Consider the following 53961-nt stretch of genomic DNA (forward strand, 5'->3'; position numbering starts at 1 on the left):
AGATGTGTATAAGAGACAGGTCTGGGTCGTTTGCGGAAATCCGCAACTCCATCCCTCGCCCCTGCGCCCTCGGCAAAAACCCTTCCAATGTAGGATCTTCTCTGATCTATCCTGGCGGATGGAACAGCCTGCCGCTCCCCTGCCGCCCTTGCTGGCGCCGTGCCGCATCGCCCGGTGCCGCGCCGCTGCCGCGCGGGCGGCGCGCAGGCGCGTCGGGGACGCGTCGCGGGCGCTTTGCGGAGGCTTTTCCGGCAAAATTGCGACGTCGGTGTGAACTTCGCGGGACGAGCGCCGGCGTCCGTCGAACGGCGAAAATCTCAGCCGCGCGCCAGCGCCCGTTCCACCACCAGCGCATAGATGCGCGTCAGGTCGCGCAGATCCTGCACCGCAACCGCCTCGTCCAGCTTGTGCATGGTCGCATTGTTCAGGCCGAACTCCACCACCGGGCAGAGACGCGACAGGAAGCGCGCGTCGGACGTGCCGCCGGTGGTGGACAATTCCGCCTCCACCCGGGTCACGTCGCGGATCGCGCCGCGCACCAGGTCGGACAGGGCGCCCGGCTGGGTCAGGAAGGATTCGCCGCTGATCCGCGCCTCCACCGTGCCGCCCTCGGTCGCCGCGATGGCCTTGATCCGTTCGATCAGCGATGCGCCGCTATGCTGGTCGTTGAAACGGATCGAGATGCGCGCCGTCGCCTTGCCGGGGATGACATTATGCGCGGCATTGCCGACCTCCAGGTCGGTGATCTCGATATTGCTGGGCTGGAACCAGTCGGTCCCCTCGTCCAACACCTCCGCCTCGATCGCCGTCAGGATGCGTACCAGCCGGGGGATCGGATTGTCGGCCAGATGCGGATAGGCGACATGGCCCTGGCTGCCCGCGACGCTGATCCACATGTTGACCGACCCGCGCCGGCCGATCTTGACCACGTCGCCCAGCCGCGCCGACGATGTCGGCTCGCCCACCAGGCAGAGGTCGGGGCGCAGGTCGCGCGCCGCCATCCGGTCCATCAGCGCCAGCGTGCCATGGACCGCCGGACCTTCCTCGTCGCCGGTGATGATCAGGCTGATCGTGCCGGGCAGGTCGTCGGGCAGGTCGGACAGCGCCGCCACGAAGGCGGCGATCGATCCCTTCATGTCCACCGCGCCCCGGCCGTAGAGCAGGTCGCCGCGCATTTCCGGCGCGAAGGGGTCGCTGGTCCAGCCCGGCCCCGGCGGCACCACGTCCAGATGCCCGGCAAACGCGAAATGCGGTCCCGCGCCCGTGGTGCGCCAGGCGAGCAGATTTTCGACCGGCCCGTCGGGCGCGGCCCCCGTGACGAAGCGGTCGACGGTGAAGCCGAGCGGCGCGAGCATTGCCTCAAGGGCCGTAAAGACTTCGCCGGTGGCGGGTGTTACCGAGGGGCAGGCCATCAGGCGCTGGGCCAGGGCCACGACGGTGTCATGGGGCATATCGGGGTCTTTGGGGCTGGTCATGCTCATGCCGCCGCGTTAGCGAAAGCCGTGCCCGTTGGCCAGCGGCAGAAGGAGGATGAGGCCATGCCTCGCATCGATCTGGACAGCATCGCCCCGGTAAACAGCACCGGCTACCCGAACGCCCATGCCGGCATGGTCAGGGAAAGATGGGTCCGGCGGCTGGGTCCGGTGAGCGGACTGTCCGATTTCGGGGTCAGTCATGTCGTGCTGAAGCCCGGCGCGGCCTCTTCCCACCGGCACTGGCATGAGGATGAGGATGAATTCATCGTGGTGCTGGCGGGCGAGGCGGTACTGGTCGAGGACGACGCGCGGACCCTGCTGCATCCGGGCGACATGGCGGCCTTCCCCAAGGGCGAACCCAACGGCCATCATCTGGTCAATGAAAGCGGCGCGGATTGCGTGCTCCTCGCCTTCGGCCGTCCGCCATCGGGCGATTGCCATTATTCGGACGTGGACATGCTATGGTCGGGCGGAGCCTACCGCCACAGGGATGGGAGCAGCTATTGACGGGAATGATGGAGCGCCGCGCGTGGATGAAGAGCGCGGCCATGGCCGCCATGCTGGCGGCGGCGCGGACGCCCGCTGCGGCGGCCACCACAGGACTGATCCTGCCGCCCCGCCTGCGGCAGGGCGATATGGTCGGCCTGATCGAGCCGGCGGGCTTCACCGACGATGCGTTCGACCTCGACCTGGTCAAGGAAACGATCAGCGCCATGGGGCTGCGGCCCAAGCCCGCGCGCCATCTGGCGGACCGCCACGGCTATCTGGCGGGCACCGATGCCGATCGGGCGGCAGACGTGAATGCGATGTTCGCCGACCCGGAGGTGCGCGCGGTGTTCGCGGTGCGCGGCGGCTGGGGATGCGCGCGCATCCTACCGCTGCTCGATTTCGCCACCATCCGCAAAAATCCCAAGCTGCTGGTCGGCTTTTCCGACATTACCGCGCTGCACCTGGCCTTTGCGGCGAAGGCGGGTTTCACCACCATCCACGGCCCCAATGCGTCGAGCAGCTGGGGCAGCTATAGCTGGGAGGCCTTCCGCTCGGTCGCGTTCGACGCCGGGACGCCGACCTTCGCCAACCCGCAGGGGCATGAGGATCGACTGGTGCAGCGCGCGGGCCGCATCCGCACCTTTCGCCCCGGCACGGCGCGGGGCAGACTGCTGGGCGGCAACCTCACCGTGCTGGCGGCGCTGATGGGGACGCCATGGCTGCCCGATTTTTCCGGCGCGATCCTCTTCATCGAGGATATCAGCGAGCAGCCCTACCGGATCGACCGGATGCTGACCCAGTTGAAGCTGGCCGGTATGCTCGACAGGCTCAAGGGCGTGGTGTTCGGCCAGTGCAGCGATTGCGGCCCGGCCGGCGCCAGCTATGGCGGCTTCACCCTGTCGCAGGTGCTGCAACAGCATCTGGAACCGCTCGGCATTCCCGCCTTTCAGGGCGGCCAGTTCGGCCATGTCGCCAACCAGTATAGCCTGCCGCTGGGCGTGCAGGCGGAAATGGATGCAACGGCGGGCACGATCCGGCTGCTAGAGCCGGCGGTGGCCTGAGCGGTCAGGGACGTTCGTCCCAGCGGACCAGCCGGACGGCGCCATCCGCTTCGACGATGAACTCGCCGAACGCCCCGGTCCGCAGCTTGCGCGGCGGCAGGCCCAGCGCCAGGAGGGCGAAACGGGCCGCGCCATTGCTGGTGACGAGCAGGTCAACCCCCTCGCGCTGCTCGGCGAAGACGGCGCTCCAGGCGGCAAGGCGTGCTTCTGCGTCGACGATCCAGCCGTCGGGCGCGACGCCCTGCTCTTCCCACAGCGCCAGCGCCGGCGCGCCGATCCGCGCCGTCACCTCGGCTTCGGACCGCCCCTCGTCCGGACCATGATCGATCTCGCCCAGCCAGTCGCGCGCACCGTCAGGCGCGTGACCCGTCGCCGTCGCGATCGCCTGCGCCGTTTCGCGGGCGCGCAGCAGCGGGCTGGACAGCAGGCGGCCGATCCGAATGCCCTCCCCGGCGAACCAGCCACCCAGCCGCTCCGCCTGGGCGCGGCCGCTCTCCACCAGCGGAATGTCGGTGCGCGATCCGATCCGGCGCGGCTCCTCGCCGCTGGTGAAGGTATTGCCGTGGCGAATGACGAAGATACGGCGCATGGCGGTCAGAGCGGCGGCGTGGGATCGCCATGCTCGGCGATCAGCCGTTCGACGCGGTCGATATCGGCCTCGGTATCGATGCCCGAACTGTCGAACCGCGGCGGATCGACCGCGACGGTCATGACGGGGATGCCCAGTTCCAGCAGCCGCAACTGCTCCAGCCCTTCGAGCGTTTCAAGCGCGGTCGGCGGGCACGCCTCGAAGCGGCGCAGCGCGTCCAGCGCATAGCCGTACAGGCCGACATGGCGCCACACCGGCGAGAGCGGCTGGCTGGCGCGCAACCTGTCCTCGTCGCGGATCGCCGGAATGATGGTCTTGGAAAACCAAAGCGCCCGGCCGTCAGGCGCGCGCGCGCAACTGGTGCCGCTGAAGGGCGAGCGCGTCTTGTGATCGCGCAGCGCGTCGAGCGCCGCCCAGTCGAGCGCGATCACCGGCGTGGCAACCTCAGCCCCCCGCTCCAGCGTCGCGATGACCGCGCCGAGCGCGCCTTCCGGCTGGAAGGGCGAGTCCCCCTGGAGATTGATGACGAACTGCGGCGCCTGCGCCCTGGCCAGCGCCGCGGCCAGGGCCCGGCCCGATCCGGTCGCGATCGCGCGGTCGGTCATGATCGCCGGGCAGCCGACAGCCTGCGCATGATCGGCGATTTCCGCGTCATCGGTCGCGACCACCAGCGCGACATCGCTGCGGCCCGCGATGGCCGCGCGGGCCATCGCGATAGTGCGATGCAGCAGGCTGCGGCCGGCGATCAGCCGTAGCGGCTTGCGCGGCAGGCGGGTCGATCCGGCACGCGCGGGAATGACGACAAGATGGTTCAGACGACCCCGGCGTGCAGCAGGTCGTGCATGTGGAGCGCGCCCTTCAGCCGGCCATTTTCACAGACGAAGAGCAGCATGATATTACGCTCATGCATCATGTGCAGCGCTTCGGACGCCAGTTCGTCGGGCGCCACCGACTGGGGCGTCGTGGTCATGAAACGGCCGACGGATTCGGTCAGATTCTGCTTGCCCGTGACGGTGCGACGCAGGTCGCCATCGGTGAAGGCGCCGATCAGGCGACCGCTTCGGTCGATGATCGCCGTACCGCCCAACCGGCCGCGCGTCATTTCGATCGTGGCGTCCAGCAGCGATGCGTCCTCGCTGACCTTGGGCACATTGTCGCCGGTCGCCATGAGTTCGCGCACCTTGAGCAGTTGCGCGCCGAGGCGGCCATTGGGATGGAATTTGTAGAAATCGTCGGCGGAGAAACCGCGCATCTCCATCAGCGAAATGGCAAGCGCGTCGCCAAAGGCCATTTGTACCGTGGTCGACGTGGTCGGCGCCAGCGCATTGGGGCAGGCTTCCGGCACGTCCGGCATCAGGACGCAGATATCGGCCGCCTGCGCGACCGTGCTCTGCGACCGGGCGGTCATGCCCAGCAGCGGAATGGCGAAGCGCTTGCAATATTGGATGATGGGGCCGAGTTCGGTGGATTCACCCGAATGGGACAGCATCAGAACGACGTCGTCCGGAGTGACCATGCCGAGGTCGCCATGGCCCGCGTCAGCGGGATGCAGGAAGATGGCGGGCGTGCCGGTCGAGGTGAGGGTCGCCGTCATCTTGCGCGCGACGATGCCGCTCTTGCCGATGCCGGTGACGATCACACGGCCCCGGACATTCATCAACACGCCGACGAGGCGGAGAAAATTCGCGGCGAAATCCCGTTCGCTGAAGCGGGCTTCCAAAGCATGAAGGCCGCTGGCGGCGATCGAAAGGCTTCGACATGCGGATTCGACGATACGTCCGCCGGAGCCGAAAGGCACGATCTTAGATGGTGATGTCGACACTCGCTTGCCCTTTTTTCCGCCTGTTCCCCGAGCCTCCACTCAAAAGAACCGGCGGCGACGAACCGCCGAATTCGGCGTGTCGTCTTTCCACGTTTCGCGACCTCCTGCCGGCCTATAGCCAGATCAGTGCGCCTGTCTACGCCGTTTCAGCAAGTTATGGCAATCCATTTTGCAGATGCGAAGGGTCGCGCCGGCAAAAAATACCGACGCCAACATTTTGGAAACACGGCAGAGCGACCGAGCATGACGACGAACCGCGCATCTTTTTTGCCGCTCATGCGTGGTGCAGCATCACCCCGCCCGGTGATAGGCCCGATACCATTCGACAAAGCGCGGCACGCCCGACTCGATCGCGGTGGTGGGGGCAAAGCCGATATCCTGCGCGATGGCGCTGATGTCGGCGAAGGTGGCATGGACGTCTCCGGGCTGCATCGGCTGGAAGTCGATTTCGGCCTTGCGGCCGATCGCATCCTCCAGCACGGCGATGAGGTGCATCAGTTCCTCGGGCCGGTTGTTGCCGATATTGTAAAGCCGGTGCGGCGCGCGACTGCCGCCCGCCTTGGCCGCGCCGTCATCGGCGGGCGGATGATCCAGGCAGCCGATGATGCCGGTGACGATATCGTCGATATAGGTGAAGTCGCGCTGCATCCGGCCATGGTTGAACACCGGGATCGGCTCCCCGGCCAGGATTTTCGACGTGAAGATCCACATCGCCATGTCGGGACGCCCCCAGGGGCCATAGACGGTGAAGAAGCGCAGGCCCGTCATCGGAATGCGGAAAAGATGGGCATAGGTTTCGCTCATCAGTTCGTCGGCCCGCTTGGTCGCCGCGTAGAGCGAGACGGGGTGATCGGCCCGATCCTCGACCCGGAAGGGCAGGCTGTCATTGCCGCCATAGACCGATGAGGAGGAGGCATAGACAAGATGCCGCACCCGCCTCTCCCGCGCCAGTTCGAGCATATTGACATGCCCCGCCAGGTTGGAACGGACATAGGCGTGCGGATTGATGAGGGAGTAGCGCACTCCCGCCTGGGCGCCCAGGTGGACGATCGCCTCGATCACCTGGTCGTGCAGCGCAGCCTGAACCGCGTCCATGTCCGCAAAGTCCAGTTCATGGAAGGTGAAGAGCCGGCCATGAGCCTGATGCAGCGCATCGAGCCGGGCGCGCTTGAGCGATACGGGATAATAATCATTGAGATTGTCGATGCCGACGACGGCATGACCCTGCGCCATCAGCCGGTCGGCGACGTGCATACCGATGAAGCCGGCTGCGCCGGTGACAAGAATCGTCATGCCATTTCTCTCCGTTCAGGCGTCACCCTCGTCTCGTCCGAACAGACGGTGGATGTAAAGCCCCCGTCGGTCGTATCGCCCGAATGCGCCATGCACCGCTCATTCAGGCTTAGGCTTTCCCTAATCTTTCCCATCTAAGGCCGGGCCATGGACATGGCTGCCCATCCTTCCCCGTCTGCCTTCCCCGCCCCCGTGACGGCGTATAGGACGCGCTGGGCGGCGCTGGCGCAGGAAGCGGCGGAAGCCAATGCCTTCTATGCGCCCGACATGCTGGGCGCTGCGCTGGATCATCTGGCCGGGGATGCTGCGGTCCATCTGCTTGAGGCGCGCGGGGATGATGGACTGATCGGCCTGCTGCCCGTCGTCACGCGAACGCGCCATGGCCGGCTGCCGATCGGATGCGTGTCCAACTGGATACACGATCATTGTTTTTTCGGCGCGCCCATGATCCGGCGGGGCCGGGAACTGGCAGCCTGGCGCGATTTCATGACGCAGCTGGACGCGGCACCCTGGGCACGCGGCTTCCTGCATCTGGAGGCGCTGGACGCGGCAGGGGCCAATGCCGCTGCGATCGAGGCGCTCTGCGTCGAGCAGCGACGCGGGCGCCGTGAAATTCATCGCTACGACCGCGCCATGTTGCGATCGGACCTGGATGCGGACAGCTATTGGGAAAGCCAGGTCCGTTCCAAGAAGCGCAAGGAGTTGCGGCGGCTCCAGAAGCGGCTGGCCGAACTGGGCGTGGTAGAGCAGAGACTGCTGACCGATCCGGCGGACCTCCCGCTATGGTGCGACGCGTTCCTGGCGCTCGAAGCGTCGGGCTGGAAAGGCGCGGCAGGGTCCGCGCTCGCCTGCAAGGCCGGAGACAGCGCCTTCTTCCGCGCCGCCTGCGCCGCCGCCATCGCAGCACGCCGCCTGCATTTCCTGCGGCTCGACCTGGACGGACGACCCATCGCCATGCTGGTCAATTTCCGTCATGGCGAAGGCGGCTTTTCCTTCAAGATCGCGATCGACGAAGCACTGGGCCGTTTTTCCCCCGGCGTGCTGATCGAGATCGCGAACCTGCACGCGGTTCAGGGCGATCCCGAGATCGGCTGGATGGATAGCTGCGCCGCCGCCGATCATCCGATGATCGACAGCCTGTGGGCCGAGCGCCGGACCATAGTCCAATATCGTATCGCCCTTCATGGCAGGGGGAGGGCACGGTTGCAGAGAAGCGCCGCCTTCGCCCTCGCCAACGCCGCCGAACGGCTTGCCCAGATTGTGAAAGGACAGGGATGACCGCCCAAAGCCTCATCGCGGCCGGCGACGCCGCCACCTTCCCCGACAGCGCGCGCGCGACCTTCGCCGCCGCCTATCCCGACCAGCCCGTCAAGCTGACCCACGGGCTCGTTGGCCACGGTCTCCTGACCCTTGACGCGCTGGCCGCGCTGGCGGAGCGGATGCCGGCATCCTCGGTCGAATATAATCTGGGCAAGCTGCCGCTGGGGGTGCGCCCGGAAGACACACCCTCGAACGGGCTCACGCTGGGCGAAACGATCCGCACGATCGAGAGCAACGGCAGCTGGGCCGTGCTCAAGAATGTCGAGCGCGACCCGGCCTATGCCGCGCTGCTCGACGATGCGCTGGCCGAACTGGCGCCGATCGTCGCGGGGCAGACCGGGCCGATGCTGCACCGGGAAGCCTTCATCTTCCTGACCTCGCCCGGCAGCGTCACGCCGTTCCACATGGACCCGGAGCATAATATCCTGCTCCAGATCATGGGGACCAAGACCATGACCGTCTTTCCCGCGCGTGACGAAGCGTTGGTGCCCGCGCAGAAAAGCGAGGATTTCCACAATGGCGGGCATCGCAATCTCGTCTGGCAGGACGGGTTCAAGGCACGCGGCGCGGCCTTCGCGCTTGCGCCGGGCGACGCCATCCATGTGCCCGTGAAGGCGCCGCATTTCGTGGAGAACGGCCCGGCCGTCTCGGTCAGCCTGTCGGTCACATGGAGGTCCGAACGGTCCGTCGCGGAAGGCGAGTTGCACAGCTTCAACGCGCTGCTGCGACGGCGCGGCCTGCCGACCGGCAGGGTCAGCGCGCGGCCGGAGACGCAGGGATTGCGCCGCTTCGTCTATCGCGTCATGCGGAAGCTGGGCGCCTGAGCAGCCGGCGCAGCAGCGCCTCCGCCTCCAGCCGGGGCGTGAACCGTTCCAGCACCCACCATTCCAGCCGTTCTTCGCAGGTGGAGAGGCTCTGCTTGTAGCGATCCTTGCCGGCCAGGAAGGAATAGCGCCCCAACCCCTGTCCCGCATAACGCCCCACGGCGGCGGCGTGGCAGAGCAGCCCCGGCTTGTCCTTCGTCCCGCGCGGCTCGGCAAAGGCCGACTGATAGTTCATCGCCACGCCGCGATGCACGAAATTGACGAGCAGACCGACCGCATCCCCGCCGTCGGTGAAGCGCAGCAGTTCCACCTGCCCGTCCGGCAGGCCGCGCGCTGCCAGTGTGGCGACGAAAGCGCGAAAAGCCGCATCGTCCCATGCATTGTCGGCGTGGCGCCCCTGATTGAGCGCCGCCATCTCGGCGATCCAGGGATCGATGTCCGCCGACGTGCCGACCGCGACCTGGGGCAGCACCCCGCCCCGATCCTTCATCGCACGGCGTATCTGGCTGCGCGTATTGGCGCTGAGCAACGAGAGATAGTCGCCCCCGGCGGCGCGGACAGCGTCGAGGTCGACCTGATAGACGGGCGAGGTATCGGCACGGATGCGACGACGGGCGCGCAGGTCGAGCAACGGCGTGCCCGGAAGGACGCCGCTCAGCAGCAGGGCGCGCCAGTCGCGGCGGCGAGCCAGCGCATCGGCCGCCACGGCGGACGCGTCGACCTCGCGGCCCGCCTCCGTGAGAAGGCCGTTATATTCCACATAGGGCCGATCGGCCGCCGGATCGCCCGACTGGTTCAGGGCGAGCGTCGCGACCGGTCCCAGCAGGCGCGGCCGCATGGCATGGCCGACCAGCGCCAGCGCCACGTCGCGCGCCTCCCCGTCCGTCACGGCCAGCAATTCGGGATCGACGGCGTAGCTGTCGAGCCAGGTGCCGACCCAGGTCCAGCCGAGGAAGAAGGAACCGGTCGACCGCGCCTCCAGCGCCTGCCAGCGCCGGGCAAGAGCCGCCCGATCGGGCCGGGAAAAAGTCGCGACGAGAGCCATGGCGCCCCTTGTCGCAGAGCGCCCGCCCGGGTCAAGCGGCTGAATCAGACGCAGATTCGCCGGGCAGGATCTATCGTGCCGTCGGGACGCACCCCGGCGCGAGCCAGGTCGCGCTGCATATGGCCGGTCAGGAAACGCTGCCACATAACGAAATCGGCGCGCAGCGACCAGAAGGGATAGCGAAAGGTCGCGGGCCGGTTTCGCTCGATCAGGCCATGGCCGAGCCAGGCGAAGCCATAGCCCGCCAGCGGCAACGCAGCCGCGATCCACCAGCGCCCCGTCAAGGGGGCGGCCGCCGCGAGTCCGATCACCAGGCTGGTGCCGGCATAATGCAGTACCCGCGTGCCGGGCCGCGCATGTTCCTGCAGATAATAGGGCCAGAAATCGCGGAAGCGGTTGATGCTGGTCACGGTCATCCTCTCTGACCGCAATCGTAACGACTTTCCTGATGTCTGTTAAGACTTATGCGCCAGACCGTGCGCTCTTTCAGGAGCATAGAGGAAATAATCATAAGCCGCGCGCGCCGCCTCGGCGATGATCCGGTCGCGCGACCGGTGGCCCTTGCTGTCCTTCATGACGAAGACGGCGACCGCAAAGCGCCGGCCGTCAGGCAGCCGCACCACGCCGACATCGTTGCCGGTGCCGTTCAGCGACCCGGTCTTGTGCGCGACCGCCGTGCCGGGCGGCAACATGCCGACGATCCGCGCCTTGCCGGTCTCGCAATGGGCCATGATGGTGAACAGCCGCTGGGTACTCGCCGCCGACAGGGCGCGCCCGGATGCATAGGCGGTGATGAGGTCGAGCATCGCCGATGGCGTGGACGTATCCTTGGGGTCCATGGCGAAATTGAGGTTGGGCAGGTCGCGAATGTCGCGCGTGACGAGCAGCGGATCGGCCCGGCGCGCCGCTTCGGCATTCTGGCGGAAGCTGCCCGACAGGGGATTGATGCCCATGGCGCGGTAGAGAAGGTGGGCCGTGTCGCTGTCGACGCGCAGCCCGTTGACGCCCAGTTTGGCGACAAAGCCGGTGATCGCCTGCGGACCGCCCGCGCGCGCGACCAGAACATCGGTTGCATTATTGTCGCTCTTTTGGAGCATCAGTTCGAGCAGCCGGTCGACCGACAGCGACGCGCCGGGACGCGAGAACATCCAGGCGATGCCGCCCTCGCTCGCCAGCGCCGGGTCGAGCGCCAGCTGATCGTCCAGCCGCAATTCGCCCGCGTCGACCAGCGCGAAAATCCGCCCCGCCACGGCGACCTTGTAGGCGCTTGCCATCGGGAACAGCGTGTCGCCGTTCAGCGCCTGCGTCTCGCCGGTCTGGAGGTCGCGCACCGCAATGCCGACACTGCCGTCTGACAGCGTCGCGAAGCGCGCGAATTCGGCAAGCAGCTTTGCCTCAGCCGTCTGCTGGAGCACCGGCTTGGGTGGCGGGCCGAAGGCATCGGCGCTGGGCAGCGGCGTGAAGAACAGGCCGAGAGCGGCCAGGGAGGCAGTCAGACGAAGCAATTGCGGCATGGCCATCTCCTCGCGCAATGCGGCGACCAAGGCAAGCCCTGGATGGTTGACGCCGGCCGCCGCGCGCATCATCACCGCGACCATGAGCGACATGATCAAGCTGCACGAAAGCTGGCGTTTGCCGCTGGCCGAGCAATTTTCCGCCCCACACATGCTGGCCCTCAAGACCTTCCTTCAGGGCGAAAAGGCGGCGGGCAAGCGCATCTTCCCCAAGGGCGGCGAATATTTCCGCGCGCTCGACCTCACGCCGCTCGACCAGGTGAAGGCCGTGATCCTGGGGCAGGATCCCTATCATGGCGAAGGCCAGGCCCATGGCCTTTGCTTTTCGGTGCAGCCCGGCGTGCGTACCCCGCCCTCGCTGGTCAACATCTATAAGGAAATGCAGGCCGACCTGGGCATCGCGCCCGCCCGCCATGGCTTTCTGGAGCATTGGGCGAAGCAGGGCGTGCTGCTGCTCAACAGCGTGCTGACGGTGGAAATGGGGCGCGCCGCGTCGCATCAGGGCAAGGGCTGGGAGTTGTTCACCGACGCGGTCGTGCGGCTGGTCGCACAGAAGGAGGATCCGGTCGTGTTCCTGCTCTGGGGCGCCTATGCCCAGCGCAAGGCGGGCTTTGTCGATCAGGACCGCCATCTGGTGATCAAGTCGGCCCACCCGTCGCCCCTGTCGGCGCACAATGGCTTTCACGGCTCACGCCCCTTTTCCAGGGCCAACGCCTTTCTGGAGGCGAAGGGGCGCGGAGCGATCGACTGGGCCTTGCCGGAGAGCGGTGCGGAGCAAAGGGCACTGTCCCTCTAAGCCGTCGCTTCTCAAGCTGAACGGGGGATAACAGTCCGGTTCAGGATGGGAACAAGGACGTACTGCCATATCTCCGCCTGTAATCAAGGATTTCGGGTCTGGAGGAGAAACTGATGACCATAAGCAAAGCCATTTTGGCCACCGCCCTCGCCGCCGCCACGCTGACGGCCGTCATGCCGTCGGTGTCCTACGCAGATGACGGCCATCGTCGCTGGAGCCGCGAGCGCCACTATCGCGATCATGACCGGCATGACCGCCGCTATGCCCAGCGCAGCGACTATCGCGACGACAACCGTTATCGCTGCCGCAAGTCGGGCGGCACGACCGGCCTTCTGCTGGGCGGCGTCGCAGGCGCCCTTCTGGGCCGCGCGGTCGACACTCGGGGCGATCGCGCGCCCGGCACCATCATCGGCGCTGGCGCGGGTGCACTGGCCGGCCGGGCGATCGACCGCAATTCGAGCTGCTGACGGAACAAGGCACCGGACGGCTCCCGACAGGGCCGTCCCGCCTCCCCCTGGCAATCATCGTTCCGGCGCCCCTTGGCCGGACATATCAAGGCCCGGTCCTGCTTGCGCAGGCCGGGCCTCATTCCCTCTCCGAACTTGTCAGAAATCAGCCGTCGTAGTCGCCGCCGATATTCTGGTTGCGCGGCGGCGCAGCAGCGGTCAGGCGCAGCGCCTCCGCCGACTGGGCAATCGAGCCGATCTCGTCAGGGGTATCGTCATCATCGATCTGCACCTTCTGCAGCGACGCGACGAGCGAATCATGCAGATCGTCAGGCAGGACCGTCTCTTCCGCAATTTCGCGCAGGGCGACGACGGGATTCTTGTCGCGGTCGCGATCGAGCGTCAGCTCGGCGCCGCCGGAAATCTCTCGCGCGCGCTGGGCGGCGAGCAGGACGAGGTCAAAACGGTTGGTAACCTTGTCGACGCAATCTTCGACGGTGACGCGGGCCAAACGGGCCTCCTGAAACAGCGAATGGAAATTGAACCCCGGCGCCTAGCAGTGCCGTCGGCGAGAGTCAATGAAAAGGCCATAAAGCCATGGCGTGGCGCGCCCAAAAGGGGCATGAAGAGACTATGGCGACCGTCAAGCCTGCCTGCCCATCCCGCGACGCGGAGGAGATTCGCGTCACGTTGGCCGGCAATCAGTTGCGCCTGATCGTCGAGGGGGCGGCGTTGCGCGCGACGCTCATCGACCTGATTGGCAGCGCCCGCCACAGCCTCAAACTCTATTATTATATCTTCGCGCAGGACGGCAGCGGCACGATGGTGCGCGACGCGCTGATCGCGGCGCGCGCGCGCGGCGTGGCGGTGACGCTGATGGTCGACGGCTTCGGCTCCGGCCATGCGCCCGACAGCTTCTTTGCCCCGCTGGTGGAGGCCGGCGCCCGGTTCGGGCGGTTCGGTACGCGCCGGTCGACCCGATATCTGATCCGCAACCATCAGAAAATGGCGATCGCCGACAATCAACGCCTGCTAATCGGCGGATTCAATGTCGAAGACGGCTATTTCGGCATCCCGGCCGAGGATTGCTGGCGCGACCTGGGGCTGTGGGTCGAGGGCGAGCAGGTCGAGGCAATGACCCGCTGGTACGGACAGCTCTGGCGCTGGGTATCGACCCGCAAGCAGCGATTCCGCACCTTGAGGTACATGGTGCGCAGTTGGCCCGCCATGCAGCATCATGATCGGGCCACCCCTTTCCGCTGGTTGATCGGCGGCCCCACGCGGCGGCTCAGCCCCTGGGCGCAAGTGGTGAAACATGATCTGGAGCAGGCCCGCCGCGTGGACATGATCGCGGCCTATTTCTCGCCGGGCCGCGGAATGCTTAAGCGCATCGCCCGTGCAGCCCGGCGCGAGGGCGCCAGGATCATCCTGCCGGCCAAGTCCGACAATGGCGCCACCGTAGCGGCCGCGCGGCTCCTATATGGGCCGCTGCTCAAGCGTGGCGTGGAAATCCGCGAATATCAGCCGTGCAAGCTGCACATGAAGCTGCTGGTCATCGACGATGCGGTTTTCATCGGCTCCGCCAATTTCGACATGCGCAGCCTGTTCCTGAACCTGGAGGTGATGCTCCGGATCGAGGACAAGGGATTTGCCGCAGTGGTGCGGGATTTCATCGCGCGGGAGGCCGGCGAGAGCCGCCTCATCACGATGGAACAGCATCGGGCCAGCCGCACATTTCTGACCCTTGCCAAGCAGTGGATCAGTTATCTTCTGGTCGGCGTGCTCGACTATACGGTCACGCGCCGGCTCAACTTCCGCGATCCCGACGCGGATTGACAGGGAGGGGACGACGCCCCTCCCCAAGCATTTAGCGACCGGCGGCGGGCAGGACGCGAACTTCACCGACAGGATAGCCCTTCTCGGCCATTTCCTTGGCATAGTCACCGCGAGCATCGGCCAGTTCGGCGCGATATTCCTCCCAGGCGTCGCGATTATCTTCGGCATCCGACGAACCGCGCAGGTCCTTGGTCAATTCCTTGCGCGCCTCGGCCAGATCGGTCTGGTAGTTGAACCAGTAGTCATTCTCGACACCCGCGATCGGCGCCTGGTAGACGAGTTGATCCTCGACCTGCGCCAGTTGCTCCTCGTAGCTTACCGGGCCTTCAGGGCTTTGCGCCAGCGCGGCGACGGGGGTCAGGCCCAGCAGGGCCGCGGCAAAAAGCTTCGAACGGTTCATGGGTTCTTCTCCTCTTTGCTGATCTGAACCATGTGCTGCACAACGCCCCAGCCCCCGCGCTTTGCGCCTGAACGGATGTGCAGAATGGACGAAGCGACCGCGCGCGACGACGGGCCGAGCGCCCCCAGACGGCCCGGATAGACATTTTCAATATTTATATCAGAGGCTTGATCTATCTGACGACCAGATAGAAGCTGGCGGGCGCCGAGCCGCCATTTTCGATCACGATATTGAAGCGATCGGTGAAGAGAGGCATCCAGGCGCAATCGACCTGCGGCCCGCCGACCGGCTTGGCGCAGAGCGTCGCGCCGTCCGCGCCCTGGACGCGGATGGACAGGTTTGCGGGGCGCGCTGCAGGTGCGACGAAAATCTGTGCGCGCTGCCCGCCCAGAAACAGTTGCCGCATGACGAGGCTTGCGCCCGGCACGAGCGAACCGCGCCGATAGGCCGGCCCCAGGGCTCGCCCGCGAAAGTCCGGCGTCGTCCCGGTGACGCCATGATCCCTCGCCTCCCGCGTCCAGCGCGCGGCCAGATCCTCCTGCCCCTCCGCCGGCTTGGCGCCCAGCGCGACGAGGCTCTGCACCCGGTCCAGCAAGGCGGCATGATCGCCGCTCGACTGCGCCGCCTCGCCCTCCAGCAGCGTGCGCAAGATCGGATCGTCCGGCAGCATGTCGGTCGCGGTGGCGTGCGGCGACGCCGCCAGCAACAGTCCCGGCAACAGCAGCCCGATCATGATTCATCCTCCGGCTGCACGACGAAGCGCGCGCCGGGCGCGGCGTCTTCCACATAGAGCGACAGGCCATGCCGCTCCGCGATCGCCAGCGCAAGGGACAGGCCCAGGCCATGGCCGCCGTCCGGCGCTCCGTCGAGCCGGACGTACCGTTCGAAAATGCGATGCCGATCGGCACGAGGGATGCCGGGGCCATCATCCTGCACGACGATATAGGGCCCCGGCGACAGTTCGAGCGACACAGTCCCGCCGCTCGGCACATATTTGAAGCCATTGTCGAGCAGGTTGGACATCAGCCGCATCATCTGCATGGGGTCGGCGCGGAACAACACTCCCGGCGCGATTCGCGCATGGAAGCCAATGCCCAGTTCCTCTGCGCTCGCGCCATAGAGGTCGGCCAGACTCTCGGCGATGTCGCTCAGATTGACCTCCGCCAGACCGCGCATGTCGCCGCGCATCGCCTGCGTCCCGGCAATGTCCAGCAGCGAATCGAGCAGGCGGACGACGCCCCGGATCTCGGCCCGCGACTGATCCAGCGTCCGCAGCAGCATCTCGTCCTGCGTCGCCTCCATCGCCTTGAGGATGCGGGTATCGAGATGCATCAGCGGCGTTCGTATCTCATGCGCAGTCTGGTCGGACACGGTCCGTTGCGCCTCGACCAGCCGTTCGACCTGGTCCAGCATCGCGTTGGTGTTGGCAGCCAGTTCGGCCAGTTCGTCATTGTTCCCGGCGCCAGGCGCCCGCGCCGCGATGTGGCCGGCGCGAACCGAGGCGAATGTAGCGTTCACCGCCTCGACCCGCGCGCGCAGCCGGCGCGCGGCGAAATGCCCGGCCACGAGGCTGAGCAAGGCGATCAACGCACCAGCCGTGGCGAAGGCCATGGCCAGACGCGCCAGCAACGCCTGTCCACGATAATCGCTGCGCCCTACGACCAGCCGGGCATCAGGTGCGAGCCGCGTCGCCCGCGCGAACATCCGCTCGCCGGCTGGCAGCGCGACGAAGCGGGCTTCCGATACTTCGGGCGCGATGGCCGGCCACCGGTCGAGATTCCCGGCCAGGGGATGGCCATCGGCGTCGGCGAGAAGATACCAGACCCTCTCGCCATCTTCCCGCTGGACAGCCAGGCGATCGGCGATGCGCGCCCGCAATTCGTCATCGCCACTGCTCACATAGATATCGGCCAGTCCGGCCAGATCGGTGTCGACCTCCCGCCCCAGCATCGTTCGCGCGTCATTGTCGACGATCTGCCGGACCACCAGAAACAGGACAAGGGTCGACACCAGGCTGACCAGCAGCGCCGACAGCGTGACCCGGCCGAAGACCGACCGGAAGAGACCGGGCCTAGCCAATCGCCTGCCCGTTCCGCGCGATCAGCCGATAACCGGTGCCCCAGACGGTTTCGAGCACGGGACTGTCGAATCCATCCTCCAGCTTGCGGCGCAGGCGCCCGACATTGACGTCGACGACATTGGTCTGGGGATCGAAACTGAGTTTCCAGACATGGCGCAGCAGCATTTCGCGCGTCACCACTTCGCCCGCATGGTCCATCAAGTAGCGGAACAGCTCGAATTCCTTGGGCGACAGCGGCAGATGACGCCCCTGACGAAAGGCGGTGCGGGCCTTGACATGGCATTCCAGGTCGCCGAACAGCAACACCGGATCATGGCTGCTGCGGCGGCTGGCGCGGCGCCAGAGCGCGCGGACGCGGGCGACCAGTTCATCCGGCTCGAACGGCTTGGCCAGATAATCATCGACGCCGCTTTCCAACCCCTCGACCCGATGCTCGCTGCGGCCCAGAGCAGACAGCATCAGGACAGGCGCCCCCACCCCCGCCACGCGCATCCGGGTCACGACGTCGATGCCGGACAGATAGGGCAGCATCCGGTCGAGGATGATGACATCATGATGCCCGCTGCCGGCGCGATGCAGGCCCGCCTGCCCGTCCTCCGCCTGCTCCACCACCATGCCGGCGCCGCTCAATATGGCGGCAATATTGACGCGCGCAGCAGCGTCATCCTCCACCAGCAAGACGGAAATCTGATCGGACTGCGGCATAACTCCCCCGACTTAGCCATAACGACAAAGGCCGCCAGTGACAAAGGCTGTTAGCCTGTCACCGGCGGCCGACGAATGTCCGGCCGATCAGGCGGATGCGATCACATCTTGAGGCCGGCGCGCAGCATCAGAGTACCGATGATCAGAAGATAGACGCCAAAGATCTTCTTCAGCGGGCCAGCCGGCAGGCTGTGCGCGGCAGCGACGCCGAGCGGCGCGGTCAGCATCGACATGGAAGCGATCGCGACGGTTGCCGGGATATTGATATAACCCAGCGAACCCCAGGGCAGGCCACCCTCCTTGAGGCCGATGATGGCAAAGCCGATGGTGGTGGGAATGGCGATCAGCGTGCCGATGCCCGATGCAGTGGCGATGGCGCGGTGAATGGTGCGGCCGCACAGCGTCATCACCATGATGGCGATGGTGCCGCCACCAATGCCCAGCAGCGAGGAAAAGGTGCCAAGCCCGCCGGCGATGCCGACCCGGACGATACCCGACGGCATCGTGTCGCTCAGCACCTTGCCGCTGACCTTGGGCAGCAGGAAATTGAGCGACATCAGGATCACGCCGCCGCCGAAGATCATCTTGAGCGTGGTGCCATCGACATGGCTGGCGAGCAGGACGCCCGCGCCGCAGCCCAGGATGATCCAGGGTGCCCAGGCCTTGAGCACCTCGAACTCCACCGCGCCGCGCTTGGCGTGGGACATGAGGGACCGGATAGAGGTAACGATGATGGTCGCCGCCGACGTGCCGATCGCGACATGGGCGATAGCGTCCTTGGTGCCACCCAGCAGCGGCAGGACGACCAGCAAGGCCGGGACGACGACGAAGCCGCCACCGATCCCGAATATCCCCGCGGCAAAACCAGCAAGCAGGCCGGCGCCGAGCATGGCGACGAGCGGAACCAGCCAGGTCATGATGTCACCGTGCATCACCGCGCCCCTTCCTGCCCGTTGCAGCCAGCAGGCATGTTGCTGCTTTCGCCTCGGCGGATCAAGGCGGCGAATGTGGGGTAATCGACCATGACGTTAGACCATGCCTCTCTTCGGCGAAACCAAGCTGCATGGGGGCATGTGCTCATGTCCCCCTGACCGGCTAGACGAACGGAAGGGCGGAACCCGCACCTTGCTTCTCCCAAACTCTTGCGACCTTGGGAAACAGCGCGCGCCAGTGCGGCGGCGATAAGGCAAAAAAATGGCGCCAGCCCCAAGGGAGGGCTGGCGCCGCTTGTGTCCGGCGCTTGTCAAAGCGCCATTAAATGCGAGCAGCGGCGGATCAGGCGACCGCTTCTTCCGCAGGCGTGTAGGCCAGGCCCAGATCCTCCGCGACCGCCTGATAGGTCACCTTGCCGTCCCAGACGTTGAGGCCCGCGCGCAGGTGCGGATCGCGGCGCAGCGCTTCCTTACAGCCCAGGTCGGCGATGCGCAGTGCGTGCGGCAGCGTGACATTGTTGAGCGCATAGGTGCTGGTGCGCGCCACGGCGCCGGGCATGTTGGCGACGCAATAATGGACTACGCCGTCGACGACATAGGTCGGTTCGGCATGGGTGGTGGCATGGCTGGTCTCAAAGCAACCGCCCTGGTCGATCGCGACGTCGACCAGCACGGCGCCCTTCTTCATGGTCTTGAGCATTTCGGCGCTGACCAGCTTGGGCGCAGCGGCGCCCGGGATGAGCACCGCGCCGATCACCAGATCCGCCTCGGCCACGCATTCGGCCAGGTTGGCGCGGTTGGAGAAGCGGGTCTTGGCCCGCGCCTCGAAATACATGCCAAGCTTTTCCAGCACTTCGGGGCTACGATCGAGGATGGTGACGTCAGCGCCCAGGCCCGCGGCCATCTGCGCCGCGTTGAAGCCGACGACGCCGCCGCCGATCACCACGACCTTCGCCGGCAGCACGCCCGGCACGCCGCCCAGCAGGACGCCGCGGCCGCCATGCGCCTTTTCCAGCGCCGTCGCGCCCGCCTGGATCGCCATGCGTCCGGCGACCTGGCTCATGGGCTTGAGCAGCGGCAAACCGCCCGAGGCGTCGGTCACGGTTTCGTAGGCGATGCAGGTGGCACCCGACGCGATCAGGTCGCGGGTCTGTTCCGGGTCGGGGGCGAGGTGGAGATAGGTGTAGAGGATCTGGCCAGGGCGCAGCATCGCGCGTTCGACGGCCTGCGGCTCCTTGACCTTCACGATCATCTCGGCCGTGGCGAAGATTTCAGCGGCGGTGGCGACGATCTGCGCGCCCGCCTTCTCATAGAGCGCATCGCTGGCGCCGATGCCTTCGCCCGCGCCGGTTTCCACCAGCACGCGATGGCCGCTCGCGGTCAGTTCATGCACGCTCTCGGGCGTCAGGCCGACGCGATATTCGTGATTCTTGATCTCTTTGACGGTGCCGACGATCATCATGACTCTCCGGAAAAACAGGTGGCGCGCCGCTGCGCGTCCTCATGACCGCAGAATAGCGCAGATGGATCAGCGAATGTTCCCTGATTTTCCCGGTTTGCCTGATTGACGCGGGATGTTATCCTGATCTCGAAGCAATTTTCAGGATTTCATTGCATGGATCGGTTCGATGTCGCGTTGCTGGAAGCGTTGCAGTCCGACTCGCGCCGATCGATGGCGGACCTCGGGGAGCGCATCGGCCTCTCCGCCTCCGCCTGTCACCGGCGGATCAAGGCGCTTGAGGATACCGGGCTGATCGCGGGCTATGCGGCGCGGCTCGACCCCGAAGCGCTGGGACTGACACTCCACGCCTTCGTCGAAATGTCGCTCACCAGCCAGAGCCGCGAAACGATGGATCTGTTCGAGGCGGCAGTGGCGGACTTCCCCGAAATATTGGAATGCCATCTGATGGCCGGACAGGCCGACTATCTGCTGCGGGTGGCGGCCGCCGACCTCAAGGGATTCGACGCCATCCATCGCGACTGCCTTGCCCGCCTGCCCGGCGTGTCAGCGATCCGCACCAGCTTCGCCATCCGCCGCATCCGCGACTGGCAGGGCTATCGCCTGCGCGGCCTCAAGGCGCTGCCCTGACCGGAACCGGCGCGTTGCACAGGTCGACGCCCCCCGCGGGCTGGTCGTAGAAATCATCCTTCCGGTTGGCCCGCAGGCGCAGATAATCAGCAAAGCTGGGCGATGTGACGTCCATCATCTGGAAGCGCGGCCGCTCCGCCTCCGGCAATTCGCTGGCAAGGCGGACCGACTGGATCGGCACCTTATGCTCCTGTGCCGTGTAGAAGCCGATCTCGCCGGTGCCGCGCGGCAGGCTGGACAGGAGCGCCATGCCGTCGATCACCCGGCCGACCACCGCGATATTGCGGTCGAGCTGGCGTGGCGCCTGACCGATGACGGTATAGAGTTCCGCCCCCGTGCCCGCATCGGGCGAATTGTTGCGCCCTACGCCCACAAAGCCATAGCAGTGGGGCAGCCATGCCGCCGATCCGTCCATCGCAACCGGCCAGCCAGCAACGAAGCCGGTCGCGGACGCATAGGGATCGGCATAGGGCAAGGGCGTCACGGCGAGGCGGCGGTTGGCGAGCGGGATCGCATAATCAGCGGGACTTGTGGGCGAAAGGCCAGGCGGAATGGGCTTCTTTTCCGTCGAATCGCCCCATTGCACGACATAATTATCCTGCACCCGGTTGATGCTGGTGCCGTCCCACCAATGCGCCTTGGCGAGCGCCTGGATATTGGCGACATGGCGCGGCGAGAAGGCAGGCGCGAGTTGTATCACCACGCGCTTGTCGCCTTCGATCGTCATCACCAGCAACTCGTCCAGGGGAATGGCGCGCCAGGCGGCGGCGGGCGCCTGCGCCACTACCGCCGCCGGCGTGGCGGGTGGATCGATGGCGAAGGCGGGAAAGGCGATCAGGGCGGCAAACGGTATGGCGGCGCGAAAGCGATGGGTCATCTTCCGATCAAACAGGCCGCGCAGGATAATGTAAAGCCTTGTGCAATGCCCCTTGCCTCGCCGCGCGACGCGCGATAGGGAGCCGCCTCCAGAGCGATTGGATAAGAACCCGATCCACGCCGCTTACAGCGACGATCAGGTTCATGCGGAGCGGTGGCCGAGTGGTCGAAGGCGCTCGCCTGGAAAGTGAGTATACGTCAAAAGCGTATCGAGGGTTCGAATCCCTCCCGCTCCGCCACTTCGGTATAACGCTGGGCACGCCAGCCACCGCCGTGCCTTCGCCGTTAGCGACGAGCAGGCGCAGCAGGTTGCTCTTCGAGCCCTTGATCCGGACTTCGCCTTTGTCGACCTCTACCCGCTGGGCGAGCGCGCGAAGATGGTCGCGACGGTAGCCGCCGCCTTCCAGGTGGATGCGTTGCCGCGCTGTCGACGCGAACTTGCGGAGCATCATGGGTGTGACCGCCTGCTGGGCCGAGCTTTGCAGCAACGCCGATGCGCGCTCGGCATCCGCCCGTGCTTGGTCCCGGGTCGCCTTCAACCCATCGATGCGATCCTTCAGAGCCGGGTCGTCAAGATCGGCGACTCCGCTCTCGATGGCGTCGTAGAGTCGCTTCAAGCGCAACTCGGTCTCGGCAGCGCGCTTGTTCAGCTCGGCGATATGGTCGCGGCGTCGGTCGGATCGGTCCTGTCGGCGATCCAGGACTGCCGATAGAACGTCCTCCAGCCGATCGGGATCGAGCAGCCGTTTTTCCAGGTGGCCGGCGACCAGATCGTCCAGCTTCTCCATCGGCACGGTCATGCCCTCGCAAGCGATCGGTCCCTGTCGCGCCTTGGCCGAGCAGGTGTAGTAGCGATAGCGCCCGCCCTTGCCAGTGCGGATGGTCATCGCTCCGCCACACTTGCCGCAATGGATCAGCCCGGTCAGCAGCGTGGGGCCGCCGACGACCTGCGGATGCGCCACCTTGGGGCTCCGCGAACGTAGATGTGCTTGCACCGCGTCGAACGTCGCCTGGTCGATGATCGGCGGCACCTCGACGGCGATCACCTCTCCGGCAGGCTTCAGCTCCTTCGACTTGCCTCGCTTGTTGAACTCGTGTCGGCCAGCGTAGGTCGGACGGGTCAGCATTCGATGCACCGTTCCGATGCCCCAGCGCCCGCCATCGCGGGTGAAGATGCGGCGCTCGTTGAGATGCTTGGTGATTGTCTTGACGCCCATCGGCCCAGACGTGCCATCACCCTCCAGCGCCAACCGGAACGCCAGCCGCACCGTGTCGGCATGGAGCGGGTCGATCTCCAGCTTCTTCTTGATCTTGGCGCCTCGCTGTTCGGCTGCGACCACGCGGTAGCCGATCGGCGGCAGCGAGCCGTTCCAGAAGCCCTGCCGTGCGTTCTCCTTCAAGGCGCGCAGGACGTGCTTGGCGTTCTCCTTGGACTGATACTCATCAAACAGCGCCATGATCTGCCGCATCATGACGTGCATCGGATCGTCGCCCATTTCTTGGGTGATCGAGAGCAGTCTTACGCCATTCTTGGCCAGCTTGCGGACATAGAACTCCAGCTCGAAGTGATCGCGGAAGAAGCGCGAGAAGCTGTGGACCACGACGACGTTGAATGGCGCGGGCTTGCTCGTTCCAGCCTCGATCATCCGCTGGAACTCGGGTCGGCGATCGTTGGTGGCGGACGCGCCCGCCTCGACGAAAGTGTCGACCAATTCCAATCCCCGCGAGAGACAATAGGCTTCGCCCTGCTTGCGCTGATCGGGGATCGAGACGTCGTGCTCCGCCTGCCGCGCCGTCGAAACGCGCAGGTAAAGGGCGGCGCGCACCGGCACGGTCATGGCAGGCTCCTCACGTCATTGGCACGGCCCGAACAGCTCGTCGAAGACCTCGCCGAACCACGCCTCGAACACGTCCACCTCGACGCTCGTGACTGGCACGCGCTCCGGCCAGTCGTCGGTGACACTCCAGGTCGAAAGATCGTCCTTGGGCGGTCGCCCGGCGCGAAACCGAACACTGCGTGACGGCAACTGAGTGTAGTCGAGCAAGTCATCCGGGCAAAGCGCAGGATGACGCGGCGTTCGGCGACGGAGCTTGCTTGACGCGGCCATGCGGACAGGTTGCCGCTCGCGCCCACCTTGCGCAAAGTCTTCTCGGCCGGGTAGCACAGATAAGAGCAGACGGCGGCGCTCTTCATCTCTCGGTCCACGGGTTGACGACCGTGATGCCGCAGTCGGCGAAATCGGAGACATTGCGAGTCGCCAGTCGAGCGCCGCGCGAGCGGACGATGGCGGCGATTTGCGCGTCGATCTGGCTGATCGGTTTACCGCCCCTTCGGCGCCCTGCCGCGATATCGGAATAAGTTAAGGCGGCCTCCGTATCGAAGGGAAGCACGCGCCCGGCGAGGTCGACCTCGAACATCGGCCGCGCGGCCGCCATCAGCGTGTCGCGGCGGCGCCCTGCGGGCAGCAGCGCCAAGCCGTAAAAGATCTCCGCCTGGGTCAGCGTCGTCGTGAACACACCCGCCATCGGCTGTTCGCCGAGCCAAGCCATGACTGCGGCATCGGGTTCGCGCCGCATCAGCTCGGAAATGACGTTCGTGTCGAGGACGATCATTCGCCGAAGTCCACCGGCGCCCGGATGGCTTCACGCGGCACCGCCGGAATGTCGACTCCGCCCAGCGCCCCGAACCGCTCGTGGATTGCGAGCGCGAGATTGCGCGGGCGCGGTTCATCCGTCGACAGCGCGGAGCGCAGGATGTCCCGCGCCTCATCTTCCATCGAGCGACCATTGGTCGCGGCGCGGACCCGCAGCCGCTTCTTGATCACATCGTCGATGTTTCGGATCGTCATCACGGCCATCCTGACCTCCATAAGTCAATGACAGCATGTTAGTCGATGATGCGTGGAATCTCAAGGTCGGCGCTCAGGGCAGCGGACCGAACAGCTCATCCAACTCGCTTCGCATATAGCCCTCGATCATGCGCAACTCATCGTCCCCGATCGGTACGTTCTCGGGCCAATCGTCGGTTACGGTGATGGGAACGTCGTCCTTGCGGCGACGCTTGGGCTCTGCTGCCTTCGTGTCCAAGAGCGGGAAGGTAAGCCCCTGCGCCCAACCGCGGAGCCGGTGCTTAGCCCGGCGCTTCACGCTGTCGATCTCCGCCCAGGGGATTGGTCGGCCGGCAAGTCGGCGGCGAGGAGCTTGGAGGACATCAGCACAAAGTAGAGGTGTCAACTAGGCGGGAAAGAGCAAGATCTGCATGAAGCGATGCCGGATCTCGATCTAGGCGGGTGCCGTAGCTGCCCAAGCATCTGGCGCCTCCCTTCGGGACCGCCGCTCTATCTCCGCTTCGCTCCGAACGAGCCCCTGGCGGGTCTCGTCCGTGCCGGTGACGATCGCCATGGCGGGACGGCGCATTCCGCGCCGTTCGGCGAATCCGCTGGCGGATTCACGTCGTTCCGAGCTGCGGAGATCGGGCCAGGGCTGCGCCGGCCCGATCGCGTGAACGGTCGTTGCACTCCCCGTGATGGGGTGGGCGATCGCTTCCATTAGGCCCGCCGCGCCGGGCCGCAACGCGCTGTTAGCGCGTCCTCCACTTCGTTTCGGCCCTACGGGTGCAGCCCGGCTCCGTCGGCAGGCCTGCCGGTCGCTCTTTCGCCGCCCACCCCATTCCGGGGTGTGTGTGGTTTTAGAAGGAGTAGTGCGATGAACGCTGTTACCCAAACCACTGCCGCCGAGCCCGTGTCCGGCGTCGAGATTTTCGTGCCGCTGAACAAGCTTCGGAAGTCGCCCAAGAACGCCCGCAAGGTGCCGCATAGCGAAGCCGTGATCGAGGCGCTCGCCGCGAGCATCCAGCACAAGGGGATGATCCAGAACCTTGTAATCGAGCCCGAGGTTCGGGAGGACGGTACGCCGACCGGCGCATATCTCGTTACCGCTGGCGAGGGCCGCAGGCTGGCGCAGTTGCTTCGCGCCAAGCGCAAGCAGATCAAGAGGTCGCAGCCGATCCGCTGCTATCTCGACACCGAGAACGACCCGGCCGAGATCAGCCTGGACGAGAACGTCACCCGCGAAGCCATGCACCCGGCCGATCAGTTCGAGCGGTTCCGCGAGCTGTCCGAGAACAAAGGCTGGGGCGCGGAGGAGATCGGCGCACGGTTCGGCGTGCCGGCTTCTGTGGTGAAGCAGCGGCTTCGCCTTGGCGCGGTTAGCCCCAAGCTGTTGCAGGTTTATCGGGAAAACGGACTGACGCTCGACCAGCTTATGGCCTTCGCCATCGCCGAGGACCACGCCCGGCAGGAGCAGGTGTTCGAGAACCTGCATTACAACCGCGAGCCGTGGATCATCCGCCGCGACATGACGGCTGGCAACGTCCCCGCCAGTGATCGCCGTGCGGTGTTCGTCGGCATCGACGCCTATGTCGAGGCGGGCGGCACCATCATCCGCGACCTGTTCAGCGACGACAGTGGCGGGTTCTTCGAGGATGCGGGCTTGCTCGACATGCTCGCCGTCGAAAAGCTGCGCGAAATCGCGGGCGAGGTGCAGGCCGAGGGCTGGAAATGGGCCGAGGCGCATATCGACTATCCCCATGCGCACGGGATGGGGCGTTTCTACCCCGAGCCGATTGCCCTGTCCGATGAGGACGAGGCGCGGTTGGAGGTGTTGTCCGCCGAGCATGACGCGCTCGCCGAAGGCTATTCGTCGTATGACGAAATGCCGGAAGACATGGCCGAAAAGCTGCAAGCCAAGTCGGACGAGATCGACACGATCAGCGCCCAGCGTTCGGCCTACGACCCCAAGGTGATCGCCAACGGCGGCCTGTTCGTGATCCTCAATCACGACGGCGCGGCGCGGATCGAGCGCGGTTTCGTTCGGCCCGAGGACGAGGCGCTGGCGGACCCGCGGCCCGAGCCGGAGGCCGAAGGCGATGCGGTCGCCCCGGAGGACGAACATCCCGAGGACGGCGCCGAGGACGTGCAGGAGATCGAGGAGGAGGACGAGGAACCGGGCAAACCGATTTCCGACAGCCTCACCCGTGACCTGTCCGCCTATCGGACGCTGGCCTTGCGCGTTGCCCTTGGCGAACGGCCCGACTTGGCGCTGATCGCTTTGACCCACACGCTTACGGCGCAGTTGTTCTACAGCTACACCGAGGCCGGTTGCCTTGAGGTTCGTCCGACTGTGACGCCGCTTGGCAGCCACGCGGACGGGATCGAGGACACCCCGTTGGCGGCGCGGGCGAGCGAGGCGCGCGAGGCATGGGCCGAGCGGTTGCCGCGTGACGTGGCGGACCTTTGGGACTTCATCGTCGGGCTGGACGATGAGAAGCGGCTGGCGTTGCTGGCGCATTGCGCGTCCCGCACGGTCAATGCCCTTCGCTTGCCCTGGGACCGCAAGCCCCGGTCGCTGCAAACGGCGGATAGGCTGGCGACGGCCCTAGCGCTGGACGTGGCGAAGGACTGGACGCCAACCGTGGAGAGCTACCTTGGCCGCATCACCAAGGCGAACATCCTTGAGGCCGTGACCGAAGCGGTTTCCGAGGACGCTGCCCGCCGCATCGCGGACATGAAGAAGCCGGACATGGCGCAAGCCGCCGAGCAGCTTCTATCCGGGACCGGCTGGTTGCCCTTTTGTCTGCGAACCGGAGCGGTGAAGGCGGAGAACCCGTCGCCTGTGGAGGTCGAGAGTGAGGAAGCCGTGAAGCAGCCGTCCACAGTGGAGGCACCCGATGCCGAGGCGGAGGACGGCGAAGCGTCTTACGCCGTCGCCGCCGAATAGCGGCGCAGGACCGGGGCCGCGCGAGCGGTCCCGGTTCTTCCCCCCGACATAAATCGGCCGCGCCTGGCGCGCCGCCGATCGTCATTGCTCGTAACGGCGCGCTCGCCGGGCCACGGCCCGGCTCGCGCGAAGATCAGGCAGTGCGTGGCCCGAACAGGATCACGCTCGCTCCCAACAGGCAGATCCCCGCGCCAATCGCATCCCAGCGGTCCGGCCGCAGCCCCTCGACGGACCACAGCCAAATCAGCGAGGCTGCGATATAGACGCCGCCATAAGCAGCGTAGGCTCGGCCCGCCGCCGCGCTGTCCACCAACGTCAGCAGCCAAGCGAACAACGCCAGCGACGCCAGCCCCGGCACGATCCACAGAATCGACTTGCCGAGGCGCAGCCACGCCCAGAAAGCGAAACAGCCGGCAATCTCCGCGAACGCGGCGGCGACATAGATGAGCGGCGTTGGCATCCAGCAAGACCTACTTTCCATCGGGCAACCTCGCGAGCATCGACACCTTCCGTTGCAACGGCAAGCCATCCCGTCCAAACTGCGCGTCCTGTGCGCTCGCTCCCCATCGAGGTGCGGGTCCAGCTCTTCTCCGCCATGAACACGACGTGCTCGCGCGTGACCATGCCGACGACTTATCGCTGATGCCGAGGGTCTGCCGACATCACCATCCCCTCTGAGTCACCACCACACGGCCTCTCGATTGGCTTGATCTAATCGGGGCCGGCTTCGCCTCGCCCGGCCTGGCGCAACGGCGACGCGCGGCTTTTTTCCGCCGCCTTCGGCTTTGCATCGCGAAGCAAAAAAGCCGCGCTTCGCCATCCTCCGCTGCGCTGCGGCCGCAAGCGGTGCGCGTCCGATCGTCCCCGCTTCACCGATCGCCATCGAGGCCGCGGTGGTCGTGGCCCGAAAGCGAAAGGAACTTTGACATGGCGACCATCGGCACCTTCACCAAGGCGGACAATGGCAACTTCACGGGCACCATCACAACCCTTACCCTCAAGGCGAAGACGACGATTCGCCCAGTCGAGAAGGAGAGCGACAAGGCTCCCGACTACCGCTGCTCGGTCGGAACGGTCGAGTGCGGCGCCGGATGGAAGAAGACCAGCCGCGAGAACCGCGACTACATCGTGGTCAAGCTGGACGATCCGACCTTTCCGGCTCCGATCTATCCCACCTTGGTCGAAACCGACACCGCCGGCGAATACGCCCTCATCTGGTCCCGCTGACCGGCAACGACGCCCCGCTCACCGAGCGGGGCGTTCGTGCTGCACTAGATTAGGCGAGAATCTTGAGGGCGTCAGGAACGATCAGCCACTTGCGGAGCCGTGGCGATGCTCGACAGATCGGTTGCCGGATTGATCGGCACTCCCGTTTCCTTCCGCTCGGAATAGCGATCGACAAGCTGAGCAGCGTGCGGCCGCAGCAGCACGGTGAACCGTACCAACTCCTCCATCACGTCCACGATCCGATCGTAGTAGCTGGACGGCTTCATACGCCCGGCGTCGTCGAACTCGGTGAACGCCTTGGCGACGCTCGACTGGTTCGGGATTGTGACCATCCGCATCCAGCGGCCGAGAACCCGGAGCGTGTTGACGCTGTTGAACGACTGCGATCCGGCCGACACCTGCATGACCGCGAGCGTGCGACCTTGCGTGGGGCGCATCCCGCCCATGTTCAGCGGAAGGTGGTCGATTTGCGCCTTCATCACGCCGGTGATCTGGCCGTGCCGTTCCGGCGAGCACCACACCTGCCCTTCCGACCACATCGACAGCTCGCGCAGTTCGTGAACGGCGGGATGATCGTCGCCAGCGACCTGATCGGGCAACGGCAACGCCGAGGGATCATAGATGCGGATTTCCGCGCCGAAGAATTGCAGCAGGCGGGCCGCTTCCTCGACGCACAGCCGCGAGAACGATCGCTCGCGCAGGGAGCCGTAGAGCAGCAGGATTCGGAGCGGAGGATCGCCAGCGCCGAGGCCGAGGGCGGGCCGTTTTATCGCATGGCGCAGATCGAGCGCAGGGAGCCGATCGGGGTCGGAGAGCTGGCGAAGCGGCATCAGGCGACCGCGCCCCGCTCATACCAGCCCCGCGACCGTTTCACGATCGCCACGACCGAGAGCATGACCGGCACCTCGACCAGCACGCCCACCACGGTTGCCAGCGCCGCGCCCGAGTTCAGGCCGAACAGCGATATGGCGGCGGCGACCGCCAGCTCGAAGAAGTTGGACGCGCCGATTAGCGCTGCGGGAGCCGCGACGCACCATGCAACTCCGAATCGGCGCGAGAGCCAGTAAGCCAACCCTGCATTGAAGTAGACTTGGATGAGAATGGGGACGGCCAGGAGCGCGATCACCAGCGGGCGGGCGAGTATCTGTTCGCCCTGAAACCCGAACAGCAGCACCAGCGTCGCCAGCAGCGCGACCAGTGACACCGGCCCGAGGCGGGCGAGCAGCCGATCGAGCGCGGGCTTGCCCCCGCTTCCCAACACTCCGCGCCGGATCACTTGCGCGACAATGACGGGTACGACGATGTAGAGCACGACCGACAGCATCAGCGTGTCCCAGGGCACCGTCACGGCCGCGACGCCGAGCAGCAGGGCCACCAGCGGCGCGAACAGGAAGATCATCAGCACGTCGTTCAAAGCGACTTGGGACAGCGTGTAGTTCGGCTCGCCATCGCAAAGGTTCGACCAGACGAACACCATCGCCGTGCAGGGCGCGGCGGCGAGCAGGATCAGCCCGGCAATATAGGACGGACCTTCTCCGGCCGGGAGCAACGGCGCGAATAGCCAACCGATGAAGAACGTGCCCAGCGCCGCCATCGAGAACGGCTTGACCGCCCAATTGATGAACAGCGTGACGCCCACACCCTTCCAGTGCTGGCGAACCGACCCGAGCGAGCCGAAGTCGATCTTGAGGAGCATGGGGACGATCATGAGCCAGACCAGCACGGCGACGACCAAGTTGACGCGCGCGACCTCCGCCGCTGCGATGGAGGCGAACAGTCCCGGCACGAGCCAACCCAGGCCGATGCCGACGGCGATGCACAGCGCGACCCAGAGCGTTAGGTAGCGCTCGAAGGTGGACATGCCTGGGCGGATTTGTTCCGAAGCAAGCGTCGCCATCAGAGCACAGTCTGGCCGGAAGCGCCGACCACCAGTTCTCCGTCTTCCTTGGCGAATGCGCCCCGCTGCGGCGCAGGCAGCAGATCGAGCACAGCTTCGGAGGGTCGGCAGAGCTTCACGCCCGAGGGTGAGACTACCAGTGGCCGATTGATGAGGACCGGATGCGCCACCATCGCGTCGATCAGCTCCTCATCCGACAGCGAAGCCTCACCCAGACCTAACGCAGCATAGGGCGTTCCCTTCTCGCGCAGCAGCTCGCGTGGTGTGATCCCGGCGCGGTCGATCAGCTCGACCAGCAGCGCGCGGGTGGGAGGGGTTTTCAGATACTCGACCACATGCGGCTCGATTCCGGCATTGCGGATCAAGCCCAGCACGTTGCGCGACGTGCCGCACTCAGGATTGTGGTAGATGACGATATCGACGGGCATAAACCGGCGCCCATTCAGCGACAGAGGGCGAGTTCGGCGACCAGCGGCGCGCAGACGCTGGCGTCGCCGGCGCAGCAATCCTTGACGAGAAAAAGCGTCAGCGCGCGCAGGCCGTCCAGATTGGCACGGTACATGATCGAGCGGCTACGCCGTTCGGAGCGGACCAGGCCCGCGCGCGCGAGAATGCTGAGGTGCGCCGACATGGTGTTCTGCGGCACGTCGAGTTGGCGGGCGATTCCGCCGGCCGCCAAACCGTCCGGTACGTGCCGCACCAGCAGGCGGAACACGTCCAGGCGCGTGCCTTGCGCGAGCGCACCCAGCGCAGCAATGGCCGACTTATTATCCATATATCCAGCATAGCGGATATATGGATGCAGGCGAGAGGTTTTCTGTTGCTTGCGTGTTCGCCTGATGAACCGAGCTTGCGGGAAGCCGTCTTCAGTTCAGTCCCGACCGGTCCTTGGCCGCGCTTCTACCCCGATCAACGTCGGTGCGATATCAGGACATTGATCCGCAGCAGATGCATCGTCGCCTAACTTAGAGCGAATGCGCCGATGGTCGCCCCGATCGCCAGCACGACGGGTGTCGCGAGCTTGTTCTTCCAACGATACATGATCGCCAGCGCGACCGCGAACACGAGCGCGCTGGCGATCATGTTCGGCGTGCGCGCGGCCGTGGTCTGGGCGAGGTCCACGACGGTCACCACGATCAGGCCGACCACGCCAGCGGCAACGCCCGCCAAAAAGAGCTGGAGCCGCTTGTGCTCGGCCACCGCTTCCAGCCGCTCGTAGAGCAGGAGCGAGAAGGCGAAGGCGGGCAGGAACATCCCGGCCGTTATCGCGAGCGCGCCGGCCAAGCCGCCGCTCACGAAGCCCACGAAGGTGGCGAAGATGACGAGCGGGGCCGGCAGGATGCCGGACAGACCCAGCCCGTCGAGGAACTGCGCGTCGGTCATCCAGCCCCGGCCCACCGTGTCGTTCCGGATGAACGGAATGGCGGTGTAGGCTCCACCGAAGGTCAGCAGGCCGCCCTTCAGCCCGGCCCAGAACAGCGCTGCGGCCGTTGGCGTCGTTTCCCCAAGCCCTACCGCCTCCTCAGCGGCCCCAGAGCCGCCCGTCCAGGTTAAAGCCGCAATGCCGGCCGCAACTGCGATCACGGTCGCGGCGAATACGTAACGGCGGGTCGAGCCCAGCGCGTAGGCCGCGCCAGCCGCCGGGAGCACAATCCAGAAGCTAACGCCGACGAGCGAGGCGACCGCCGCCGCAATCGCCGCGGCCCAGAGCCACGGGTCGAGCAGGATATGCTCGCCGATCCGGTGCACCGCTCGCACGATCACTGCGATCACGGCCGCCTGGACGCCCAGGAACGCCGCTCCGAGGAGCGTCCCCTGGATTGGCAGCCGCGTATAGGCCCAGGCGAGCGCGAGCATAAGGACGAGGCCCGGCAGCATGAAACCGAGCCCAGCGAGCAGCCCACCCAGCCGCCCTTTGGCGCGAATGCCGAGATGGACGCAGAGTTCATGCGCTTCCGGCCCCGGAAGCACCTGCATGACCGCCAGCAGCTTGTTGAAGCTATCGCTCGGGATCCACCGCTCTTCGTCGACCAGTTCGCGCCGGATCATCGCGATCTGCGCCACCGGCCCGCCAAAGGCCATCGCGCCAAATTTCAGGAAGCGTATGAACAGCGCGATGTAAGTCTGCTCGGGCGGCCAAGCGTCATCGACGGCGTTTGCGGGGGCGGGATGTTCGATGCTCGCCATGACCTGCTCCCTTATGCGCCACGTTGCTTAGCGAAATGCGCGTGAAAGCCGTCCAGCGCGCCTGACCCGCGCGCGATCCGCTCCACGTCATCGTCCGTGCCCGCGCAGATGCCGTTGATCAGCGCGGCGATGCCCGCCGCCTCGGGCCGGCCGAACTTGCCGTCCGCGATGTCGAGATCGTGGATGATCTCGGCGAGCGCGCGCAGCGCCTGGTCGCCGTCGAGCCCTGTCCGGAGCACCAGCGTCTCGAAGGTGCAGCGGTCGCCCTCGTGGGTAAACTCCGCGTCCGCCATGTCGAAGCGCAGCTCGCCGGGCTCGGGCGCATAGCCCTTGCCGTCCACAAACTTGAAGCTGGCATCCGAGTCGATGAACCGGCGAATCAGCCAGGCGGATGCGATGCGGTCGACATGAACATGCCGCCGCGTGACCCAAGTGCGGCCCTTCAGCTCCGCAGGTGTCAATTCCGGCGCGCCCGGCCCGCTCACGTCCGGGTGCTCGTGGGCGCGCCGTTCCGCGTCGGCGATGGTCGCCAGTGCGGCTTGCCGTCCGTGCGCGCCGAAGAAGTCGATGGCGGCGATCTCGTCCAAGCGCTTCCGGAGCCGCCGGGCGTCCGCCACGGCGACTTCCCCGCCAGTGAGCAAGTCGCGGGCCTCGCGCGTCAGCTCGTCATAGTCGGCATCGCGGGCCGCATCGAACACGGCGCAAAGTTCGGCGTCCGTCATCCCGTTAGCAAGCCGTGCCTCCAAGATAAGCGCCTCACCGCCGCCGGCGGTGATCTCTGCCCGTAGTTCCTCGAACAGCGCGCGCGTGTCGTCGCGCTTAGGAAGGGCGTGGACTGCGTTCTTGAGCGGGGCCGCACCGATCGCCTGCAAGCGCCTCCATACCCGCACGCGTAGATAGGCAGGCTTGGCCGGGAGTTGGGGGATTAGAAGCAACCAGCCACAGGCGCTTGGGGTAAAATCGTCAGCCATGCAGCACCTGTATCATAACAAGGAAACGATTCGTATACTTGTATCGTTTGGAGCCGTGAACTAAACCACGGGCGAGGAGACCGCGATGCACATCGTTCGACCAGGCACGTTCACCATGCCGGCATGTCTGGCGTTAGCGATCGCCACCGCCTCGCCCGCTGCGGCCCAGCCCCGCTATGAGACGGTGGCGCAATTCTATCGGATGTGCGTCGACGAGGCGGCGAAAAAGGTGAACGGTCGATGCGAAGCCTATCTCGCTGGCGCCGCCGAGACGCTTTCCGCCTTCGGCAACGGCGGAAACGCTTCCGGCATTTGCGGCCGGGGTGTCCAGTCGGGTGAGCTGAGCCGCATCTTCTTAACGTGGGCGCCCAACAACCGGCACGCGGCTAACCTTCCCCGGCTCGCTGGCGCGACGATGGCGTTGCGCCAACGCTTCCCATGCCGGCCTGCCACTTGAGATTGAGGAGAGAAGCATTGCGTCAACTGTTATTCCCGCTGGCGGTAGCACTCGCCGTGCCTGCCGCGGCCCAGACCAACCCGCCGACGACCCCGATTCAAGCGAATGCCGACAGGTGGGCGCTGGTGGACGAGGGGCTTGGCCGGGGTGGCACAACGCAGCCCGACGGCGTGCGTCGCTACTCGTTTCCGCGCTCCGATTTGAATGTTCAGCTCGACGGCGTGACGATCAAGCCCGCGCTGGCGCTAGGCTCCTGGCTCGCCTTCATGCCGATGGGCGACCAGGCGATGGTCATGGGCGACCTCGTACTGACGCACGAGGAGGTGAACCCGGTCATGAGCAAGCTGCTCGCGTCCGGTTTCACGGTAACGGCGCTCCACAACCACCTGCTTCGCTCGTCGCCTGCAACCATGTACATGCACGTCAGCGGACACGGCGATCCTTGGAACCTGGCGACAAGCCTGCGGTCGGCGCTATCCGAGAGCCGCACGCCGATGACCTTGCCCGCCAAGGCCGCAGACGCCAGTGTCGATCTCGACACGGCCGCGCTCGACAACATCATGGGCGGCAAGGGCAAGTCCAACGGAGGTGTATATCAGTTCGGGTTCCCCCGAGCCGAGAAGCTGAGCGACGGCACTATGCCAGCCCCCGCGACTATGGGGACGGCGACCGCAATCAACTTTCAGCCGACCGGCTCCGGCCGGGCGGCGATCACGGGCGACTTCGTGCTGACCGCTGCCGAGGTCGATCCAGTGCTTCGCGCTCTGCGCACCAACGGCATCGAGGTGACTGCGCTCCATAATCACATGCTGGGTGACGAGCCGCGGTTATTCTTCATGCACTTCTGGGCGAATGACGAGGCGACCAAGCTCGCGCGCGGACTCCGGGCGGCGCTGGACAAGACCAACGTCGCCCGATCTCGTTCGTCATCATAGCGTCGATCAGACAGAATCGCGGGAAGACTGTCTGACGGCTTCCGCGTCGGTGGCGTGGGAGCGTTCCGCCTTGAGCTGACCTTGCTCACCTGCCATCGCTTCCTTTCCTGCCCAGCGGCGCGAGCCGAATGAATCCTTTCTGCGCCGCGCGCGGCGCGGTGCTTGGGGCTCTGCCCCCAGCGCCCTTCGGAGCGGCTTCCGCCCAGCTTCCCTCGCTTCGCTCAGTGCAGCCGGTTCCCCGCGAAGCCGCCCACTCCGGTTGCACCCCCGGTCTCGCCGACGGGCAGGGTTTCAGCGCGGCGCTTCCCGCTGCGCGGAAACCCAAGCCCAAGGAAGGAACCGATCATGTATCACCAACTCGCCACCCGGTTCGGCCGCAATGCCCACCAGATCAGCGGGCGCGAGGCGCTCGACAACGAGGCGCTCTATCGCCACGTCCCATCCATCTTCGCCCGCGAGGCGCACGACAGCCGTTCGGAGCGGTATGTCTATGTGCCGACCATCGACATCGTGGAGGGGCTGCGCCGGGAAGGATGGCTCCCGTTCTTTGCCGTCCAGTCGGTCCCGCGCGACGGCAGCCGCCACGGCCACGCCAAGCACATGCTTCGCCTCCGCCGGGATGACGGGATCGGAAAGCCCGAGGCCGCCGAGGTCATCATCGTCAACAGCCACGACGGCACGAGCGCGTATCAGATGTTCGCCGGGATGCTGCGCTTCGTTTGCACCAACAGTATGATCGCAGGTGAGCGGTTCGAGGAGGTCCGCGTTCCGCACAAGGGCAACATCCAGCACGAGATCATCGAGGGCGTTTACACCGTCGCCGAGGACTTTCCGCGCCTGATCGACGCCAGCGAGGCGATGAAGGAGGTGCGGCTGTCCGACGAGGAGCGGCGGTTGCTGGGCGAGGTCAGCTTGGTTGCGCGTTATGGCGAGGACGAAAGCCCGCTCCGTCCCGAACAGATCATCGAGCCGCGCCGCCGCGAAGACGTTGGCGACAACCTGTGGACGACGTTCAACGTCATTCAGGAGAATGTGGTTCGTGGCGGATTACAGGGCCGCAAGCGCAACGCCGAAGGCCGCATCCGCCGCAGCCAGACCCGCGCGATCAACGGCATCGACCAGAATGTGACGCTCAACCGCGCGCTGTGGACGCTTGCCGAGGGAATGCAACGCTTGAAAGCGGCATGAGCAGCCGCCGCAGGGTCGGGCGTCCGGCCCTGCGGTTCTGTCAATCCGACCACGAAGCTCGGCCGCGCGTCCCGAGGTCCGCGCGGCCGCAGCAAGACTGCGCTCGCCGGGCTGGCGCCCGGCTCGCGATCAGGAACGATAAGGGTTAGTCGGGCTCGGCTTCGTCGGCGTCGGCGACAAGATCAACCGGCGTGACCCCGAGTGCCGAGGCCAGATGGAACAGAGTGACGACGGTCGGATTGCGGCGGCCTCTCTCCAGGTCACTGACATATTGCTGTGTGAAGCCAGAAGTCTCGGCGAAACGCTCTTGGGTAAAGCCCTTCTCCTTTCTCAGTCTAGCGAAGTTCATCCCCACAAGGCGGCGCATATCCATGCACGCAAGGCTGGACGATACACCGGATGCGGTTTATCCCATATAAGGTGTATCGACCGTGGGCGGTCATCCGTCGCTGCCAAAGGTGCATAGAACCATGCAGGTCTTGCGCATGTTTGGCCCGGTGATTTGAGCTAGTGTGGTTAACGGCGAACAGGACTCGCACGCTATGAGCACCAGCCTTTTTGAGGACCGCGCGCCGAAAGTTTCGCAGCTCACGGCCTATGATGAAAGCCATCTCGCCGATTATTTGCGCCTGCTCGACGCGGACGACGAGGGCGCTGACTGGCGCGAGGTCGCTCGCTTGATCCTCGGCGTGGACGCCGCCGCCGAGCCGTATAGGGCCAGGGCGATGTATGCCAGTCATCTCGCCCGCGCTCGCTGGATGACGGAGGTCGGCTACGCCCATCTTCTCGGATGCAACGCGCCGCTAAATCGTTAATTTCCAGTCCGTTCTGGAGCAATCGAGCCATCAACGCCGCCACGTTGTCGGCATGGTTGTGCGCAACCTTCGCGCTATCGCGCAAGCGTGGCTGTTACATTGTCGCATCCTCTCTAACTTGCGCAAAGCGCGGCCTGGAGGATGCAATGTCAACGCCGCATAGCCGGAGCCAACGACGCGGGGGCAGTCGGCCCGATGCGATCGGGCGCGCCGACATCGCCGCCGAGTTCCTTCGGCGCAACCCCACATACCGAACCGAACACGCGCAGATGCTCCGCCGGATCGAAGCCGGATCGGTGACAGAAGATGCTGCAAAAGCCGCGTTCGCGCGGCGCTGGGGGTTGTCCTTTCGCCTACCCACCGGATGACCTCTCGCCGCCGGTCGCCTGGCGTCCCGAGCTGACGGCCGTCACCGTGATTCTCGATCCAGCACCGGCGGGGTTCGACAGCGCTATGCCGGTCGATCCGCACGCGCTAGGCGCGCTGCTTGCCGACCAGGCCGGGCTCGACGGTCGCCACGTCATTGTCGCCGACGCGGACGGCGAGCACCGACTCTGGCTGCGCGATCCCGAAGCCGGACGCCCGCTCGCCGCGGTCGTCCCGCTCGACAAGGATTTCGTTACGCGCATGGCGAGCCTGCTGCGCTTCCATCGCGCGCTGTTCGGCAAGCCGCCGGGTCCGCCGCCGCGCGGCTGGCCGCTCACCGATTACCGGCTCGCGCGGCTGCGAGCGATGCTGCGCGCGCTCGGCCTGCGCCAGTCGGGCGCGACCTACCGACAGATTGCCGCCGCGCTCGGTCGTAGCGAGGCGGCGAGCCTCTCCGCGACCGAGTGGAAGATCTCCGCTGCGCGCTCCTTCGTCGTTCGGCTCGTCCGTGACGGCACCGCGATGATGAACGGCGACTACCGCAAGATATTGCGAATTCGCTGACGCTAACTCCGCTGATCGGCAGCTTGAATGGCTGCCCCGAACTCTTCAGGGGTGGGCGATTGCTCGAACGCTGGGACATATTGCGGAATCGAAATCCAAGGCTGCTTACGCTTGGTCCAGATATGCGCCATCGGCTTTAAGATTTGACTTGAAGCCAGCGTGCCCGGACGAATGAAGACCAAGTCCGGCATCATGCTATTGCGGTTGAATAGCCGGGTATAGCAGTCGCGGCAAAACACCTCCTCGAACACTATGCCGTCTGCGGTGCGCTGGTATTCTACGGTTTCACCCTCGCAGGTGAATGCCGCGATTGGAACCATCGCGTGTTCTGCGAAAGCACTGCCGCTACGGGTCTGACAGTTTAGACAGTGACAGGCGTAAACGTGTAGTGTGTCGATGCCGATCGCGTAAGTCGTTGATCCGCACTCACAGGCACCTGAAATCGGCATCAAGTCTCTCTTCTTTGCGCTCACCGGATTGCCCCTTCTAGCGGCTGTCCCGGGCAGCAGAAAGAGTAGCGTGTGCCGAGGACTGCGACTCCGTCCCCCAGAGGGCGGGGTGGTCGCATCCGTGCAGCCGCACATCTTCATACTCCACCCGGACGCGCCTGCTTCGTCACTTTCGTCTCCTGCCGCCGATGCCCGCAGGAGCCGTCATTTGTCCGATACGCCCACCAACTTGCCGCCTCGCTTCCTGCGCACGCCGGAAGCTGCCCGCTTCCTCGGCCTCTCCGGGCGCACCCTAGAGAAGCACCGCTATTTCGGGACCGGCCCGGCCTACCGCCGAATCGGGGGCCGCGTCGTCTACTCGGTCGATGACCTGCGCGCCTGGGCCGACATAGGCATCAAGCACTCCACCTCCGATCCGGGGCAGGACGACCTCATGCCCCGCGCGGATTCGGCGATCGCCCGGAGCCGACGATGACCGTCCCCCCGTCCCCCATGCGTCGCCGCCAGCCGCCCGACTACGGCATGACTCGTGTCGAGCTGACATGGATCGAGAAGCGGATCGAGCACTGGATCAGGTTCGGCCGCGTCGCCACGGACGAGATCGTCGACCGACGCCGGCGCGTTGTCAGCTTCCGTCCCGGCGCGATCTTCGCGTTCGTTCGCTGGGCCGCCAACGACTACGGCACGGTCAGTTCGCGCATCGACATCGTGCGCGCGGTCGGCACCGGTGAGCCGTTCACGACGCTGCCGTTCGTGCGGCCGGGCGGCGACATCCTGCTTAAGATCGAAGGCTGGCCCAAGGTCAGCCAAGTGCTTGCCGCGATCGACGCGACCGGGGCCGCTGGCGTCGATCCCTGCGACGCCGCGCCCGATCACTGGCGTCATGTCCACAACCGCATCACCGTCGGTCATCAGCCGCGCCCCTACACGCTGGAGCGTCACCGCGCCTGGCTCAAACGTCGGGAGATCGAAGGATGACGCGCCGTGGATGGGCCTCGGCGACGGTCGCTGTCGCGTCGCTGTTCGGCGCGTCGTTCGCAGCCGTGGCGGTGTTCGACCCGCTCGCGTGCGTCGTCTGGAACGCCAGCGCCAGCGCGCCGCTCGGGCTCTACCGAATCGTGCCGGAACGCGATCCGCCGCTCGGCGCGCTGGTCGCCGTGACGCCGCCCGCGCCACTGTCGCTGTGGCTGGCGAAACGCGGCTATCTTGCTGAGCGTGTGCCGCTGTTGAAGCATGTCGCGGCCAAACCCGGGCAGCAGGTGTGCAGGATCGGTGCCGTCGTGAGCGTCGATGAGCAGCCCGTCGTTGTTGCTCGCTTGGCCGACGGCATCGGCCGCCCGCTGCCGGACTGGCAGGGCTGCCGCACGCTGCGCGCCGGCGAGCTGCTGATGCTGAATCCCGATCACGCCGACAGCATGGACGGTCGCTATTTCGGGCCGCTCCCGGCGTCGACCGTGCTCGGCCGCGCGGTCCCGATCCTCACCCGCGACACACCCGACGCGCCACTGACTTGGCGCGCGGGCCGGTCCTGACCCCGCATCCACCCTGCCAACCGAAAGGACAATCCCATGCAGATCGGCAGCTTCTTCCGCACCGCCAATGGCTATGAAGGCATCATCGAGACAGCGATGCTCGACATTCGTATTTCCATCATTCCGGCCGAACCGAGCGAGGCTGACAAGGCGCCGGACTGGCGCGTTCATCGCGGCGACGGCGGTGAAGGCCCGGAAATCGGAGCGGGCTGGAACGAGACCGGCGAACGGGCCGGCGATTACGTCTCGCTCCGCATCGACGATCCTGCCTTTGCACAGCCGATCCGCGCCGCGCTGTTCCAGAACGCGAACGACAAGTCGGCCTGGTCGCTGCGCTGGAACCGCCAGCCGAGGTCGCGCGAGCAGGATTGATCCGATGCTCCCTCCCATCATCCCTTTGCTCGCGGGCAAGCCGTCTCATCCCTTCGTCCCGCTCGGTCGCAGGCCGGCCGGCGCGCGCAGCGAAGGTCAAGGGCGGCCAGAGGCCGGCGCACCGTGCGCACCCTTGAGTGTAGCGAGCACGCTGGCAGGCTGGCGGCGGAGCGGAGTCGGATCGGCGGTGGCGCTGGGCGTCGTGCTGCTGTCCGGCGGCGCTGTTCCGGTCTCGGCGACTGCGCAGGATTTGCCGGCCGCGCGATCGGCGGCTCATCCCTACGCCGGTCATGTCGCCGACGCCGCGCGGCGGTTCGGCATTCCAGAAGCCTGGATATGGGCGGTGGTGCGTGTCGAGAGCGGCGGCAACTCCCGCGCAGTCTCGCGTGCTGGGGCGATGGGCTTGATGCAGGTCATGCCCGCCACCTGGGCCGACCTTCGCGCCCGGCACGGCCTTGGTGCTGACCCGTTCGACGTTCGCGACAACATCATGGCGGGCGCGGCCTATTTGCGCCAGATGCACGACCGCTACGGCAACGCGAGCGCGATGCTAGCTGCCTACAATGCGGGACCGGGCCGCTATGACGCCTATCTGTCGCGCGGCCGTCCGCTGCCGCCCGAGACGGTCGGCTACCTGGCCCGGCTCTCGGCTGTCGCCGGCACGACAGGTGCGGCGGAGGTAGCGGTGAGCGCGACGCCCGACCCGTCTGCCTGGCGACGTGCTGGGCTGTTCGTCCGCACCGCGAGCGTCGCGTCCGAAGCTGTCTCCGCGCAGTCGGACGGCGAAGAAGCTGCGCCCGAGCTGCCGACCGATCGGCCGACATCGGGCGATGTTAGCTCCGCAGTTCCGTCTTCCAAAGAGGCGGCGGACACGCTGTTCGTGCCCCGCGCCCGCGCGGGCCGACCGCAATGATCCGTGCCTCATCCCCAGCATTTGTCCCGAGCAGGAATGTGGCTGGAGGGGGAGAGAACAGGAGGGACAGACGAGGGCAAGATATAAGGCGCGCCCCGTTTCGCCGAAAAGCCAAGGCTTTTCCGTGGCTTCACGCGGGGGCGTCGGTCGGCGCGCGTGCCGCGCGGAAGGGAAAATACAGCAATAACAACGCCTCGAATGGCACCATGGGCCATTTTCGGCCGAAAGCGGGCCGGCCGTGAGCGAGGACAGCGAGTTCCGCATCCGGCCCGGCAAAGCCAAGCGCAGCAAGGCGCAGGGGCGCAATGCGCGCGGCCTGGTCGCCGAGGTGCTCCGCGTCGCCGCGATCCACAGCGGCGGCCGGCGTGGTGGCGCCAGCGGCGCGCGCCGGGGCACGCAATCGACCTTCGGGCGGGGACGCACCGCCTTCGCCCGCAGTCGCCTGTTCGGCTCGGGCCGGCGCGTCATGGTCAAGATGCTGCCCGTGACCACCCGCAGCCGGGGCGGCCGGCGCTCAGCGCCGCTGTCCGCGCACGTCGCTTATTTGAAGCGCGAAGGCGTCACCCGCGACGGCTCGCCTACCCGGATGTTCGACGCAGCCGGCGACAACGCCGACGATCGCGGTTTCACCGAGCGGTGCAAGGATGACCGGCACCATTTCAGGGTCATCGTGTCGCCCGAGGACGCCGCCGAGCTGACCGACTTGCGCGAATACACGCGCGACCTCATGCGGCAGATGGAGGCCGACCTGGGCACGCGGCTCGATTGGGTCGCGGTCGATCACTGGAACACCGACAATCCGCACGTCCATCTGCTCGTGCGCGGGGTCAACGATCAGGGCGGCGATCTCGTCATTTCCCGCGATTACATCAGCCACAATCTTCGTTCGCGCGCCGAGGAATTGGCGCACGCCGAGTTGGGGCCGAAACCCGAGCATGAAGTTCAGCGCGTGCTCGACCGTGAGGTGACGGCGGAGCGCTGGACCCGGCTCGACACCGAGATCCAGCGCGCCGCCGACGCGCTGGGCGTGACCGACCTACGCCCCGAGCGGCCCGGTCCCGACGATCCGCGGCTCCGCCGCTTGATGATCGGGCGGTTGCAGCATTTGGAGACGATGGGCCTCGCGGCCGAGGGCGAGCCGGGCCAATGGGCGGTGGCGGAGGGCGCGGCGGCGAAGCTGCGCGAGCTGGGCGCGCGCGGCGACATCATCCGCACGATCGGCACGGCGCTCAAGGACCGGGGGCAGGATCGACCGCTCGACAGCTACGCCGTCGTGAGTGGTGCGCCCGAGAAGCCGATTGCTGGCCGGCTGATCGACAAGGGTTTGCACGACGAGCTGACCGGCACGGCCTATGCCGTGATCGACGGGACGGACGGGCGCACCCACCATGTCCGGCTGCCCGGCATCGAGGCGCTGGAACACAGCCCCAAGCTCGGCGGCATCGTCGAACTGCGGGATGTCGGCAGGGCCGGTGAGGAAAAGCCGACGCTGATCCTCGCCACGCGGTCGGACCTTGATCTTGCCGCACAGGTCAAGGCGCCCGGCGCGACCTGGCTCGACCATCGGCTGATCGAGCGCGGCGCCGGTGTCGCGGACGGCGGGTTCGGCGCGGACGTGCGACGTGCGATGGACGCGCGCACCGATCATCTCGTCCGCGAGGGGCTGGCGCGCCGCTACGGCGAACGCACCGTCTTCGAGCGCGGCCTGCTCGATACGCTGCGCAAGCGCGAGCTGGACTCCGTTGGGGCGAAGATTGCCGGCGAGACCGGGCTTGCATACCGCCCGGCGGCGACCGGCGAGAAGGTCGCCGGCATCGTTCGTCAGCGCCTCGCGCTCGCGTCCGGCCGCTTCGCCATGATCGACGATGGCCTGGGTTTCCGCCTCGTTCCCTGGGCCAGCACCCTCGAACAGCAACTCGGCCGCCAGGTGTCCGGCGTCGTCCGCGCCGGCGGCGGCATCGACTGGACGTTGGGCCGCAAGCGCGGGCTCGGCCTGTAGACCCCAAGGAGACACCCATGTCCGCGACCAAAATTCTCTGGGGCCAGATCATCACCGTGTTCCTGATCGTGCTCGCCGGTGTGTGGGGCGCGACGCAGTGGACCGCCGCCGCGCTCGCCTACCAACCCGAGCTTGGCCCGCCTTGGTTCATGCTCGGCGGGTGGCGGGTCTATCCGCCACCGGCCTTCTTTTGGTGGTGGTTCTCGTTCGATGCCTATGCGCCCGACATCTTCCAGACCGGCGCGTTCATCGCCGCTTCGGGCGGGTTCGTGTCGATCGCCGTCGCCATCGGCATGTCGGTCTGGCGCGCCCGCGAGCTGAAGAACGCCGAGACCTACGGCTCGGCGCGCTGGGCGACCGGGCGGGAGGTCCGCGCGGCGGGTCTGCTTGGGCCGAACGGCGTGGTGCTCGGCAAGCTCGCCCGCGACTATCTCCGCCATGATGGCCCCGAGCATGTGCTGTGCTTCGCGCCGACACGGAGTGGCAAGGGCGTTGGCCTCGTCGTGCCGTCGCTTCTCACTTGGCCGGCCTCGGCGATTGTCCACGACATCAAAGGCGAAAACTGGACGCTGACGGCCGGCTTTCGGTCACGCCACGGCCGGGTACTGCTGTTCGATCCGACCAACACCGCATCGGCCGCCTACAACCCGCTGCTGGAAGTGCGGCGCGGTCAGTGGGAGGTGCGCGACGTGCAGAATGTCGCCGACGTGCTGGTCGATCCGGAAGGCTCGCTGGAGCGTCGGAACCACTGGGAAAAAACCTCCCACTCGCTGCTGGTCGGCGCGATCCTCCACGTCCTTTACGCCGAGCCGGACAAGACGCTGGCCGGCGTTGCAGGATTTCTGTCGGACCCGTCGCGCACGATCGAGCAGACATTAGCCGCGATGATGGCGACGCCGCATTTGGGAGAAGCCGGCGTGCATCCCGTCGTCGCGAGTGCGGCGCGCGAGTTGCTGAACAAGTCGGACAACGAGCGGTCGGGCGTGCTCAGCACGGCCATGTCGTTCCTCGGCCTCTACCGCGATCCTGTCGTGGCGCAGGTCACGCGGGCGTGCCAGTGGCGCATATCGGATCTGGTCGAGGGCGAGCGCCCGGCGACGCTCTACCTGGTGGTGCCGCCCAGCGACATCTCGCGAACCAAGCCGCTGATCCGCCTCATCCTCAACCAGATCGGGCGCCGGCTGACCGAGGAGCTGACGCCGAACGGCAATCGCCACCGCGTGTTGCTGATGCTGGATGAGTTTCCGGCGCTCGGCCGGCTCGACTTCTTCGAGTCCGCCTTGGCGTTCATGGCGGGCTATGGCCTCAAGGCGTTCCTGATCGCGCAGTCCCTCAATCAGATCGAGAAGGCTTACGGGCCGAATAATGCGATCCTCGACAACTGCCATGTCCGGGTGAGCTTCGCCACCAACGACGAGCGGACCGCCAAGCGTGTGTCGGACGCGCTCGGCACCGCGACCGAAATGCGCGCGATGAAGAATTACGCGGGGCATCGCCTGTCGCCGTGGCTTGGGCACTTGATGGTGTCGCGGTCAGAGACCGCCCGGCAGCTCCTCACCCCCGGCGAGGTGATGCAACTCCCGCCCGACGACGAGATCGTCATGGTGGCGGGCGTCCATCCGATCCGGGCGAAGAAGGCGCGTTACTATCAGGATCGCCGCCTGGCCGAACGGATCGCGCAGGCGCCAGCGCCGGAGACCGCCAAAGTCAGGCCCGACGACTGGACCGGGCGGCAGGCATCCGCCGATTCGAAGCAGGTCGCGCGCATCGTCCGTGACGTTGAGGACGCGGCCAATGGCGGGCTGCGACGCGAGCCCGAGTTGCCCGAGCATGTCGCCATCGTGCCGGAAGCCCCGGCGCCTGCGGCGCAGGAGTTTTCGATCGTCGACGACGAGCAGGACGACGCGGCCCGCCAGGCGGCGGTGCGCCGCCGGATGCAGGGCATTGCGCGCCAGGCGTCGCTCGATCCCGGCGACGGCATCGAGCTGTAGGAGGCGAACATGCGGACCCGGCTCAACGTCTATTTCCCGCCCGCGCTCGCCAAGCAGGTGGACGAGCTGGCGATCCGCCGCCGCATCTCGCGCTCGGCGATCGTGGAGGCTGCCGTGGCGTCTTACCTGTCGCCGGACAGCGCCGATCGGATGGAGGCGGCGTTCGCACGCCGGCTCGACCGCTTGTCGCGTCAGGTCCAGCGGCTTGAGCGCAACACCGGGCTGACCACCGAGGCGCTGAGCCTGTTCGTTCGGTTCTGGCTGTCCGTGACGCCGCCGCTGCCCGACGAGGATCAGGCGGCGGCGCAGGTGAAAGGCCGTAAGCGCTACGAAGGGTTCGTCGAGACGCTCGGCCGGCGCTTCGCCAGCGGCAAGAGCCTCATGGACGAAATACCGGAGGATGTCTGGCCACGGTCAACATCGTCCGAGTCGGAGTAGAAAGGGCGCGCCGACCTTGATGTAGTCTGCAAGCGAATTCGCCCCCGGCATCGTATCTACCGCCCCCTCTACTACGCCGATAAGTAACTGTTGCGACGTGAGCATTCCTGCGTCTCTTGATGTGCCCCTGACGCCGGGCGGCGGTTCGCCCGGCCCAATCCAGGGGCCGATCCTTGAACGTCCAGCCGATCCGATCCGAGGCAAAGTCACGCGGCGCACGGATGCTGCGCACCGCGCTCGGGCCGTCGATCGCGGCCTGGCTCGACGACCCTGCCGTCATCGAAGTCATGCTCAACCCAGACGGCCGGTTGTGGGTCGATCGGCTCGGAGAAGGCATCAGCGACACCGGCGAGCTGCTGTCCGCCGCTGACGGCGAGCGCATCGTCCGCCTTGTCGCACACCATGTCGGTGTCGAGGTTCACTCTCGCAGCCCCCGCGTGTCTGCCGAGCTGCCGGAAGGCGGTGAGCGATTCGAGGGATTGCTTCCGCCCGTCGTCGCGGCGCCGGCCTTCGCCATTCGCAAACTGGCGGTGGCGGTGTTCACGCTCGACGACTACGCGCGCGCCGGCATCATGTCGGCCGGTGAGGCCGAGGCGTTGCGCCAAGGCGTCAAGACCCGCGCCAACATCCTCGTCGCCGGCGGCACCGGCGCCGGCAAGACCACGCTGGTCAACGCGCTGCTGGCCGAAGTCGCCAAGACCACCGACCGCATAGTCCTGATCGAAGACACGCGCGAGCTGCAATGCGCCGCGCCGAATTTCGTCGCCATGCGGACCAAGGACGGCGTGGTCTCACTGTCCGAACTGGTCCGCTCGTCGCTGCGCCTGCGGCCGGATCGCATCCCCATCGGCGAGGTTCGCGGCGCCGAGGCGCTCGACCTCATCAAGGCCTGGGGCACCGGCCATCCCGGCGGCGTCGGCACGATCCACGCCGGGACGGCGCTTGGCGCGCTGCGCCGGATGGAGCAGCTCATCCAGGAGGCCGTGGTCACGGTTCCCCGCGCGCTGCTGGCCGAGACCATCGACCTGATCGCCGTGCTGGTCCGCGACGGGCACGGTCGCCGCCTCGCCGAGCTGGCGCGCGTCGAAGGGCTCGACCCCGCCACCGGCGACTACCGCCTCATTCCGCTTTCCACCACGCAACCGGGAGACCTGTCATGATCCATGCCCTTCGGCATGGCGCACGCCGCGCCATACTCGCCGCCACCGCCAGCGTCGTCGCGCTGACCTTCGCCGTTCCGGCCCATGCGGGCGGATCGTCGATGCCGTGGGAAGCGCCGCTCCAGTCGATCCTCGAAAGCATCGAGGGGCCGGTCGCAAAGATCGTCGCGGTCATCATCATCATCGTCACCGGCCTGACGCTGGCCTTCGGCGACACTTCGGGCGGCTTCCGGCGGCTGATCCAGATCGTGTTCGGCCTGAGCATCGCGTTCGCGGCCAGCTCCTTCTTCCTCAGCTTCTTCAGCTTCGGCGGTGGAGCGCTGGTCTGATGGACGTCCCAGATGGCCTTGGCTCACCGATCGCGGGCTTTCATGCCCCCGTCCACCGGGCGCTGACCGAGCCGATATTGCTCGGCGGCGCCCCCCGGTCGCTCGCCATCGTCAACGGCACGCTGGCGGGCGCGATCGGCCTCGGCCTGCGCCTCTGGATCGCCGGCTTGGTCATCTGGGGGATCGGCCATGCGCTGTCCGTCTGGGCCGCGCGCCGTGACCCCCAATTCGTGGACGTGGCCCGCCGCCACCTCCGTTACCCGAGCTGGATGCAGCCATGATGTCCTTGCGCGAATATCGCAACAAAGCGGCGAAGCTGTCCGACTTCCTGCCCTGGGCCGCGCTGGTCGGCGAAGGTGTCGTGCTCAACAAGGACGGATCGTTCCAGCGCACCGCCCAGTTCCGCGGACCCGATCTCGACAGCGCCACCCCGGCCGAGCTGGTGGCGACCACCGCGCGGCTGAACAATTCGCTGCGCCGCCTGGGCTCGGGTTGGGCGATCTTCGTCGAGGCGCAGCGCACGCCCGCGCTCGAATATCCCTATGCCGCGTTTCCTGATCCTGTTTCCGCACTCGTGGACATGGAGCGGCGCGAACAGTTCCGTGAGGAGGGAGCCCACTTCGAGAGCGCCTATTATCTGACGCTGCTGTGGATGCCGCCCGCCGAGGAAGCCGCGCGCGCCGAGGGCTGGCTTTATGAGGGCCGATCAACCAGCGGCGTCGATCCGTGGGAGCTGCTCAAGGGTTTCGCGAATCGCAGCGACCGCGTGCTGAACCTGGTCGAGGGCTTCGTGCCCGAGGTCCGCTGGCTTGATGACGCCGAGACGCTGACCTATCTGCACAGCACCATCTCCACCCGGCGCCAGCGCGTGCGCGTCCCCGAGACGCCGATGCACTTGGACGCGCTGCTCGCCGACGAGCCGCTGACCGGCGGGCTGGAGCCGCGCCTTGGCGAGCATCATCTGCGCACGCTCACCATCGTCGGATTCCCGAGCGTCACGTTCCCCGGCCTGCTCGACGAGCTGAACCGGCTCGCCTTCGAGTATCGCTGGTCCACCCGCGCGATCATGCTCGACAAGACCGACGCGACCAAGCTGTTGACCCGCATCCGTCGCCAGTGGTTCGCCAAGCGCAAATCCGTCGCCGCCATCTTGAAGGAGGTGATGACCAACGAGGCATCGACGCTGCTCGACAGCGACGCTTCGAACAAGGCCGCCGACGCGGACACCGCCCTGCAGGAGCTGGGCGCCGACTATGCCGGCATGGCCTATGTCACGGCCACGGTGACGGTCTGGGACCGCGATCCCGCCATCGCCGCCGAGAAGCTGCGGCTGGTCGAAAAGGTCATTCAGGGCCGCGACTTCACGTGTCTTCCCGAGGGCATGAACGCGATCGAGGCATGGCTGGGGAGCCTACCCGGTCAGACCTACGCCAACGTCCGCCAGCCCCCGATTTCCACCATCAATCTCGCCCACCTGATCCCCCTGTCAGCGGTATGGGCGGGGCCGGAACGGGACGAGCATTTCGGTGCAGCCCCCTTGCTCTACGCAAGAACCGAAGGCTCGACCCCGTTCCGGTTTTCCCTTCACGTCGGCGATGTCGGCCACACGCTGATCGTCGGCCCGACCGGCGCCGGCAAGTCGGTGCTGCTTGCGCTGATGGCGATGCAGTTCCGCCGCTATGAGGGCGCGCAGGTCTTCGCCTTCGACTTCGGCGGCAGCATCCGCGCCGCCGCGATCGGCATGGGCGGCGACTGGCAGGATCTCGGCGGGATGTTGGCCGACGAGGCGGAGACAGGTGTCCAGCTCCAACCGCTGGCCCATATTGATGACCCCGCCGAGCGCGCTTGGGCTGCCGAATGGCTGGCGGCGATCTTGGCGTCCGAAGGCGTCCCGGTCGATCCGCAGGCCAAGGAGCATATCTGGTCGGCGCTTGGCTCGCTGGCCTCCGCGCCCATACCGGAGCGCACGCTGACGGGCCTGGCCGTGCTATTGCAGAGCCAGCAGCTCAAGCAGGCTATTGCGCCTTATTGCATCGGCGGGCCGTGGGGCCGGCTGCTCGACGCCGAGGCCGAACGCCTCGGCGAGGCATCGGTCCAGGCGTTCGAGACCGAAGGCTTGATCGGCGCCGGGTCGGCGGCCGCGGTCCTGTCCTATCTGTTCCACCGGATCGAAGGTCGGTTGGACGGCTCGCCCACGCTCATCATCATCGACGAGGGCTGGCTTGTCCTCGACAGCCCGGACTTCGCGGCGCAGCTCCGCGAGTGGCTCAAGACGCTCAGGAAGAAGAACGCCAGCGTGGTGTTCGCCACGCAGAGCCTCGCCGACATCGAAACCTCCAACATCGCGCCGGCTATCATCGAAAGCTGCCCGACGCGCATCTTCCTTCCGAACGAGCGCGCCGCCGAGCCGCAGATCGCCGCCATCTACGAACGGTTCGGACTCAACCCCCGCCAGATCGAAATCCTCGGCCGGGCGACGCCGAAGCGCGACTATTACTGCCAGTCGCGGCGCGGCAACCGGCTGTTCGAGCTGGGGCTGGGCGAGGTCGCGCTCGCCTTCACCGCCGCCTCTTCCAAGACAGACCAGCTCCGCATCGCCGAGCTGGTTGAGACCCACGGCCGCGAGCGCTTCGCCGCCGAATGGCTGCGCCATCGCGGCTGCGCCTGGGCGGTCGAGCTTCTTCCCGAACCTGAACCCGATCCGCTGGCCGGCCGCCGGGAAGATACCGGCCAGCTCCCCTTAGCCTTGAAGGACATCGAATCATGAAGCCCTGCATCCTCCGCCGTGCCGTGCTGGCCGGCGCCATCGTCACGTCGAGCATGATCGGCATCACCGTCGCGACGCCGGCGCACGCTCAATTCGGCGGCATCGTCTACGACCCGACCAACTATGCGCAGAACGTGCTGACGGCCGCCCGGTCGCTCCAGCAGATCAACAATCAGATCCAGCAAATCCAGAACCAGGCGACGAGCCTCATCAACGAGGCGCGCAATCTAACCTCTCTGCCGTTCAGCTCGCTCCAGCAGTTGCAGCAACAGGTGCAGCGCACCCAGCAGCTTCTCGGCGAGGCGCAGCGCATCGCCTATGACGTGCAGAATGTCCAACAGGCATTCAGCAACCGCTACAAGGGGGCGGCTCTCACCGGCACCCACGCGCAGATGGTCGCTAACGCCAATGCGCGCTGGGAGGATAGCGTCGGCGCGTTCGAGGATGCGTTGCGCGTTCAGGCGGGCGTGGTCGGCAATATTGACGGCGCGCGCACGACGATGGACGGCCTGGTCTCGTCCAGCCAGTCGGCGACGGGCGCGCTCCAAGCCGCGCAGGCGGGCAACCAGCTTCTCGCGCTGCAATCGCAGCAGCTCGCGGATCTGACTGCGCTTCTTGCTGCGCAGGGTCGAGCGCAGGCGCTGGATTCGGCGCGCAACGCGGCGGTCGAAGCCGAAAGCCGCGAACGGCGCCGCCGCTTCCTGACGCGGTCCACTGGCTACCAGCCGGGCAACGCAAGCATGTTCCACGACTGAGCCGATGGACACCAAGCTCCTCGCGCGCATCGGCGCCATCATCTTCATCGCCATCGCCATCACGATGACGGCGATCGAGATGAGCCGCGCGCCTGAGCCCGCGCGCGACGAGCCGGCGGCCGTCGCCGACACTTCGCCGACGGTCGACCCGCTGCTAATCGAGCTGCGCCGCTGTCAGTCGCTTGGACAAGCTGGCGCGAGCGATTCCGCTTGCCTGCGCGCTTGGGCCGAGAACCGTCGTCGGTTCCTGGCACCCGGCGCGCGGCCCGCCGCGCGCATCGCCGAAGACGCTTCGGCACAGGAGAACTGACATGGGCGGCACCGGCGTCGTCGATCGCTTTCTGGATGTCTTCACCCGCTACATCGACAGCGGGTTCGGCCTGCTCGGCGGCGAGGTGGCGTTCATCGCCACGACGCTGATCGTCATCGACGTGACCTTGGCCGCTCTGTTCTGGAGCTGGGGCGCCGACGACGACATCCTCGCCCGCCTCATCAAGAAGACGCTGTTCGTCGGTGTCTTCGCCTATATCATCGGCAACTGGAACAGCCTGGCGCGCATCGTCTTCGAGAGCTTCGCCGGGCTCGGCCTGAAAGCGTCCGGCACCGGCTTCACCGCCGCCGAGCTGCTCCAGCCCGGCCGTGTCGCCCAGGTCGGCCTGGAGGCCGGCGAACCGATCCTCCAGTCCATCTCCGACCTGATGGGCTGGGTCGCGTTCTTCGAGAACTTCATCCAGATCGCGGTGCTGCTGTTCGCTTGGGCGCTGGTCATCCTCGCCTTCTTTATTCTGTCGATCCAGCTTTTCATCACCTTGATCGAGTTCAAGCTGGCGACGCTCGCGGGCTTCGTGCTCATCCCATTCGGCCTGTTCGGCAAGACGGCCTTCATGGCCGAGCGGGTGCTGGGGCTGGTCATCTCGTCGGGCGTCAAGGTGCTGGTGCTCGCCGTCATCGTCGGCATCGGCTCGACGCTGTTCGACGAGTTCCGCGCCGGCTTCGGGGGCGCACAGCCGAGCATTGAGGATGCGATGGCGGTAGCGCTTGCCTCGCTCTGCCTGCTCGGCCTCGGCATCTTCGGGCCGAGCATCGCCAACGGCATCGTTTCGGGTGGCCCCGCGCTGGGCGCCGGCGCTGCGGCCGGAACCGTGCTCGCGGCCGGTGGCGCCCTGGTCGGCGGTGCGGCCGCCGCCCGTCTTGGCGCTGGCGCGATGGCTGGAGCCGTTGGCGGTGCGGCTCGAGGCGCGGCCTTTACCTCCGGCGCCGCCAACAGCGCCTATGCCCTTGGCTCCGGCGGAAAGACCGGCGCGGCCGCAGCAGCGGGCGGCGCGGCAGGCGTCGGCAAAGCCGCCGTCGGCGCGGCCATGTCCCCGCTGCGCAAGGCCGCGGCCTCGCTCAAGGACAGCTACCGCTCGGGCGGTCGCGCCGCCGTCACCGCCACCGGCGGTTCCATTTCGGGCGGCAGTGGGGCGCCGTCGCCGGAGGCTTCCGGCGGTTCGCCCGCATGGGCCGCCGCGATGAAGCGCCGTCAGACCATGACCCACGGCGCGACCGTCGCCGCCCACACGCTGCGCTCGGGCGATGGCGGCGGCAGCGGCGCATCGGTCGATGTCAGCCAGAAGGATTGATCCATGTTTAGACGCCCCAACAACCGATACGGACAAACGCCCGAGCCAACGACCCCATACCAGCGCGCGGCGCAGGTATGGGATGACCGGATCGGATCATCCCGCGTCCAGGCGAAAAACTGGCGGCTCGCCTTCTTCGGCGCCCTCGCTCTTTCGGGCGGCCTTGCCGGTGGCCTAGTCTGGCAGTCGGCGCGCGGCCATATCGTCCCTTGGGTCGTGCAGGTCGATCGGCTGGGCGAGGCGCAGGCGGTAGCCCCGGCCGAGCCCGGCTACCGCCCGACTGACCCGCAGGTCGCGTTCCACCTGGCGCGCTTCATCGAGCAGGTCCGCTCGATCCCCGCCGATCCCGTCATCGTCCGCCAGAACTGGCTTCGCGCCTACGACTTCACGACCGACAAGGGCGCGCTGTTCCTCAATGACTATGCGCGAACCAACGACCCGTTCGCCAATGTGGGCCGGGTGCAGGTCGCGGTGGACGTGTCCAGCGTCATCCGGGCTTCGCCCGACAGTTTCCGCGTCGCCTGGACCGAGCGCCGCTATCAGGACGGCAGCCTCGCCGCCACCGAACGCTGGTCCGCGATCCTCACCGTCGTCGTGCAGCCTCCACGCACGCCTGACGCCCTGCGCAAGAATCCGCTCGGCGTCTTCGTCAATGCTCTCAACTGGTCGAAGGAGCTGTCACAATGACCGCCAGTCCGTTCCGCCGCGCCGCATCGGCCGCGCTGCTCGTCTCCGCGTCCGCGCTCGCCGGCTGCGCCACCACATCGGCGAAGCCACCCGCCATCGCCTATGACGATCCGGCGCCTGAGATTGCCGCCAGCCCCGCGCCGGAGCCGCCGCGTGCGGTCGAGGTGGTGACGATCCCCGAGCCGCTGCCGCTTCCCGGCCAGTTGAAGCCGGTGACGGAAAGCGCATCGCCGCCTGAACCCGCCGATCCGCGCAAGCGCGTCGGCGCGGCGAACGCCGCCGCCCGCGTGCAGCCGGTGCGCGACGGCTTCCTCAACGCGATCCAGCAATATCCCTGGACTGATGGCGCGCTCTATCAGGTCTATACCGCGCCCGGCCAGGTGACGGACATCGCCTTGCAGGAGGGCGAGCAACTCGTGGGGCCGGGGCCGGTCGCCGCCGGTGACACCGTGCGCTGGATCATCGGCGACACGGTGAGCGGCAGCGGCGCCACGGCCCGCGTGCATATCCTCGTGAAGCCAACGCGGCCCGACCTTGCCACCAACCTCGTCATCAACACCGACCGTCGCACCTATCATCTGGAGCTGCGCGCCACGGCCGCGACCTACATGGCGTCGGTGAGCTGGACCTATCCGCAGGACGCAGTGATCGCCTTGCAGGGCCGCAATACGGTCGCCGCAGCCGTAGCGCCGGTGGCAACTGGCGTCGACGTATCGGCGCTCAACTTTCGCTACCGAATCGAGGGCAACCGCGCGCCGTGGCGTCCGGCCCGAGCGTTCGACGACGGACGACAGGTATTCATCGAGTTTCCAGCCGGAATCTCGCAGGGCGAGATGCCGCCATTGTTCGTGACCGGCGCGGCTGGAGATGCCGAACTGGTCAATTACCGCGTGCAGGGCCGCTACATGGTTGTCGATCGCCTCTTCGCGGCCGCCGAGCTGCGCCTGGGCGATCGGCGAAGCGAACAGCG

General features: G+C 66.6%; 62 protein-coding genes, 1 tRNA gene and 1 pseudogene (1 of these 64 only partly in view). 35 read left to right on the plus strand and 29 right to left on the minus strand.

Annotated features, from left to right (window positions below):
- Positions 1–317 precede the first annotated feature (317 nt).
- A complete protein-coding gene (dapE, locus tag A7Q26_RS23280) occupies positions 318–1475 on the minus strand; it encodes a succinyl-diaminopimelate desuccinylase (protein ID WP_443018184.1) in 1158 nt (385 codons plus the stop codon).
- Positions 1476–1538: 63 nt separating this feature from the next.
- Between dapE and A7Q26_RS23285 the strand changes: the two genes are divergently transcribed.
- Together A7Q26_RS23285 and A7Q26_RS23290 are read left to right on the plus strand one after the other, a co-directional pair.
- A complete protein-coding gene (locus A7Q26_RS23285) occupies positions 1539–1982 on the plus strand; it encodes a cupin domain-containing protein (protein ID WP_066865371.1) in 444 nt (147 codons plus the stop codon).
- A gap of 26 nt (positions 1983–2008) precedes the next feature.
- Complete coding sequence (locus A7Q26_RS23290; RefSeq protein WP_232313902.1) at positions 2009–3025, plus strand: S66 peptidase family protein; 1017 nt, start codon at positions 2009–2011, stop codon at positions 3023–3025.
- A 4-nt stretch (positions 3026–3029) separates the two neighbouring features.
- Here the strand turns inward: A7Q26_RS23290 and A7Q26_RS23295 are convergent, their stop codons facing one another.
- The 4 genes from A7Q26_RS23295 to A7Q26_RS23310 form a co-directional block, all read right to left on the minus strand.
- Positions 3030–3614 (minus strand): histidine phosphatase family protein, encoded by a 585-nt coding sequence (locus A7Q26_RS23295; protein ID WP_066865373.1) that lies wholly within the window; start codon positions 3612–3614, stop codon positions 3030–3032.
- 5 nt (positions 3615–3619) lie between these two features.
- The gene (gene kdsB / locus A7Q26_RS23300) at positions 3620–4429 is read right to left on the minus strand and encodes a 3-deoxy-manno-octulosonate cytidylyltransferase (protein ID WP_066865376.1); all 810 of its coding nucleotides are present in this window, start codon (positions 4427–4429) and stop codon (positions 3620–3622) included.
- Complete coding sequence (locus A7Q26_RS23305) at positions 4426–5436, minus strand: KpsF/GutQ family sugar-phosphate isomerase (RefSeq protein WP_066865379.1); 1011 nt, start codon at positions 5434–5436, stop codon at positions 4426–4428. Before A7Q26_RS23305 ends, kdsB begins: the two co-directional genes overlap by 4 nt.
- Positions 5437–5727: 291 nt before the next feature.
- Positions 5728–6729, minus strand: coding sequence for an NAD-dependent epimerase/dehydratase family protein (locus A7Q26_RS23310; RefSeq protein WP_066865382.1), 1002 nt, complete (start codon positions 6727–6729; stop codon positions 5728–5730).
- 147 nt (positions 6730–6876) lie between these two features.
- Between A7Q26_RS23310 and A7Q26_RS23315 the strand changes: the two genes are divergently transcribed.
- A complete protein-coding gene (locus tag A7Q26_RS23315) occupies positions 6877–8007 on the plus strand; it encodes a GNAT family N-acetyltransferase (protein WP_066865385.1) in 1131 nt (376 codons plus the stop codon).
- Positions 8004–8873, plus strand: a complete 870-nt coding sequence (locus A7Q26_RS23320) for a cupin-like domain-containing protein (protein WP_066865388.1) — start codon at positions 8004–8006, stop codon at positions 8871–8873. The genes A7Q26_RS23315 and A7Q26_RS23320 overlap by 4 nt, the downstream gene beginning before the upstream one ends.
- On the opposite strand, the gene A7Q26_RS23325 is transcribed toward A7Q26_RS23320, so the two are convergent.
- Genes A7Q26_RS23325 through bla form a run of 3 tightly spaced genes read right to left on the minus strand, consistent with a single transcriptional unit; the run spans position 8851 to position 11432 of the window.
- Complete coding sequence (locus tag A7Q26_RS23325; protein ID WP_066865390.1) at positions 8851–9918, minus strand: GNAT family N-acetyltransferase; 1068 nt, start codon at positions 9916–9918, stop codon at positions 8851–8853. The genes A7Q26_RS23320 and A7Q26_RS23325 overlap by 23 nt on opposite strands.
- Positions 9919–9962: 44 nt before the next feature.
- A complete protein-coding gene (locus A7Q26_RS23330; protein ID WP_066865527.1) occupies positions 9963–10328 on the minus strand; it encodes a DUF962 domain-containing protein in 366 nt (121 codons plus the stop codon).
- Between the two features lie 45 nt (positions 10329–10373).
- A complete protein-coding gene (gene bla, locus A7Q26_RS23335) occupies positions 10374–11432 on the minus strand; it encodes a class A beta-lactamase (protein ID WP_066865530.1) in 1059 nt (352 codons plus the stop codon).
- Between the two features lie 82 nt (positions 11433–11514).
- Between bla and ung the strand changes: the two genes are divergently transcribed.
- Both ung and A7Q26_RS23345 read left to right on the plus strand, forming a co-directional pair.
- Positions 11515–12228: a uracil-DNA glycosylase gene (gene ung, locus A7Q26_RS23340; protein WP_066865393.1), complete on the plus strand. Its 714-nt coding sequence runs from the start codon at positions 11515–11517 to the stop codon at positions 12226–12228.
- 113 nt (positions 12229–12341) lie between these two features.
- Positions 12342–12695 carry a glycine zipper 2TM domain-containing protein gene (locus A7Q26_RS23345; RefSeq protein ID WP_066865396.1) on the plus strand — a complete coding sequence of 118 codons (354 nt, stop codon included), beginning with the start codon at positions 12342–12344 and terminating at the stop codon, positions 12693–12695.
- A 145-nt stretch (positions 12696–12840) separates the two neighbouring features.
- On the opposite strand, the gene rpoZ is transcribed toward A7Q26_RS23345, so the two are convergent.
- Entirely contained in the window at positions 12841–13185 is a 345-nt protein-coding gene (rpoZ, locus tag A7Q26_RS23350; protein WP_066865398.1) for a DNA-directed RNA polymerase subunit omega, read from the minus strand.
- Positions 13186–13271: 86 nt separating this feature from the next.
- On the opposite strand from rpoZ, the gene A7Q26_RS23355 reads away from it, so the two are divergent.
- On the plus strand, positions 13272–14510 hold the full coding sequence (locus tag A7Q26_RS23355) for a phospholipase D-like domain-containing protein (protein WP_066865401.1): 1239 nt from the start codon (positions 13272–13274) through the stop codon (positions 14508–14510).
- A 31-nt stretch (positions 14511–14541) separates the two neighbouring features.
- On the opposite strand, the gene A7Q26_RS23360 is transcribed toward A7Q26_RS23355, so the two are convergent.
- From A7Q26_RS23360 to ald, 6 genes are all read right to left on the minus strand, one after another.
- Complete coding sequence (locus A7Q26_RS23360; protein ID WP_066865404.1) at positions 14542–14910, minus strand: hypothetical protein; 369 nt, start codon at positions 14908–14910, stop codon at positions 14542–14544.
- Positions 14911–15082: 172 nt separating this feature from the next.
- Positions 15083–15643: a hypothetical protein gene (locus A7Q26_RS23365; RefSeq protein ID WP_066865407.1), complete on the minus strand. Its 561-nt coding sequence runs from the start codon at positions 15641–15643 to the stop codon at positions 15083–15085.
- Positions 15640–16989: a sensor histidine kinase gene (locus A7Q26_RS23370; RefSeq protein ID WP_066865410.1), complete on the minus strand. Its 1350-nt coding sequence runs from the start codon at positions 16987–16989 to the stop codon at positions 15640–15642. The genes A7Q26_RS23365 and A7Q26_RS23370 overlap by 4 nt, the downstream gene beginning before the upstream one ends.
- Positions 16982–17695, minus strand: coding sequence for a response regulator transcription factor (locus tag A7Q26_RS23375; RefSeq protein WP_066865413.1), 714 nt, complete (start codon positions 17693–17695; stop codon positions 16982–16984). Before A7Q26_RS23375 ends, A7Q26_RS23370 begins: the two co-directional genes overlap by 8 nt.
- Positions 17696–17796: 101 nt before the next feature.
- Positions 17797–18627 (minus strand): sulfite exporter TauE/SafE family protein, encoded by an 831-nt coding sequence (locus A7Q26_RS23380; RefSeq protein ID WP_066865416.1) that lies wholly within the window; start codon positions 18625–18627, stop codon positions 17797–17799.
- 343 nt (positions 18628–18970) lie between these two features.
- Positions 18971–20086: an alanine dehydrogenase gene (gene ald, locus A7Q26_RS23385; protein ID WP_066865533.1), complete on the minus strand. Its 1116-nt coding sequence runs from the start codon at positions 20084–20086 to the stop codon at positions 18971–18973.
- A 156-nt stretch (positions 20087–20242) separates the two neighbouring features.
- Between ald and A7Q26_RS23390 the strand changes: the two genes are divergently transcribed.
- Positions 20243–20716, plus strand: coding sequence for an Lrp/AsnC family transcriptional regulator (locus tag A7Q26_RS23390; RefSeq protein ID WP_066865419.1), 474 nt, complete (start codon positions 20243–20245; stop codon positions 20714–20716).
- Here the strand turns inward: A7Q26_RS23390 and A7Q26_RS23395 are convergent.
- Positions 20700–21593 (minus strand): peptidylprolyl isomerase, encoded by an 894-nt coding sequence (locus A7Q26_RS23395; RefSeq protein ID WP_066865422.1) that lies wholly within the window; start codon positions 21591–21593, stop codon positions 20700–20702. The two genes, A7Q26_RS23390 and A7Q26_RS23395, sit on opposite strands and share 17 nt — an antisense overlap.
- A gap of 147 nt (positions 21594–21740) precedes the next feature.
- Here A7Q26_RS23395 and A7Q26_RS23400 point away from each other — a divergent pair.
- Together A7Q26_RS23400 and A7Q26_RS26100 are read left to right on the plus strand one after the other, a co-directional pair.
- Positions 21741–21831, plus strand: a tRNA-Ser gene (locus A7Q26_RS23400).
- 138 nt (positions 21832–21969) lie between these two features.
- Positions 21970–22305, plus strand: a complete 336-nt coding sequence (locus A7Q26_RS26100; protein ID WP_232313903.1) for a hypothetical protein — start codon at positions 21970–21972, stop codon at positions 22303–22305.
- A gap of 51 nt (positions 22306–22356) precedes the next feature.
- Here A7Q26_RS26100 and A7Q26_RS26105 read toward each other — a convergent pair.
- The 4 genes and pseudogenes from A7Q26_RS26105 to A7Q26_RS23420 form a co-directional block, all read right to left on the minus strand.
- Positions 22357–23430: pseudogene (locus tag A7Q26_RS26105) on the minus strand (recombinase family protein); the annotation flags it as partial.
- Positions 23431–23782: 352 nt separating this feature from the next.
- Positions 23783–24205 (minus strand): type II toxin-antitoxin system VapC family toxin, encoded by a 423-nt coding sequence (locus tag A7Q26_RS23410; protein ID WP_066865428.1) that lies wholly within the window; start codon positions 24203–24205, stop codon positions 23783–23785.
- Entirely contained in the window at positions 24202–24450 is a 249-nt protein-coding gene (locus A7Q26_RS23415; protein ID WP_066865535.1) for a FitA-like ribbon-helix-helix domain-containing protein, read from the minus strand. The genes A7Q26_RS23410 and A7Q26_RS23415 overlap by 4 nt, the downstream gene beginning before the upstream one ends.
- Before the next feature lie 64 nt (positions 24451–24514).
- Positions 24515–24739, minus strand: coding sequence for a hypothetical protein (locus A7Q26_RS23420; protein ID WP_066865431.1), 225 nt, complete (start codon positions 24737–24739; stop codon positions 24515–24517).
- A 558-nt stretch (positions 24740–25297) separates the two neighbouring features.
- On the opposite strand from A7Q26_RS23420, the gene A7Q26_RS23425 reads away from it, so the two are divergent.
- Entirely contained in the window at positions 25298–27370 is a 2073-nt protein-coding gene (locus A7Q26_RS23425; RefSeq protein WP_066865434.1) for a ParB/RepB/Spo0J family partition protein, read from the plus strand.
- A 133-nt stretch (positions 27371–27503) separates the two neighbouring features.
- Here the strand turns inward: A7Q26_RS23425 and A7Q26_RS23430 are convergent, their stop codons facing one another.
- The gene (locus tag A7Q26_RS23430) at positions 27504–27830 is read right to left on the minus strand and encodes a YnfA family protein (protein ID WP_066865437.1); all 327 of its coding nucleotides are present in this window, start codon (positions 27828–27830) and stop codon (positions 27504–27506) included.
- Positions 27831–28297: 467 nt separating this feature from the next.
- Here A7Q26_RS23430 and A7Q26_RS23435 point away from each other — a divergent pair, with 467 nt between their 5' ends.
- Entirely contained in the window at positions 28298–28597 is a 300-nt protein-coding gene (locus tag A7Q26_RS23435; protein WP_054725741.1) for a DUF736 domain-containing protein, read from the plus strand.
- A gap of 71 nt (positions 28598–28668) precedes the next feature.
- Here the strand turns inward: A7Q26_RS23435 and arsH are convergent, their stop codons facing one another.
- The 6 genes from arsH to A7Q26_RS23465 all read right to left on the minus strand — a co-directional run bounded on the left by arsH (position 28669) and on the right by A7Q26_RS23465 (position 33652).
- A complete protein-coding gene (gene arsH, locus A7Q26_RS23440) occupies positions 28669–29427 on the minus strand; it encodes an arsenical resistance protein ArsH (RefSeq protein WP_066865440.1) in 759 nt (252 codons plus the stop codon).
- A complete protein-coding gene (gene arsB / locus A7Q26_RS23445) occupies positions 29427–30458 on the minus strand; it encodes an ACR3 family arsenite efflux transporter (RefSeq protein WP_232313904.1) in 1032 nt (343 codons plus the stop codon). Before arsB ends, arsH begins: the two co-directional genes overlap by 1 nt.
- Before the next feature lie 35 nt (positions 30459–30493).
- On the minus strand, positions 30494–30922 hold the full coding sequence (gene arsC / locus A7Q26_RS23450; RefSeq protein WP_066865446.1) for an arsenate reductase (glutaredoxin): 429 nt from the start codon (positions 30920–30922) through the stop codon (positions 30494–30496).
- A 14-nt stretch (positions 30923–30936) separates the two neighbouring features.
- Positions 30937–31269 carry an ArsR/SmtB family transcription factor gene (locus A7Q26_RS23455; RefSeq protein WP_066865448.1) on the minus strand — a complete coding sequence of 111 codons (333 nt, stop codon included), beginning with the start codon at positions 31267–31269 and terminating at the stop codon, positions 30937–30939.
- A gap of 185 nt (positions 31270–31454) precedes the next feature.
- Positions 31455–32681 (minus strand): chromate efflux transporter, encoded by a 1227-nt coding sequence (gene chrA, locus A7Q26_RS23460; RefSeq protein ID WP_084439283.1) that lies wholly within the window; start codon positions 32679–32681, stop codon positions 31455–31457.
- 11 nt (positions 32682–32692) lie between these two features.
- Positions 32693–33652 (minus strand): chromate resistance protein ChrB domain-containing protein, encoded by a 960-nt coding sequence (locus A7Q26_RS23465; RefSeq protein ID WP_332308786.1) that lies wholly within the window; start codon positions 33650–33652, stop codon positions 32693–32695.
- Positions 33653–33737: 85 nt separating this feature from the next.
- Between A7Q26_RS23465 and A7Q26_RS23470 the strand changes: the two genes are divergently transcribed.
- From A7Q26_RS23470 to A7Q26_RS23480, 3 genes are all read left to right on the plus strand, one after another.
- Entirely contained in the window at positions 33738–34109 is a 372-nt protein-coding gene (locus tag A7Q26_RS23470; RefSeq protein WP_066865454.1) for a Rap1a/Tai family immunity protein, read from the plus strand.
- A gap of 17 nt (positions 34110–34126) precedes the next feature.
- Entirely contained in the window at positions 34127–35044 is a 918-nt protein-coding gene (locus tag A7Q26_RS23475) for a DUF1259 domain-containing protein (protein ID WP_232313906.1), read from the plus strand.
- 342 nt (positions 35045–35386) lie between these two features.
- Positions 35387–36232, plus strand: coding sequence for a DUF932 domain-containing protein (locus A7Q26_RS23480; protein WP_157102676.1), 846 nt, complete (start codon positions 35387–35389; stop codon positions 36230–36232).
- A 145-nt stretch (positions 36233–36377) separates the two neighbouring features.
- On the opposite strand, the gene A7Q26_RS23485 is transcribed toward A7Q26_RS23480, so the two are convergent.
- Positions 36378–36605 (minus strand): helix-turn-helix domain-containing protein, encoded by a 228-nt coding sequence (locus A7Q26_RS23485; protein ID WP_066865460.1) that lies wholly within the window; start codon positions 36603–36605, stop codon positions 36378–36380.
- 169 nt (positions 36606–36774) lie between these two features.
- Between A7Q26_RS23485 and A7Q26_RS23490 the strand changes: the two genes are divergently transcribed.
- From A7Q26_RS23490 to A7Q26_RS23495, 3 genes are all read left to right on the plus strand, one after another.
- Entirely contained in the window at positions 36775–37047 is a 273-nt protein-coding gene (locus A7Q26_RS23490) for a DNA -binding domain-containing protein (protein WP_066865463.1), read from the plus strand.
- Positions 37048–37193: 146 nt separating this feature from the next.
- On the plus strand, positions 37194–37415 hold the full coding sequence (locus A7Q26_RS26110; RefSeq protein ID WP_084439287.1) for a transcriptional regulator domain-containing protein: 222 nt from the start codon (positions 37194–37196) through the stop codon (positions 37413–37415).
- Positions 37354–37977: a DUF2285 domain-containing protein gene (locus tag A7Q26_RS23495; protein ID WP_232313907.1), complete on the plus strand. Its 624-nt coding sequence runs from the start codon at positions 37354–37356 to the stop codon at positions 37975–37977. Before A7Q26_RS26110 ends, A7Q26_RS23495 begins: the two co-directional genes overlap by 62 nt.
- Before the next feature lie 2 nt (positions 37978–37979).
- Here the strand turns inward: A7Q26_RS23495 and A7Q26_RS23500 are convergent, their stop codons facing one another.
- Positions 37980–38450 (minus strand): GFA family protein, encoded by a 471-nt coding sequence (locus A7Q26_RS23500; protein WP_198163038.1) that lies wholly within the window; start codon positions 38448–38450, stop codon positions 37980–37982.
- Between the two features lie 184 nt (positions 38451–38634).
- Between A7Q26_RS23500 and A7Q26_RS23505 the strand changes: the two genes are divergently transcribed.
- The 17 genes from A7Q26_RS23505 to trbG form a co-directional block, all read left to right on the plus strand.
- Positions 38635–38901: a helix-turn-helix transcriptional regulator gene (locus A7Q26_RS23505; RefSeq protein WP_015459426.1), complete on the plus strand. Its 267-nt coding sequence runs from the start codon at positions 38635–38637 to the stop codon at positions 38899–38901.
- Complete coding sequence (locus A7Q26_RS23510; protein WP_066865469.1) at positions 38898–39404, plus strand: DUF2840 domain-containing protein; 507 nt, start codon at positions 38898–38900, stop codon at positions 39402–39404. The genes A7Q26_RS23505 and A7Q26_RS23510 overlap by 4 nt, the downstream gene beginning before the upstream one ends.
- Positions 39401–39958: a S26 family signal peptidase gene (locus A7Q26_RS23515; protein WP_066865472.1), complete on the plus strand. Its 558-nt coding sequence runs from the start codon at positions 39401–39403 to the stop codon at positions 39956–39958. Before A7Q26_RS23510 ends, A7Q26_RS23515 begins: the two co-directional genes overlap by 4 nt.
- A gap of 36 nt (positions 39959–39994) precedes the next feature.
- Positions 39995–40330, plus strand: coding sequence for a DUF736 domain-containing protein (locus tag A7Q26_RS23520; protein ID WP_066865475.1), 336 nt, complete (start codon positions 39995–39997; stop codon positions 40328–40330).
- Between the two features lie 4 nt (positions 40331–40334).
- Positions 40335–41243, plus strand: a complete 909-nt coding sequence (locus tag A7Q26_RS23525; RefSeq protein WP_066865478.1) for a lytic transglycosylase domain-containing protein — start codon at positions 40335–40337, stop codon at positions 41241–41243.
- A gap of 238 nt (positions 41244–41481) precedes the next feature.
- Complete coding sequence (locus A7Q26_RS23530) at positions 41482–43242, plus strand: relaxase/mobilization nuclease domain-containing protein (protein WP_066865481.1); 1761 nt, start codon at positions 41482–41484, stop codon at positions 43240–43242.
- A 17-nt stretch (positions 43243–43259) separates the two neighbouring features.
- Positions 43260–45233 carry a conjugal transfer protein TraG gene (locus A7Q26_RS23535; RefSeq protein WP_066865484.1) on the plus strand — a complete coding sequence of 658 codons (1974 nt, stop codon included), beginning with the start codon at positions 43260–43262 and terminating at the stop codon, positions 45231–45233.
- Positions 45234–45242: 9 nt separating this feature from the next.
- Positions 45243–45671 carry a CopG family transcriptional regulator gene (locus A7Q26_RS23540; RefSeq protein WP_066865486.1) on the plus strand — a complete coding sequence of 143 codons (429 nt, stop codon included), beginning with the start codon at positions 45243–45245 and terminating at the stop codon, positions 45669–45671.
- 173 nt (positions 45672–45844) lie between these two features.
- Complete coding sequence (trbB, locus tag A7Q26_RS23545; protein WP_066865489.1) at positions 45845–46831, plus strand: P-type conjugative transfer ATPase TrbB; 987 nt, start codon at positions 45845–45847, stop codon at positions 46829–46831.
- Positions 46828–47160: a TrbC/VirB2 family protein gene (locus tag A7Q26_RS23550; protein WP_066865492.1), complete on the plus strand. Its 333-nt coding sequence runs from the start codon at positions 46828–46830 to the stop codon at positions 47158–47160. The genes trbB and A7Q26_RS23550 overlap by 4 nt, the downstream gene beginning before the upstream one ends.
- Positions 47160–47441, plus strand: a complete 282-nt coding sequence (locus tag A7Q26_RS23555; RefSeq protein WP_066865495.1) for a VirB3 family type IV secretion system protein — start codon at positions 47160–47162, stop codon at positions 47439–47441. Before A7Q26_RS23550 ends, A7Q26_RS23555 begins: the two co-directional genes overlap by 1 nt.
- Positions 47438–49927: a conjugal transfer protein TrbE gene (gene trbE / locus A7Q26_RS23560; protein WP_066865498.1), complete on the plus strand. Its 2490-nt coding sequence runs from the start codon at positions 47438–47440 to the stop codon at positions 49925–49927. The genes A7Q26_RS23555 and trbE overlap by 4 nt, the downstream gene beginning before the upstream one ends.
- On the plus strand, positions 49924–50682 hold the full coding sequence (gene trbJ, locus A7Q26_RS23565) for a P-type conjugative transfer protein TrbJ (protein WP_066865501.1): 759 nt from the start codon (positions 49924–49926) through the stop codon (positions 50680–50682). The genes trbE and trbJ overlap by 4 nt, the downstream gene beginning before the upstream one ends.
- 4 nt (positions 50683–50686) lie before the next feature.
- Positions 50687–50992 carry a putative entry exclusion protein TrbK-alt gene (gene trbK-alt, locus A7Q26_RS23570; RefSeq protein WP_066865504.1) on the plus strand — a complete coding sequence of 102 codons (306 nt, stop codon included), beginning with the start codon at positions 50687–50689 and terminating at the stop codon, positions 50990–50992.
- A 1-nt stretch (position 50993) separates the two neighbouring features.
- The gene (trbL, locus tag A7Q26_RS23575) at positions 50994–52304 is read left to right on the plus strand and encodes a P-type conjugative transfer protein TrbL (RefSeq protein WP_066865507.1); all 1311 of its coding nucleotides are present in this window, start codon (positions 50994–50996) and stop codon (positions 52302–52304) included.
- 3 nt (positions 52305–52307) lie between these two features.
- A complete protein-coding gene (trbF, locus tag A7Q26_RS23580; protein WP_066865510.1) occupies positions 52308–52991 on the plus strand; it encodes a conjugal transfer protein TrbF in 684 nt (227 codons plus the stop codon).
- Positions 52988–53961 carry the 5' portion of a P-type conjugative transfer protein TrbG gene (gene trbG / locus A7Q26_RS23585; protein WP_066865513.1) on the plus strand. The gene runs 43 nt beyond the window's last position, so the window shows 974 of its 1017 coding nt (coding positions 1–974); it begins with the start codon at positions 52988–52990; the stop codon falls past the right edge of the window. Before trbF ends, trbG begins: the two co-directional genes overlap by 4 nt.

The organism is Sphingobium sp. TCM1 (assembly GCF_001650725.1).
In the GTDB taxonomy this organism is placed as follows: Bacteria; Pseudomonadota; Alphaproteobacteria; order Sphingomonadales; family Sphingomonadaceae; genus Sphingobium.

Bases quoted from the DNA above. Each gene is read 5' to 3' on its own strand.
- A7Q26_RS23390 (WP_066865419.1), top strand. From the start codon at position 20,243: ATGGATCGGTTCGATGTCGCGTTGCTGGAAGCGTTGCAGTCCGACTCG.
- A7Q26_RS23320 (WP_066865388.1), top strand. From the start codon at position 8,004: ATGACCGCCCAAAGCCTCATCGCGGCCGGCGACGCCGCCACCTTCCCC.
- A7Q26_RS23520 (WP_066865475.1), top strand. From the start codon at position 39,995: ATGCAGATCGGCAGCTTCTTCCGCACCGCCAATGGCTATGAAGGCATC.
- A7Q26_RS23485 (WP_066865460.1), bottom strand. From the start codon at position 36,605: ATGGATATGCGCCGCCTTGTGGGGATGAACTTCGCTAGACTGAGAAAG.
- trbJ (WP_066865501.1), top strand. From the start codon at position 49,924: ATGAAGCCCTGCATCCTCCGCCGTGCCGTGCTGGCCGGCGCCATCGTC.
- bla (WP_066865530.1), bottom strand. From the start codon at position 11,432: ATGCCGCAATTGCTTCGTCTGACTGCCTCCCTGGCCGCTCTCGGCCTG.
- trbL (WP_066865507.1), top strand. From the start codon at position 50,994: ATGGGCGGCACCGGCGTCGTCGATCGCTTTCTGGATGTCTTCACCCGC.
- A7Q26_RS23555 (WP_066865495.1), top strand. From the start codon at position 47,160: ATGGACGTCCCAGATGGCCTTGGCTCACCGATCGCGGGCTTTCATGCC.
- A7Q26_RS23360 (WP_066865404.1), bottom strand. From the start codon at position 14,910: ATGAACCGTTCGAAGCTTTTTGCCGCGGCCCTGCTGGGCCTGACCCCC.
- A7Q26_RS23355 (WP_066865401.1), top strand. From the start codon at position 13,272: ATGGCGTGGCGCGCCCAAAAGGGGCATGAAGAGACTATGGCGACCGTC.
- A7Q26_RS23345 (WP_066865396.1), top strand. From the start codon at position 12,342: ATGACCATAAGCAAAGCCATTTTGGCCACCGCCCTCGCCGCCGCCACG.
- A7Q26_RS23310 (WP_066865382.1), bottom strand. From the start codon at position 6,729: ATGACGATTCTTGTCACCGGCGCAGCCGGCTTCATCGGTATGCACGTC.
- arsH (WP_066865440.1), bottom strand. From the start codon at position 29,427: ATGCCGCTTCGCCAGCTCTCCGACCCCGATCGGCTCCCTGCGCTCGAT.
- A7Q26_RS23510 (WP_066865469.1), top strand. From the start codon at position 38,898: ATGACCGTCCCCCCGTCCCCCATGCGTCGCCGCCAGCCGCCCGACTAC.
- A7Q26_RS23285 (WP_066865371.1), top strand. From the start codon at position 1,539: ATGCCTCGCATCGATCTGGACAGCATCGCCCCGGTAAACAGCACCGGC.
- A7Q26_RS23410 (WP_066865428.1), bottom strand. From the start codon at position 24,205: ATGATCGTCCTCGACACGAACGTCATTTCCGAGCTGATGCGGCGCGAA.
- trbF (WP_066865510.1), top strand. From the start codon at position 52,308: ATGTTTAGACGCCCCAACAACCGATACGGACAAACGCCCGAGCCAACG.
- A7Q26_RS23365 (WP_066865407.1), bottom strand. From the start codon at position 15,643: ATGATCGGGCTGCTGTTGCCGGGACTGTTGCTGGCGGCGTCGCCGCAC.
- A7Q26_RS23465 (WP_332308786.1), bottom strand. From the start codon at position 33,652: ATGGCTGACGATTTTACCCCAAGCGCCTGTGGCTGGTTGCTTCTAATC.
- dapE (WP_443018184.1), bottom strand. From the start codon at position 1,475: ATGACCAGCCCCAAAGACCCCGATATGCCCCATGACACCGTCGTGGCC.
- A7Q26_RS26100 (WP_232313903.1), top strand. From the start codon at position 21,970: ATGGTCGCGACGGTAGCCGCCGCCTTCCAGGTGGATGCGTTGCCGCGC.
- ung (WP_066865393.1), top strand. From the start codon at position 11,515: ATGAGCGACATGATCAAGCTGCACGAAAGCTGGCGTTTGCCGCTGGCC.
- A7Q26_RS23435 (WP_054725741.1), top strand. From the start codon at position 28,298: ATGGCGACCATCGGCACCTTCACCAAGGCGGACAATGGCAACTTCACG.
- arsB (WP_232313904.1), bottom strand. From the start codon at position 30,458: ATGTCCACCTTCGAGCGCTACCTAACGCTCTGGGTCGCGCTGTGCATC.
- A7Q26_RS23415 (WP_066865535.1), bottom strand. From the start codon at position 24,450: ATGGCCGTGATGACGATCCGAAACATCGACGATGTGATCAAGAAGCGG.
- chrA (WP_084439283.1), bottom strand. From the start codon at position 32,681: ATGGCGAGCATCGAACATCCCGCCCCCGCAAACGCCGTCGATGACGCT.
- A7Q26_RS23295 (WP_066865373.1), bottom strand. From the start codon at position 3,614: ATGCGCCGTATCTTCGTCATTCGCCACGGCAATACCTTCACCAGCGGC.
- A7Q26_RS23515 (WP_066865472.1), top strand. From the start codon at position 39,401: ATGACGCGCCGTGGATGGGCCTCGGCGACGGTCGCTGTCGCGTCGCTG.
- A7Q26_RS26110 (WP_084439287.1), top strand. From the start codon at position 37,194: ATGTCAACGCCGCATAGCCGGAGCCAACGACGCGGGGGCAGTCGGCCC.
- trbK-alt (WP_066865504.1), top strand. From the start codon at position 50,687: ATGGACACCAAGCTCCTCGCGCGCATCGGCGCCATCATCTTCATCGCC.
- A7Q26_RS23380 (WP_066865416.1), bottom strand. From the start codon at position 18,627: ATGCACGGTGACATCATGACCTGGCTGGTTCCGCTCGTCGCCATGCTC.
- ald (WP_066865533.1), bottom strand. From the start codon at position 20,086: ATGATCGTCGGCACCGTCAAAGAGATCAAGAATCACGAATATCGCGTC.
- A7Q26_RS23325 (WP_066865390.1), bottom strand. From the start codon at position 9,918: ATGGCTCTCGTCGCGACTTTTTCCCGGCCCGATCGGGCGGCTCTTGCC.
- A7Q26_RS23540 (WP_066865486.1), top strand. From the start codon at position 45,243: ATGCGGACCCGGCTCAACGTCTATTTCCCGCCCGCGCTCGCCAAGCAG.
- A7Q26_RS23535 (WP_066865484.1), top strand. From the start codon at position 43,260: ATGTCCGCGACCAAAATTCTCTGGGGCCAGATCATCACCGTGTTCCTG.
- A7Q26_RS23495 (WP_232313907.1), top strand. From the start codon at position 37,354: ATGCTGCAAAAGCCGCGTTCGCGCGGCGCTGGGGGTTGTCCTTTCGCC.
- A7Q26_RS23430 (WP_066865437.1), bottom strand. From the start codon at position 27,830: ATGCCAACGCCGCTCATCTATGTCGCCGCCGCGTTCGCGGAGATTGCC.
- trbE (WP_066865498.1), top strand. From the start codon at position 47,438: ATGATGTCCTTGCGCGAATATCGCAACAAAGCGGCGAAGCTGTCCGAC.
- A7Q26_RS23550 (WP_066865492.1), top strand. From the start codon at position 46,828: ATGATCCATGCCCTTCGGCATGGCGCACGCCGCGCCATACTCGCCGCC.
- A7Q26_RS23290 (WP_232313902.1), top strand. From the start codon at position 2,009: ATGAAGAGCGCGGCCATGGCCGCCATGCTGGCGGCGGCGCGGACGCCC.
- A7Q26_RS23470 (WP_066865454.1), top strand. From the start codon at position 33,738: ATGCACATCGTTCGACCAGGCACGTTCACCATGCCGGCATGTCTGGCG.
- A7Q26_RS23315 (WP_066865385.1), top strand. From the start codon at position 6,877: ATGGACATGGCTGCCCATCCTTCCCCGTCTGCCTTCCCCGCCCCCGTG.
- A7Q26_RS23455 (WP_066865448.1), bottom strand. From the start codon at position 31,269: ATGGATAATAAGTCGGCCATTGCTGCGCTGGGTGCGCTCGCGCAAGGC.
- A7Q26_RS23395 (WP_066865422.1), bottom strand. From the start codon at position 21,593: ATGACCCATCGCTTTCGCGCCGCCATACCGTTTGCCGCCCTGATCGCC.
- A7Q26_RS23375 (WP_066865413.1), bottom strand. From the start codon at position 17,695: ATGCCGCAGTCCGATCAGATTTCCGTCTTGCTGGTGGAGGATGACGCT.
- A7Q26_RS23490 (WP_066865463.1), top strand. From the start codon at position 36,775: ATGAGCACCAGCCTTTTTGAGGACCGCGCGCCGAAAGTTTCGCAGCTC.
- A7Q26_RS23525 (WP_066865478.1), top strand. From the start codon at position 40,335: ATGCTCCCTCCCATCATCCCTTTGCTCGCGGGCAAGCCGTCTCATCCC.
- arsC (WP_066865446.1), bottom strand. From the start codon at position 30,922: ATGCCCGTCGATATCGTCATCTACCACAATCCTGAGTGCGGCACGTCG.
- A7Q26_RS23425 (WP_066865434.1), top strand. From the start codon at position 25,298: ATGAACGCTGTTACCCAAACCACTGCCGCCGAGCCCGTGTCCGGCGTC.